67 protein-coding genes and 1 pseudogene (1 of these 68 running past the window's edge) are annotated in these 52,016 nt (G+C 60.1%); 32 read left to right on the top strand and 36 right to left on the bottom strand.

Going from position 1 to position 52,016, the window contains the following annotated elements; genetic code table 11:
- Positions 1-551, bottom strand: the 5' portion of a protein-coding gene (locus L6D80_RS21210) for an OmpA family protein (protein ID WP_054893911.1). It extends 61 nt beyond the left edge of the window; 551 of the gene's 612 nt are visible here — the first part of the coding sequence; its start codon is at positions 549-551; the stop codon falls past the left edge of the window.
- A gap of 222 nt (positions 552-773) precedes the next feature.
- Between L6D80_RS21210 and L6D80_RS21205 the strand changes: the two genes are divergently transcribed.
- From L6D80_RS21205 to L6D80_RS21190, 4 genes are all read left to right on the top strand, one after another.
- Complete coding sequence (locus L6D80_RS21205) at positions 774-1,646, top strand: hypothetical protein (RefSeq protein WP_054893912.1); 873 nt, start codon at positions 774-776, stop codon at positions 1,644-1,646.
- Between the two features lie 64 nt (positions 1,647-1,710).
- The gene (locus L6D80_RS21200) at positions 1,711-3,471 is read left to right on the top strand and encodes a type IV secretory system conjugative DNA transfer family protein (protein ID WP_054893913.1); all 1,761 of its coding nucleotides are present in this window, start codon (positions 1,711-1,713) and stop codon (positions 3,469-3,471) included.
- On the top strand, positions 3,464-4,738 hold the full coding sequence (locus tag L6D80_RS21195; protein ID WP_054893914.1) for a hypothetical protein: 1,275 nt from the start codon (positions 3,464-3,466) through the stop codon (positions 4,736-4,738). The genes L6D80_RS21200 and L6D80_RS21195 overlap by 8 nt, the downstream gene beginning before the upstream one ends.
- Positions 4,739-4,749: 11 nt before the next feature.
- Complete coding sequence (locus L6D80_RS21190) at positions 4,750-5,655, top strand: hypothetical protein (RefSeq protein ID WP_023383780.1); 906 nt, start codon at positions 4,750-4,752, stop codon at positions 5,653-5,655.
- A 46-nt stretch (positions 5,656-5,701) separates the two neighbouring features.
- Here the strand turns inward: L6D80_RS21190 and L6D80_RS21185 are convergent, their stop codons facing one another.
- The 3 genes from L6D80_RS21185 to ligA all read right to left on the bottom strand — a co-directional run bounded on the left by L6D80_RS21185 (position 5,702) and on the right by ligA (position 9,518).
- Complete coding sequence (locus L6D80_RS21185; RefSeq protein WP_023383779.1) at positions 5,702-6,241, bottom strand: YcbK family protein; 540 nt, start codon at positions 6,239-6,241, stop codon at positions 5,702-5,704.
- Between the two features lie 142 nt (positions 6,242-6,383).
- Positions 6,384-7,451, bottom strand: a complete 1,068-nt coding sequence (locus tag L6D80_RS21180; RefSeq protein ID WP_023383778.1) for a toprim domain-containing protein — start codon at positions 7,449-7,451, stop codon at positions 6,384-6,386.
- 60 nt (positions 7,452-7,511) lie between these two features.
- Complete coding sequence (gene ligA, locus L6D80_RS21175; RefSeq protein ID WP_023383777.1) at positions 7,512-9,518, bottom strand: NAD-dependent DNA ligase LigA; 2,007 nt, start codon at positions 9,516-9,518, stop codon at positions 7,512-7,514.
- Between the two features lie 122 nt (positions 9,519-9,640).
- Here ligA and L6D80_RS21170 point away from each other — a divergent pair, with 122 nt between their 5' ends.
- Together L6D80_RS21170 and L6D80_RS21165 are read left to right on the top strand one after the other, a co-directional pair.
- Complete coding sequence (locus L6D80_RS21170; protein ID WP_023383776.1) at positions 9,641-10,537, top strand: recombination-associated protein RdgC; 897 nt, start codon at positions 9,641-9,643, stop codon at positions 10,535-10,537.
- A gap of 80 nt (positions 10,538-10,617) precedes the next feature.
- Positions 10,618-10,998: a hypothetical protein gene (locus tag L6D80_RS21165; protein ID WP_023383775.1), complete on the top strand. Its 381-nt coding sequence runs from the start codon at positions 10,618-10,620 to the stop codon at positions 10,996-10,998.
- A gap of 41 nt (positions 10,999-11,039) precedes the next feature.
- On the opposite strand, the gene L6D80_RS21160 is transcribed toward L6D80_RS21165, so the two are convergent.
- Genes L6D80_RS21160 through L6D80_RS21140 form a run of 5 tightly spaced genes read right to left on the bottom strand, consistent with a single transcriptional unit; the run spans position 11,040 to position 14,723 of the window.
- Entirely contained in the window at positions 11,040-11,435 is a 396-nt protein-coding gene (locus L6D80_RS21160; protein WP_023383774.1) for a hypothetical protein, read from the bottom strand.
- A gap of 42 nt (positions 11,436-11,477) precedes the next feature.
- Positions 11,478-12,209 carry a type-F conjugative transfer system pilin assembly protein TrbC gene (gene trbC, locus L6D80_RS21155; RefSeq protein WP_224459419.1) on the bottom strand — a complete coding sequence of 244 codons (732 nt, stop codon included), beginning with the start codon at positions 12,207-12,209 and terminating at the stop codon, positions 11,478-11,480.
- Positions 12,157-13,194, bottom strand: a complete 1,038-nt coding sequence (locus tag L6D80_RS21150; protein ID WP_023383772.1) for a TraU family protein — start codon at positions 13,192-13,194, stop codon at positions 12,157-12,159. Before L6D80_RS21150 ends, trbC begins: the two co-directional genes overlap by 53 nt.
- Positions 13,191-13,889 (bottom strand): type-F conjugative transfer system protein TraW, encoded by a 699-nt coding sequence (gene traW, locus L6D80_RS21145; RefSeq protein WP_023383771.1) that lies wholly within the window; start codon positions 13,887-13,889, stop codon positions 13,191-13,193. The genes L6D80_RS21150 and traW overlap by 4 nt, the downstream gene beginning before the upstream one ends.
- 36 nt (positions 13,890-13,925) lie before the next feature.
- Positions 13,926-14,723 carry a DsbC family protein gene (locus tag L6D80_RS21140; RefSeq protein WP_023383770.1) on the bottom strand — a complete coding sequence of 266 codons (798 nt, stop codon included), beginning with the start codon at positions 14,721-14,723 and terminating at the stop codon, positions 13,926-13,928.
- A gap of 110 nt (positions 14,724-14,833) precedes the next feature.
- On the opposite strand from L6D80_RS21140, the gene L6D80_RS21135 reads away from it, so the two are divergent.
- Entirely contained in the window at positions 14,834-15,562 is a 729-nt protein-coding gene (locus L6D80_RS21135) for a hypothetical protein (protein WP_041925798.1), read from the top strand.
- 79 nt (positions 15,563-15,641) lie between these two features.
- Here L6D80_RS21135 and L6D80_RS21130 read toward each other — a convergent pair whose 3' ends face one another.
- The 4 genes from L6D80_RS21130 to L6D80_RS21115 form a co-directional block, all read right to left on the bottom strand.
- The gene (locus L6D80_RS21130; protein ID WP_060500574.1) at positions 15,642-15,905 is read right to left on the bottom strand and encodes a hypothetical protein; all 264 of its coding nucleotides are present in this window, start codon (positions 15,903-15,905) and stop codon (positions 15,642-15,644) included.
- A gap of 34 nt (positions 15,906-15,939) precedes the next feature.
- Positions 15,940-16,164, bottom strand: a complete 225-nt coding sequence (locus L6D80_RS21125; RefSeq protein WP_023383767.1) for a hypothetical protein — start codon at positions 16,162-16,164, stop codon at positions 15,940-15,942.
- Positions 16,165-16,303: 139 nt separating this feature from the next.
- Positions 16,304-16,552, bottom strand: coding sequence for a hypothetical protein (locus L6D80_RS21120; protein WP_023383766.1), 249 nt, complete (start codon positions 16,550-16,552; stop codon positions 16,304-16,306).
- An 11-nt stretch (positions 16,553-16,563) separates the two neighbouring features.
- Positions 16,564-16,827: a hypothetical protein gene (locus L6D80_RS21115; protein ID WP_041925797.1), complete on the bottom strand. Its 264-nt coding sequence runs from the start codon at positions 16,825-16,827 to the stop codon at positions 16,564-16,566.
- Positions 16,828-17,030: 203 nt separating this feature from the next.
- Here L6D80_RS21115 and L6D80_RS21110 point away from each other — a divergent pair, with 203 nt between their 5' ends.
- On the top strand, positions 17,031-17,729 hold the full coding sequence (locus tag L6D80_RS21110; protein ID WP_023383764.1) for a hypothetical protein: 699 nt from the start codon (positions 17,031-17,033) through the stop codon (positions 17,727-17,729).
- Positions 17,730-17,767: 38 nt separating this feature from the next.
- On the opposite strand, the gene L6D80_RS21105 is transcribed toward L6D80_RS21110, so the two are convergent.
- The gene (locus tag L6D80_RS21105; RefSeq protein WP_023383763.1) at positions 17,768-18,229 is read right to left on the bottom strand and encodes a hypothetical protein; all 462 of its coding nucleotides are present in this window, start codon (positions 18,227-18,229) and stop codon (positions 17,768-17,770) included.
- Between the two features lie 19 nt (positions 18,230-18,248).
- Positions 18,249-19,112 carry a hypothetical protein gene (locus L6D80_RS21100; RefSeq protein WP_023383762.1) on the bottom strand — a complete coding sequence of 288 codons (864 nt, stop codon included), beginning with the start codon at positions 19,110-19,112 and terminating at the stop codon, positions 18,249-18,251.
- Between the two features lie 539 nt (positions 19,113-19,651).
- Here L6D80_RS21100 and L6D80_RS21095 point away from each other — a divergent pair.
- Positions 19,652-20,143 (top strand): hypothetical protein, encoded by a 492-nt coding sequence (locus tag L6D80_RS21095; protein WP_175442733.1) that lies wholly within the window; start codon positions 19,652-19,654, stop codon positions 20,141-20,143.
- Positions 20,144-20,192: 49 nt separating this feature from the next.
- Here the strand turns inward: L6D80_RS21095 and L6D80_RS21090 are convergent, their stop codons facing one another.
- On the bottom strand, positions 20,193-21,251 hold the full coding sequence (locus L6D80_RS21090; RefSeq protein ID WP_023383760.1) for a tyrosine-type recombinase/integrase: 1,059 nt from the start codon (positions 21,249-21,251) through the stop codon (positions 20,193-20,195).
- A 253-nt stretch (positions 21,252-21,504) separates the two neighbouring features.
- On the opposite strand from L6D80_RS21090, the gene L6D80_RS21085 reads away from it, so the two are divergent.
- Positions 21,505-22,362 carry a hypothetical protein gene (locus tag L6D80_RS21085; protein WP_004574800.1) on the top strand — a complete coding sequence of 286 codons (858 nt, stop codon included), beginning with the start codon at positions 21,505-21,507 and terminating at the stop codon, positions 22,360-22,362.
- Positions 22,363-22,457: 95 nt separating this feature from the next.
- Here L6D80_RS21085 and L6D80_RS21080 read toward each other — a convergent pair whose 3' ends face one another.
- From L6D80_RS21080 to L6D80_RS21060, 5 genes are all read right to left on the bottom strand, one after another.
- Positions 22,458-23,117 carry a hypothetical protein gene (locus tag L6D80_RS21080; RefSeq protein WP_023383758.1) on the bottom strand — a complete coding sequence of 220 codons (660 nt, stop codon included), beginning with the start codon at positions 23,115-23,117 and terminating at the stop codon, positions 22,458-22,460.
- A gap of 159 nt (positions 23,118-23,276) precedes the next feature.
- Positions 23,277-23,567, bottom strand: a complete 291-nt coding sequence (locus L6D80_RS21075) for a hypothetical protein (RefSeq protein WP_023383757.1) — start codon at positions 23,565-23,567, stop codon at positions 23,277-23,279.
- A gap of 58 nt (positions 23,568-23,625) precedes the next feature.
- Positions 23,626-24,141 carry a hypothetical protein gene (locus L6D80_RS21070; protein WP_023383756.1) on the bottom strand — a complete coding sequence of 172 codons (516 nt, stop codon included), beginning with the start codon at positions 24,139-24,141 and terminating at the stop codon, positions 23,626-23,628.
- Complete coding sequence (locus tag L6D80_RS21065) at positions 24,138-24,545, bottom strand: hypothetical protein (protein WP_023383755.1); 408 nt, start codon at positions 24,543-24,545, stop codon at positions 24,138-24,140. The genes L6D80_RS21070 and L6D80_RS21065 overlap by 4 nt, the downstream gene beginning before the upstream one ends.
- 201 nt (positions 24,546-24,746) lie before the next feature.
- Positions 24,747-25,208, bottom strand: coding sequence for a hypothetical protein (locus L6D80_RS21060; protein WP_023383754.1), 462 nt, complete (start codon positions 25,206-25,208; stop codon positions 24,747-24,749).
- A gap of 127 nt (positions 25,209-25,335) precedes the next feature.
- On the opposite strand from L6D80_RS21060, the gene L6D80_RS21055 reads away from it, so the two are divergent.
- Positions 25,336-25,911, top strand: coding sequence for a hypothetical protein (locus L6D80_RS21055; protein WP_023383753.1), 576 nt, complete (start codon positions 25,336-25,338; stop codon positions 25,909-25,911).
- Positions 25,912-26,007: 96 nt separating this feature from the next.
- On the opposite strand, the gene L6D80_RS21050 is transcribed toward L6D80_RS21055, so the two are convergent.
- Both L6D80_RS21050 and L6D80_RS21045 read right to left on the bottom strand, forming a co-directional pair.
- Positions 26,008-26,802 (bottom strand): hypothetical protein, encoded by a 795-nt coding sequence (locus tag L6D80_RS21050; RefSeq protein ID WP_023383752.1) that lies wholly within the window; start codon positions 26,800-26,802, stop codon positions 26,008-26,010.
- An 84-nt stretch (positions 26,803-26,886) separates the two neighbouring features.
- The gene (locus L6D80_RS21045) at positions 26,887-27,249 is read right to left on the bottom strand and encodes a hypothetical protein (RefSeq protein WP_175442734.1); all 363 of its coding nucleotides are present in this window, start codon (positions 27,247-27,249) and stop codon (positions 26,887-26,889) included.
- A gap of 78 nt (positions 27,250-27,327) precedes the next feature.
- Between L6D80_RS21045 and L6D80_RS21040 the strand changes: the two genes are divergently transcribed.
- Positions 27,328-27,546, top strand: coding sequence for a co-regulatory protein PtrA N-terminal domain-containing protein (locus L6D80_RS21040; RefSeq protein ID WP_004574529.1), 219 nt, complete (start codon positions 27,328-27,330; stop codon positions 27,544-27,546).
- 152 nt (positions 27,547-27,698) lie between these two features.
- On the opposite strand, the gene merR is transcribed toward L6D80_RS21040, so the two are convergent.
- Complete coding sequence (gene merR / locus L6D80_RS21035; protein ID WP_004574528.1) at positions 27,699-28,118, bottom strand: Hg(II)-responsive transcriptional regulator; 420 nt, start codon at positions 28,116-28,118, stop codon at positions 27,699-27,701.
- 71 nt (positions 28,119-28,189) lie between these two features.
- Between merR and merT the strand changes: the two genes are divergently transcribed.
- The 8 genes from merT (at position 28,190) to L6D80_RS20995 (ending at position 32,335) form a co-directional block, all read left to right on the top strand.
- On the top strand, positions 28,190-28,540 hold the full coding sequence (merT, locus tag L6D80_RS21030) for a mercuric ion transporter MerT (protein ID WP_004574527.1): 351 nt from the start codon (positions 28,190-28,192) through the stop codon (positions 28,538-28,540).
- A 13-nt stretch (positions 28,541-28,553) separates the two neighbouring features.
- Entirely contained in the window at positions 28,554-28,832 is a 279-nt protein-coding gene (gene merP / locus L6D80_RS21025) for a mercury resistance system periplasmic binding protein MerP (RefSeq protein ID WP_004574526.1), read from the top strand.
- A 12-nt stretch (positions 28,833-28,844) separates the two neighbouring features.
- The gene (gene merC / locus L6D80_RS21020) at positions 28,845-29,276 is read left to right on the top strand and encodes an organomercurial transporter MerC (protein ID WP_004574525.1); all 432 of its coding nucleotides are present in this window, start codon (positions 28,845-28,847) and stop codon (positions 29,274-29,276) included.
- 12 nt (positions 29,277-29,288) lie between these two features.
- Positions 29,289-30,971, top strand: a complete 1,683-nt coding sequence (merA, locus tag L6D80_RS21015) for a mercury(II) reductase (RefSeq protein WP_004574524.1) — start codon at positions 29,289-29,291, stop codon at positions 30,969-30,971.
- 20 nt (positions 30,972-30,991) lie between these two features.
- Positions 30,992-31,408 (top strand): hypothetical protein, encoded by a 417-nt coding sequence (locus L6D80_RS21010; protein ID WP_004574523.1) that lies wholly within the window; start codon positions 30,992-30,994, stop codon positions 31,406-31,408.
- The gene (gene merD / locus L6D80_RS21005; protein WP_004574522.1) at positions 31,408-31,770 is read left to right on the top strand and encodes a mercuric resistance transcriptional repressor MerD; all 363 of its coding nucleotides are present in this window, start codon (positions 31,408-31,410) and stop codon (positions 31,768-31,770) included. The genes L6D80_RS21010 and merD overlap by 1 nt, the downstream gene beginning before the upstream one ends.
- A complete protein-coding gene (gene merE, locus L6D80_RS21000) occupies positions 31,763-31,999 on the top strand; it encodes a broad-spectrum mercury transporter MerE (RefSeq protein ID WP_004574521.1) in 237 nt (78 codons plus the stop codon). The genes merD and merE overlap by 8 nt, the downstream gene beginning before the upstream one ends.
- 123 nt (positions 32,000-32,122) lie before the next feature.
- Positions 32,123-32,335, top strand: a complete 213-nt coding sequence (locus L6D80_RS20995) for a DUF3330 domain-containing protein (protein ID WP_004574520.1) — start codon at positions 32,123-32,125, stop codon at positions 32,333-32,335.
- Between the two features lie 137 nt (positions 32,336-32,472).
- On the opposite strand, the gene L6D80_RS20990 is transcribed toward L6D80_RS20995, so the two are convergent.
- The 3 genes from L6D80_RS20990 to L6D80_RS20980 are packed head-to-tail and all read right to left on the bottom strand — an operon-like array spanning position 32,473 to position 36,122.
- On the bottom strand, positions 32,473-35,469 hold the full coding sequence (locus L6D80_RS20990; protein WP_004574519.1) for a Tn3 family transposase: 2,997 nt from the start codon (positions 35,467-35,469) through the stop codon (positions 32,473-32,475).
- 3 nt (positions 35,470-35,472) lie between these two features.
- Positions 35,473-35,883, bottom strand: a complete 411-nt coding sequence (locus L6D80_RS20985) for a putative toxin-antitoxin system toxin component, PIN family (protein ID WP_004574518.1) — start codon at positions 35,881-35,883, stop codon at positions 35,473-35,475.
- A complete protein-coding gene (locus L6D80_RS20980) occupies positions 35,883-36,122 on the bottom strand; it encodes a ribbon-helix-helix domain-containing protein (protein ID WP_004574517.1) in 240 nt (79 codons plus the stop codon). The genes L6D80_RS20985 and L6D80_RS20980 overlap by 1 nt, the downstream gene beginning before the upstream one ends.
- 201 nt (positions 36,123-36,323) lie before the next feature.
- Here L6D80_RS20980 and L6D80_RS20975 point away from each other — a divergent pair, with 201 nt between their 5' ends.
- Positions 36,324-37,250: a recombinase family protein gene (locus L6D80_RS20975; RefSeq protein WP_004574516.1), complete on the top strand. Its 927-nt coding sequence runs from the start codon at positions 36,324-36,326 to the stop codon at positions 37,248-37,250.
- On the opposite strand, the gene L6D80_RS20970 is transcribed toward L6D80_RS20975, so the two are convergent.
- From L6D80_RS20970 to L6D80_RS20960, 4 genes are all read right to left on the bottom strand, one after another.
- A complete protein-coding gene (locus tag L6D80_RS20970) occupies positions 37,204-37,461 on the bottom strand; it encodes a replication initiation protein (protein ID WP_079392336.1) in 258 nt (85 codons plus the stop codon). The genes L6D80_RS20975 and L6D80_RS20970 overlap by 47 nt on opposite strands.
- The gene (locus tag L6D80_RS30385) at positions 37,454-37,741 is read right to left on the bottom strand and encodes a helix-turn-helix transcriptional regulator (protein ID WP_073656513.1); all 288 of its coding nucleotides are present in this window, start codon (positions 37,739-37,741) and stop codon (positions 37,454-37,456) included. Before L6D80_RS30385 ends, L6D80_RS20970 begins: the two co-directional genes overlap by 8 nt.
- 770 nt (positions 37,742-38,511) lie before the next feature.
- Complete coding sequence (locus tag L6D80_RS20965) at positions 38,512-39,153, bottom strand: DUF1109 domain-containing protein (RefSeq protein ID WP_021703084.1); 642 nt, start codon at positions 39,151-39,153, stop codon at positions 38,512-38,514.
- Positions 39,140-39,721 carry a sigma-70 family RNA polymerase sigma factor gene (locus L6D80_RS20960; RefSeq protein ID WP_034011917.1) on the bottom strand — a complete coding sequence of 194 codons (582 nt, stop codon included), beginning with the start codon at positions 39,719-39,721 and terminating at the stop codon, positions 39,140-39,142. The genes L6D80_RS20965 and L6D80_RS20960 overlap by 14 nt, the downstream gene beginning before the upstream one ends.
- A gap of 215 nt (positions 39,722-39,936) precedes the next feature.
- Here L6D80_RS20960 and L6D80_RS20955 point away from each other — a divergent pair, with 215 nt between their 5' ends.
- From L6D80_RS20955 to L6D80_RS20945, 4 genes and pseudogenes are all read left to right on the top strand, one after another.
- Complete coding sequence (locus L6D80_RS20955; protein WP_021703082.1) at positions 39,937-40,209, top strand: BufA1 family periplasmic bufferin-type metallophore; 273 nt, start codon at positions 39,937-39,939, stop codon at positions 40,207-40,209.
- A gap of 206 nt (positions 40,210-40,415) precedes the next feature.
- Positions 40,416-41,492: pseudogene (locus tag L6D80_RS30380) on the top strand (methyl-accepting chemotaxis protein); the annotation flags it as partial.
- Positions 41,466-42,347, top strand: a complete 882-nt coding sequence (locus L6D80_RS30375) for a methyl-accepting chemotaxis protein (RefSeq protein WP_370649567.1) — start codon at positions 41,466-41,468, stop codon at positions 42,345-42,347. The pseudogene L6D80_RS30380 and the gene L6D80_RS30375, both read left to right, overlap by 27 nt.
- A gap of 40 nt (positions 42,348-42,387) precedes the next feature.
- Positions 42,388-43,278, top strand: coding sequence for an HD-GYP domain-containing protein (locus tag L6D80_RS20945; RefSeq protein ID WP_021703080.1), 891 nt, complete (start codon positions 42,388-42,390; stop codon positions 43,276-43,278).
- Between the two features lie 11 nt (positions 43,279-43,289).
- Here the strand turns inward: L6D80_RS20945 and L6D80_RS20940 are convergent, their stop codons facing one another.
- Positions 43,290-43,931 (bottom strand): DUF1109 domain-containing protein, encoded by a 642-nt coding sequence (locus L6D80_RS20940; protein ID WP_021703079.1) that lies wholly within the window; start codon positions 43,929-43,931, stop codon positions 43,290-43,292.
- A gap of 342 nt (positions 43,932-44,273) precedes the next feature.
- On the opposite strand from L6D80_RS20940, the gene L6D80_RS20935 reads away from it, so the two are divergent.
- From L6D80_RS20935 to L6D80_RS20920, 4 genes are read left to right on the top strand one after another with little or no spacing between them, the layout of a single operon-like run.
- Positions 44,274-44,546 (top strand): BufA1 family periplasmic bufferin-type metallophore, encoded by a 273-nt coding sequence (locus L6D80_RS20935; protein WP_021703078.1) that lies wholly within the window; start codon positions 44,274-44,276, stop codon positions 44,544-44,546.
- A gap of 18 nt (positions 44,547-44,564) precedes the next feature.
- On the top strand, positions 44,565-45,398 hold the full coding sequence (bufB, locus tag L6D80_RS20930) for an MNIO family bufferin maturase (protein WP_021703077.1): 834 nt from the start codon (positions 44,565-44,567) through the stop codon (positions 45,396-45,398).
- Positions 45,395-46,150 (top strand): HvfC/BufC N-terminal domain-containing protein, encoded by a 756-nt coding sequence (locus tag L6D80_RS20925; RefSeq protein ID WP_021703076.1) that lies wholly within the window; start codon positions 45,395-45,397, stop codon positions 46,148-46,150. The genes bufB and L6D80_RS20925 overlap by 4 nt, the downstream gene beginning before the upstream one ends.
- Positions 46,151-46,161: 11 nt before the next feature.
- Positions 46,162-46,626, top strand: a complete 465-nt coding sequence (locus L6D80_RS20920; RefSeq protein ID WP_034011916.1) for a DoxX family protein — start codon at positions 46,162-46,164, stop codon at positions 46,624-46,626.
- Positions 46,627-46,768: 142 nt separating this feature from the next.
- Here the strand turns inward: L6D80_RS20920 and L6D80_RS20915 are convergent, their stop codons facing one another.
- Positions 46,769-47,476, bottom strand: coding sequence for a glutathione binding-like protein (locus tag L6D80_RS20915; RefSeq protein ID WP_021703074.1), 708 nt, complete (start codon positions 47,474-47,476; stop codon positions 46,769-46,771).
- Positions 47,473-48,087 (bottom strand): TetR/AcrR family transcriptional regulator, encoded by a 615-nt coding sequence (locus L6D80_RS20910; protein WP_034011914.1) that lies wholly within the window; start codon positions 48,085-48,087, stop codon positions 47,473-47,475. The genes L6D80_RS20915 and L6D80_RS20910 overlap by 4 nt, the downstream gene beginning before the upstream one ends.
- Positions 48,088-48,188: 101 nt before the next feature.
- Between L6D80_RS20910 and L6D80_RS20905 the strand changes: the two genes are divergently transcribed.
- Together L6D80_RS20905 and L6D80_RS20900 are read left to right on the top strand one after the other, a co-directional pair.
- The gene (locus tag L6D80_RS20905) at positions 48,189-48,887 is read left to right on the top strand and encodes a glutathione S-transferase family protein (RefSeq protein WP_021703072.1); all 699 of its coding nucleotides are present in this window, start codon (positions 48,189-48,191) and stop codon (positions 48,885-48,887) included.
- A gap of 65 nt (positions 48,888-48,952) precedes the next feature.
- A complete protein-coding gene (locus L6D80_RS20900; protein WP_021703071.1) occupies positions 48,953-49,627 on the top strand; it encodes a haloacid dehalogenase type II in 675 nt (224 codons plus the stop codon).
- 213 nt (positions 49,628-49,840) lie between these two features.
- On the opposite strand, the gene L6D80_RS20895 is transcribed toward L6D80_RS20900, so the two are convergent.
- Positions 49,841-50,077, bottom strand: coding sequence for a DUF2798 domain-containing protein (locus L6D80_RS20895; RefSeq protein WP_021703070.1), 237 nt, complete (start codon positions 50,075-50,077; stop codon positions 49,841-49,843).
- 360 nt (positions 50,078-50,437) lie between these two features.
- On the opposite strand from L6D80_RS20895, the gene L6D80_RS20890 reads away from it, so the two are divergent.
- Positions 50,438-51,184 carry an SDR family NAD(P)-dependent oxidoreductase gene (locus L6D80_RS20890; RefSeq protein WP_021703069.1) on the top strand — a complete coding sequence of 249 codons (747 nt, stop codon included), beginning with the start codon at positions 50,438-50,440 and terminating at the stop codon, positions 51,182-51,184.
- Between the two features lie 413 nt (positions 51,185-51,597).
- Here L6D80_RS20890 and L6D80_RS20885 read toward each other — a convergent pair whose 3' ends face one another.
- On the bottom strand, positions 51,598-51,798 hold the full coding sequence (locus L6D80_RS20885) for a methyl-accepting chemotaxis domain-containing protein (RefSeq protein WP_232481322.1): 201 nt from the start codon (positions 51,796-51,798) through the stop codon (positions 51,598-51,600).
- Positions 51,799-52,016 lie beyond the last annotated feature (218 nt).

Below are 52,016 nucleotides of genomic sequence, written 5' to 3'. Positions count from 1 at the left end.
TCGGAGCTAGATACAGGGTCACGCTTGCCCCGGCCGTAAACCTTGATGTTTTTCTTCTTAACACCGTGCCGAACCAGGTAACGCGCAGCTTCGATGGCGCGGTTCTCGGACAGGCGCTGGTTGTAAATCGCCTCGCCCACTTCGTCCGCATAACCGATCAGGGTGATGGTGCTGCCGACGCGAAGTGCGTCAGCGATGACGTTGGTCAGCGGCCACCAGCCCGTAGGCATGCTCTTGTCGAAGTCAAAGTAGAGCGTGGTCCGCGTGTGACGGGCCTCCTCGGCGATCTTTGCATCTTCTGCATCGAGCAGAGCCTCTTCTGCCGGCATCAGGGCCCGAGGCCTGGCTGGCTCAGTCACCGTCCAGACCGGAGATTCGGCTTTCTTCTGGGTGTCGCGAATGGATTCAACAAGCGCGTGCCCTGCATGCGCGGGCTCAATCGCAACGCCGTAGCTGTCTGGAACCACTACCTGTCGCACATCAACGGCACCCGCGGTGCTTGCTGAGAGCGCAAGCGACGCAAGCAGAATGGCTCTGTTCAAGGTGATCATAGGATACTCGTTGGTTTGGAATGCTAAATAACACGTAGCGATAATACAGATAGTTGGCTTTTTGTTGCAACCGTCCTCTTGTGGCGCCTAAAATATAGCGACGTGTTACGTATTGCAAACGCTTTTGGCGATTTCGCGGTCTAGCCCCACCACCTTATCAGCAGCTGTGCTTCATACCCCTGCATTAGGTATTCCCTCTTTGCAGAGTCGTAGGAGTCAAAAATGCAAACCAGAACAGACGCAGCAACCCACCAAAGCTCGGCCAACGGCGAATCGCTGTGGGCCAGCCAGGGCCAGGCCGCGGCTTCTATTGGCCTGCAGGTGTGGAACAAGGTTGAGAAGACCAATCCTGATGAGACCAAGTCCTTCAACAAGGGTGGTTTCCAGGGGACCGCGATCGCGCCCATCTATCAGATCAAGCGTGCTACTGAGGTTTTCGGACCTTTTGGCCTTGGCTGGGGTGTCGAGCTGATCAGTGAAGCGTACGTGGACGGGAAACCGTTCGTTGTGGATGGCCAGGTCGTTGGTAAAGAAGTCATTCACAAGGTGTACGTTGAGCTGTGGTACCTGCAACAGGGATTCCGCGGTTCAGTGAAGCAGTTCGGCGCTACCACCTACATCACGCGAGATTCCTACGGAATCATCAGTAGTGATGAGGATCACGCCAAGAAAAGTCTCACAGACGCAACTTCAAAATGCCTTTCGTTGCTTGGCTTCAGTGCCGATGTCTTCACTGGCAAATTCGATGACACCAAATATGTCGAGGGTCTCCGCGAGGAAGCCCAGCATGGTCAGGTAAACGAATCAGTTGGAGGCACAACAGGTGCAGCTGAGACTGTTCAATCAGATACCCAACAGCAGACATCGACGCAACCGCCAGAGAAATCTCGGTACCAGAAGTACAAGGATCAGCTGGATCAAATTGCTCAAACCGGGCAGACCGTAAAGGACGTGCCAGGCGTTCGGACCACCATCGAGCAGGACAAGCTCCTGTCGCAGATGGAAATCCAAACGCTTTTGCAATCGCCGCTGCTGCGCTTACCCGCAGCAGAGAAAGACAATGCGCAGGCTTCCGAGTCGAGCGTTTTCCTCTAACCCCCACAACCCGGGCGCCTCATGGTGCTCGGGTTTTTTTGTGCGTAGCTTAAGGCTCACCTCCATGAGTATGGATCAGATACTTCGCTCGAAAATCGGTGGCTTCAAAGACACCCTGGCACTGAGTTCGATCGGTGCTGGTGGACTTCTGACATCGCCTTTTTTCAGCTCTGTGCCGGCCACCCTCCCCCTCGCCATGGGGGCTGCGGGTGCGGCGTACGTGGGCAACCGTGTCTTTGATTTCTGGAAGAACCAGCTCCTCCTTGAGTCGAAGATCAATATCCGCTCGGCTACCGATCTGGCGCACGGAGATGGCTTGCTGCTTGGCTTCACTACCGACACGGGACAGCCTGTACGTGTCCCTGATGAAGACTTCATGCGGCATGGATTTATCCTGGGCCAGTCCGGTGTAGGTAAAACCGTATTGGGCAAACTGATGATGTTCCAGCAGATCCAGCGTGGCGGCGGCCTGACGTTCATCGACGGTAAGATGAATGCGGACGACATTCAAACGATCTACCAGTACTGCGTCTGGGCGGGCCGCGAGCAGGATCTGTTGATTCTGAACCCGGGTAACCCATCACTCAGCAATACATACAACCCCATCCTCAGGGGTGACCCTGATGAGATCGCCGCCCGCATCCTGTCCATCATTCCCTCTACCGAGAATAACCCTGGCGCTGACCACTACAAACAGTCGGCGAACCAAGGCATCACCACCCTCGTAGCGGCAATGCAAGCTGCTGGCCTCGCTTACAACTTCATCGACTTCACGATCCTGTTGATGAACCACAAAGCGATCGAGGAACTGGAAACCCTGCTCAAGAAGACCCAGCCTCACAACCCGGCGACCAAGAACTTCTCCCTGTTCCTTGAGCAATACAAGATCGGCGGAAAGCCGGGCATGGAGAACGTGGTTGACATCAAGCGGATGAAGGAAACGTTCGGCGGTCTTGCCGGCCGGATGTACTTGTTCGGTACGGGGAAATTCGGTGACGTGATGAACACCTACGCCCCCGAGATCGACCTGTTCGAAGCAATCCGGGCGAAGAAGATCATCTACGTCGCTCTCCCGACGATGGGTAAAAACGAAGCCGCCTCCAACTTCGGCAAGATGTTCCTGGGCGACCTGCGTACGGCTATCTCGTGGATCCAGGCGCTGCCTGAAGAGGACCGGCCTAACCCCCCGCATTTCAATTTCATGGATGAGCTGGGCAGTTACGCCGTTCAGTCGCTAGCACGCCCCTTTGAACAGGGGCGCAGCGCGCAGATGGCACTGTTCCCCGCAGCCCAGACCTTGGCCAACCTGGATGTGGTTTCTCCTGACTTCAAAGAGATGGTCATCGGTAACACCTGGACCAAGATCTTTTTCAAGATCGGTACCCAGGCCACGGCCGTTGAGTGTGCAGACCTCATCGGCATGAAAATCGGTATCACGAAGTCATTGAGCGGTACGCAGAACGAAAGCAGTAGCACCCCCCTTCTCAATGTGGCGCCAGAGGGTGGCACCGGTGCTGCCGCCGGCATATCGGTCGGTGAGCGAGAGCAGGAGGAGTACAAGGTCTCGCCGGATGACCTCAAAGCGCTCGGTAAGGGGGAATGCATCATCCAGTACGGCGGAGACCAGATCTTCAACGTCCGGGTGCCGATGATCAGCATCGACAGAAAGCTGCAGAAAGAAATCGGCCCTATTCGAATCAACCACTTCCGCAGGCCGTCCGTTAAGGGTGCGGACTTCTTCAAGAATAGTGACAAGTACCTGGGTGGCAGCGGGCTGCCCACTGGTGGGCGGAAGAAACAACAGGAGCAGCTGAGAGATGAGTAACGTAGAACCTAAGGGCGCTCATGTTGTGCCCGGGCATACCCTTGTGCTCGATGAGAGCACTGAGGGCCAGGGGCAACTGATCAGGGAGGTGATTCAGCGACGCATTGCAGCCGGCGCTGCGGTCTTCGTGGTCGGCTCATCGGTCGATGAATCACTTTTGGGAGCGATGATCGGCGCCAGCACTGCAGTTGGCCGGGGAGCTGATCTGCTCATCGTGAATCCTGGTAGTCCCGCCTTGAGCCATACCTACAACCCGGTGCTGCACACAGCTCCTACCAAGGTCGCGAGCCATGTCTTGAATTTCCTCGCGGATCAGGATGCGACGGCAGGTCACGATTCAACCCCAACCGCAGCTCTTGTTCGGGCGATTGTGTCCTCGCTGCAGCTCGCTGGCCTGCCCTACTCGTACCTTGATCTGGGTATGTTCGTGATGAAGCCTGACGCTATTTCAGCGCTGATCGAACACATGGCCACTGCATACCCTCGTTCAGTGCAGCTGGGAGCCCTGCAGCAGGCCTGCAAGGCCTTTCAGGATGATGTTGGCGACATCTGTGCGGTAAAGCTGAAAGGACGCTTCTCGGGCCTCGCTGGGAGCATGTGCATGCTCGGCGCCGGTAGAGCGGGTGAAGTGTTCAACAGCTACCAGCCTGACGTCGTGCTGCACGAGGCGCTGGTAACACGAAAGATCGTGTATCTCGCAATTCCCTACATCGGCCGAGGCCAGGCGGCGTCCAATCTCCGCCGCATCGTGATCTCGAATCTGGCGGATGCTGTTCTGCGGTCGATCGGTGAGCCTGGTGCACCCACTGCGCTGGCTGTGTTCACCGATCCAGGTGGTTGCAATGACCCGAGCATCGAGCAGCTGCTCTCGCCACAGACTGAGCAGGTGATGAGCGTATGGGTTGCAGCTGGTTCGCTCGACGATCTTGGGCGTGAGTCTCTGGATCTGCGCGAGGCCTGCCTGAGTCGAGCTCGCAACCTGGTTCTGTTCAAACCTCAATCCGAGTCGGCAGCGCAGGTCTATTCGCAGCTGTTGCCTACGGAGCCTGAGCAAGCCCAGGGCACAGGGGATGTGATGCAAAAACTCTTGTCGATGGGCACCACCGACTACGCGATTGTTTCCGGCGAGCACCAGGTGACCTGGGCGAGTGTGGCCACCCCGGGTGAAGTGAGGTTCGCCACAGCGGCCGACATCAGATGGCCGGCCAGGCGCCAGCATGCCCGAATGGCTGGCGCAGATCAATTCACGCAAACAGTTCCGGTTTAAGGGTGGTGCCAATGAACGAATTCACTGATATGCCCCTGGGCAACGAGGAAGAAAATGATGTCTTCGGATCTGAGCTTCTATCTGACGATTCTGGCGGTCTTTCTGATCCTGGCGATGTTCGTAACTGGCTTGAGAGCTTTGATAGCGCCAATCTTTTCGAAGGTCTTGACGCCTTCGATCTTGATAACGCTGCAGACGATGCTCAAGTGGATTTTCTGGGGACTGACGAAACTGTGGTCGAGTCATATCCTTTTGCTGAAGAACTTGGGCTCGCCGCACTCAATAATCTATCGAACCTTGGAGCGCAAAGACGAAAACTGAAGAAGGATGAGCTGCGCCGGCTTGATGAAGAGGATTTCGAGGACGGCGTAACGCGTCTCGCGTTTCGCATCATTAAGGCCAACGTCGAGGCTTTGTTCGCGAAGAAACTGCCGACCGATGTGTATGTGACAGCTGCCCAATGGGTGTTCGGGCCTACCCTTGGCGACTGGGCATTTGATAAGTGCTGTGAGGTGCTTGGAGCTCGCAAGGACGTCATTCGTCTGCGGATCCACTACGAGTTCTGGCGTCGCTGGTACGTGTTCCCGGTCGAGTTTCCTTTCATGATCGACCCCGTGCCAGAAGCTGTTGCGGATGAGATCTTCATCCTGGCCGGTGATGAAGGGTACGATCTTGCTCGGGTAGCGTGGGGGCAGCCTGGCATTCGATCGGCTGACCTGCTGGCACTCGCATCCGGCGGCAATGTCACAGAGGCCTATCGTTCGGCTTTGGAGCGGCTGTGTGATCGATACATGCTGAGTCAGCAAAATGATTGCTGGTACCTCACCGGCCGTAACCCAGCACTGAGGGCCGTGGACCTGGCCTTGCTCCCTCACAAGCCCCTCGTCAACCAGATCTCCTGGTCCAGCATGTTCTAAGCATGATCGGGGGCAGCCAGGCTCTTCATCGAGCGAGAGCCTGGTACTATCCCCGCCAGACCCTCAAATTTCCATCGTCTACGTGAATGAAGTTCCGGCCTGGGTAAACGCCCACGCCGCCGCCCTCAAGATATAGGGCTAGTCGTCGAAGGTAGTCTACCGGTACGCCTGGCACTGTGAGGTCGCAAGCGCCACCTCTTAGGTGCGCAGAGTGCTTTTTGCCACCCACCTTCTTGTTGGTCGACTCTTCGCGATACCCTGAAAGCACGATGATGGGCTTCGTTATCCCGTGAATTTTGAACCAACCTTGAATTCCTGCGACGATGTCCAGGAGCACAGGGCTCATCTGCACAGCCTTGCCCGTGTGAACATCGCGCATCAGTCGGCACACGGGGTCATAGCCGGACCAATCGAGTCGACCGTTCTGGTAATAGACCTTGTCGACCTCCTCCCACTGCCCGGGTTTGATCTCACGCTTCAGCCAGAGACGTCTGGGTTGATCCCAGAAGGTGCTGGCGCTTGAGAGCAGCGGAGTTGAGGAAGCGGCCAAGCCGAGGGCATATTGCAGGAATGTTCGACGGTCCAAAAGGGGGGCTCCACTTCTCTGAGCGGTGATTTTATCACCCGTATTGATGTATGTGTACGCGTTATGAATCTACCGACACACTCCCCGGGGTCGCATTGTAACAAGCCAAAAAAACCCGGCTGCGAGAGCCGGGTTTGGTGGGTTAGTTTAGGAGGCCACGCATGTGCTTGAGCTGCTCGTTTAAGTCGCCGACCCGGTTGGGTGGATTGAAGGTGCCAAGGTTGGCTTCAAGAGCCACTAGCACTGGCTTGAGGTTCTCTGCAGCCTTGAAGCCCGGCTTATCAGGATCGAGCGCCTGAAGCACGTTCTTCTTGGCCATCATGTTGAACCATTCAGGCTCCCAATTCTCGCAACCAGGAAGCGCGAAGATCGTCCTTTTCGACCCCATTTCGACGGCTGATAACATGTCGATCGGACCTTCGACGATCATGAACTCACTTTCAGAGCCTTCCCAGATCCAAGGAGATTTTCCGCCGTACCGCATGGCCTTCTTCTCCCCTTCTTTGGGTTCACGCATGAGCCTAAACTCAGCAGCACAGTGCGATTGCGACCGAAACCACAGTGGCCGAAATGCACAGGCTGGCGCCTTTTTTTCGGGGTTCCACAGGCCCGCTTTCACCATCAGTTCCTGCCCTGCGACTTCAGTCAAGAACCCCTTGGCTTCCATCGGGTTGTTCGGGATTGTGATGAGGATGCCTCGGTTGCAAGCTTCCCGGGCTACATCCTCAGATATACCCCGGCCAGCAAAGTACTTCAGGGCATCTTTCGAGGGATAACTGCAAGCTTCGGCGACGCGTTGCAATACCAGCGCAAGAGCACTGTCATCGCGTTGGATCGCGTCCATGGGCTTGGGCGGAACATAGTGCTTCAGCAGCTCAACATCGGCGCCCATCAGGTCAAGACCTGCCTCCCGATGAGATTTCCCCCAGTAAAATGCCGCCGCAGCGACCACGTCACCTTGCTCACCGCACGAGTAGCAGAGCCACCCGCCGTTTTTCACGCTGATCTTCACCGAGTGAACGGAAGAAGCTCCGCATTCAGGGTTTGGACAGATGTTGTACCGAATTGCACCTGCTGATGGTCTCGCTTTCGCACCGAGCATGTGCTCGAAGAACCAGTCGAGCGGGACGTTATCTCGCACATACTCAAAGTCGACTTCATAGGCGACTCCATTAGCATCGCGCTTGTATGGTCCATTAGTTACTGACATTTTCTGGTTCTCCAGATGAAATCTTAATGCTCTGTGATGCTTCACGCCGGCCTGTAATACTCAGCCCGCGGCGGCGGCCAATAGCCGGGCTTCATCCCACACATCGATGTCCAGGTCCTTGGCGGCTTCGAGTTTCGAGCCTGCTGCCTCGCCGGCAACGACGAAGCTGGTTTTGCTTGAAACCTTGCTTGAGACCTTCCCCCCGGCTCCTTCGACCAGAGCTTTGGCAGCCTCTCTGCTGAGGGTTGGAAAAGTGCCGGTGAGGACGACAACCTTCCCTTTCAGCGAGGCCCCGCCGATGGCAGCGAAGTCGTTGGGTGTGGTGATCGTGGCCAGCCGATCTGCCTCAGCACCGAGAGTAGAATCCTCGAAGAATCGGGTGATGTTGGTGGCGGTACCATCCCCAACATCCGCGATGGCCAGCAGTTGCGCGTAAGTCGCTGCGCGGAATGCTGACCAGGACCCGAACTGCGCCGCCAGAGCTTTGCTGGTGGCCTCGCCGACACCCTCGATCCCCAGCGAGAAAATGAATCGCGGAAGGTCCGGAGCTTTCGAGCCCTCAATGCCCGCGACCAGGTTCTTCGCTGAGACCGGCCCAAACCCGGGGAGCGGTGCGATGACCTTGTCGTTCAGACTGTACAAGTCGGAAGGCATGCTGATCAGGCCGGCGGCGATCAGAGTTGAGACCGACTTGTCGCCCAGGTTGTCGATGTTCATTCCCAGCCGAGACGCGAAGTGAGCGATCTTGCCCTGCTTCTGTGCCGGGCATTTAATGCCACCTGGGCAATGCAGCTCGACGGCGCCCTGCAGGCGAACGAGGGGGCTACCACATGACGGGCACTCTGTCGGCATCACATAGTGGGAGAGGGTCTTATCGCCGATCGAGGGCACTGTCCGAACGATCTCCGGTACCACATCGCCCGCTCGGCGAACGATGACGGTGCTACCGACCTTGATACCCTTGGCCTCGATCTGATCGGCGTTGTGGAGGTTGGCGCTGGATACCACTACGCCACCGACGCGCACAGGCTTGAGCTTTGCCACAGGGGTCGCAGGCCCCGTTCGGCCGATCTGCACCACAATGTCTTCGACGACGGAGACGGCCTCCTCTGCTGGGTACTTGGACGCAATGGCGAATCGGGGGGTGCGATTGTTCCAGCCAAGGCGTTCTTGGTCGGCGAGGGAGTTGACCTTGAATACGACGCCGTCGATGGCTACTGGGAGGTTGTGGCGATTCGCACCCACCGCATCGTAGAACCCTTTGATGCCATCCCAGCCGTGGACCACGGTCGTTTCCGGGGCAATGCTGAATCCGAGCTCCAGCAAGCCCTCAATGATCTTCCACTGTTTGGTTGCCTTGAACGCAGGGGTGCCGTCGAGCTCTTGGGCGCCATACGCGTAGAAAGACAGTCTCCTGGACGCAGTTACTTTGGGGTCCAGCTGGCGCATGCTGCCGGCGGCGGCGTTGCGGGGGTTGGCGAGGGTCTTCAAGCCCTGGCTCTTGAGGCGCTCATTCACGATCTTAAAATCGCTATTGAGTATGACAACCTCGCCACGAACCTCCAGATCAGTGGCCGCTGGTAGGGTCAGGGGCAAGTTCAGGATGGTTTTGGCCTGTGCCGTTACATCCTCACCGGTCGTTCCATCCCCGCGGGTGACTGCGCGAACCAGGACGCCAGCCAAGTATCGAGCCGAAAGCGCTAAGCCGTCGTACTTCAGTTCAGCGGTGAACTCGATGTCCGCCGGCTGTGACAGCTCATCCACCACAGAGCTTGCAAATGCCCGGGCCTCTTCCTCGTTCATGGCGTCTTTGAGCGACAGCATTGGGACATCGTGTTGTGCTTGGAGGAACTCTTCCAGAACCCGGCCACCGACCCGCTGCGTTGGTGAGTCAGCGGTAGCCAGATCTGGATACGCAGCTTCCAGTTGCTCCAGTTCACGAAACAGGAGGTTGAATTCTCCGTCCGGGATCGTCGGGGCATCGAGTCGGTGGTACGCATCCATGTGTCCAGCGACCTCTGCACGGAGTTGAAGAAGGCGTTGCTCAACCTGGGCGAATTCAGACATGGTTTTTCCACTGGCAGGATAGGTGTGTGCATGATTATAAATCTGCCAGTATTATGCGTACATGTTTCTTTTTCGTGCGCCAAATTGTGCTGGCGGTAAGCCGGCCAGGAGTGAGTTGCATCATGTTTTCGAACCTTCACCTCTACCGGATTACTGAGCCCTGGAGCTTGTCTACGGCCGAGCTTGCGAAACGTCTGGAAAAAAGGGCATTCACTCCCTGTACGGGTAGCGTCATCAAAACCCAGGGTTGGGTGGAGCCCCGGGTTGGCGGTGGCCTCGTGTTCGAGGTGCAGAAGCAGATCCTGCTAAATCTGTGCTTTGAAGAAAAGAAGGTACCCGAGCCTGTATTGCAGCGACACGTGGCGAAGAAGGCGGCCAAGATGCTCTCCGAGAAGGGCTACAAGCCGAGCCGGGACCAGCTCAAGGCGATGAAGGAAGAGGCGTTTATCGAGCTCTTGCCCAGGGCATTCGAGTCACAGAGCACTGAGAAGGTGTGGATCGATACTTCGGCGGGCCTGATCGGCATCGACTGTGGCTCACCGGCGAAAGCCGATGATGTCGTCACTCAAATACATGACGCCATCGATATCCCTGCATCACTGATTCGAACCTCGATGGACCCCTCCTCTGCGATGGCCACCTGGTTGATGAACAACGAATCCCCCGACGAATTCACGGTCGACCGTGAGGTCAACCTGCAGGGGCTGGACCTTGAAAAATCTAAGGTGGGCTACGCCTCGATCAGCCTGGAGCGCGAGGAGATCCGACAGCACCTCCTCGAAGGTCGGCGCCCCGTACGGTTGGCCATGACGTTCAATGAAGAGGTGTCCTTCGTGCTGACTGACAAGTCGACACTCAAGCGCATTGTTTTCCTCGAAAACGTGAACAAAGAGATTCCCGATGAGGAGGAAGAGGAGGCTGCATTCGGCGCGATGTTTCTGACTTACGCCGGCGTGCTGGCAAAGCTCGTACCCGCTCTCATGGAAGCGCTCGGCGGTGAGGAGGCCGCACAGGGATAATCCGATTTGTAGTCGCGTGATGTGCATTACCGGGTACTAGGCAAACGCAAGGCTTAGCCACTCAACCCGGGAGAATGACCATGAAACTGACTATCGACACCGATGTTTGCAAACGTAAGGCTCAAGCTCTGTCGCTTGAACTCGTACTGTTCATCACCGCGTGCTGCATGCGCTTGAAACTGCTCTGCGAGATTGCTGTGATGCTGGCAAAGGCCGGTTATTACAGGATGTTCTTCTCGCAGATCTACACCGCCAGCAACATCGATGTTGACGGTTTTCGTAACGTGTATGAGCTCGAAGGGTATCCAAGTGTCACGCCTGGCTTTGTGCGCTTGCAGTATCGCCAGACAGTAAACGGTCACGAGAAGGCCCGCTCCAGCATGCTGGTTACTGTGCAGGAATGGAATGCAGTGGCCCGTCGTGTGGCATTCGGTTCTGGGCGCTTGGCTCAAGCTGATTAACGTTTTACAGCACCCGGCCTCTCCTGAGGCCGGGTTTTTTATTACTCGCCGTACAGCGCGGCCCATGCCTCTTGGACTGCTTCGTCCGAGGCGTCGCTGAGCTCATCCAGGCTGACGTCCGCATACCCACTAGCATGCAACAGGGCGTCGGCATCTGATGGTGCAAGCCCTCGGCAGATTTTGTGAATTTCTTGGCAGCGGCCATAGTTCCATGCCTCATAAACCTGCGCGTTCCAGGTGATGCCCTTTTCGACGTGTGCGACCAGGTCGCGAGTCATGACATAGGCGCCTAGGTAGAAGATGCAGGAATTCAAAGCGCATGCTGATAGTTCGCCTGGGCTTTCTCCACGACGCTTCGCAATCTCCAAATCAGCCCAGGAGCTCAGGTTCAGTTGGAAGCCAGGCTCCCAAGCAATGGTGGTCAGTTCAGTTTGCATAGTTTCACCAGAAGCCCGGCGCGATGCCGGGCTCGATCGTGATCAGTGGACGGTGCCAGGGGCTTGTTGTTTGTAGATCTTCTGCAACCTGGCCTCGGCAAGCTTTGCGATCTCAGGCTGCGCACGGAGGCGGATGGTATCCAGGGCCAACATTGCGCTGATGTCGCCGGTGATCGACGTGAAGGTGGCATCTGGTGAGCAGCCATCGTCCAGAACGGACTCTGCTTCTGCAGACGCCACGACGAACGTTGGTACCGATTCCACTTTGAAGGCCTTGAACAGATTGGGATTGATCTCCCACGGCACACCGGCCTTGTTCACCTCCAGCGCAGCCTGTTTGGTCTGCATCTGGGAGCCATTCTTGAACCCTCTCACGACCATGACAGCACCGGTTTCGCGAGCTTGTTGCGCCAGCCGCTCAAGCCTGTCTTTGGGCATCGAGAACGACACGAAGATGATGAAGTCGTTCGCGCCGTGGCCACCCTTTGCACCTTGTTTTGCGGCGTTGAATCGCGCAATGACGTCGTCAAGCGACTCGGTCTTGGTGGGCGCTGGGGCGTCGATGACCGGTACCGTGGCCTTGAACGTGCCCGGCTTCACCGGATCAATCTTCCCGTTCAGAGCGGCACTTCGAGATGCCGCCTGCTCCTGCATGATCTTCTGGATAGCTTCGTTGGAAGGCATTTCCAGCTGCTGGGACACGGCAGGCACGGCGAAGAAACTAGTTGCTAAGAGTAGCGCCGCCGCAGCAGTCGCGTTTACGGAAAATGCCATAGCCAAAGTCCTTGTATCCTGGGAGAGGGAACTCAGTGTTCGATTCGGTCAGAATTGTCGACCGCCCGATTGGAGAGCAGCACTTGCCTGCGATTTTTGCGGTCTCAGGCTTGGGGTAGAGGCGAGTCAGCTTGTACTGCCGCTTGTCCATGATGATCTGCGGGTAGTAGCCGCACATTGCGTCACCTCCCATTGCCGCCCACTGGGTACCCGCGGCATGGAGTTTCGCGAGGATTCGCGTGGTTTGCAGCCGGGCGGTTTGCTCCATGCTCAGGTGCGCCTCGTTCCGACCGGTCAGCGGGTACATGTGACCGTAGGAGCCGGCGGCCCAGAAGATCGTGGACAGTGGGAAGCCTGTAGCAGCGGCAACGGCATCGGCGGACATGGCCCCGATCGCCAGCATGCTCCCGAAGGGGAACGCGTAGGGGGTCAGGATGCCGGCGAGTTCGTCATCGTTGTGGGTTGGGTCCGCGAAAGACATCCAGGGCACGTCGATACCGCGGTTGTCCATGCACGTGTCGTCCAGGATGGCGCCCATCACATACATGGCCGGGTTGATATAGAAGTTGACCTGCATGAACGAGTCGCGGGTGCTGCCGATGCCGCTGCTCTGATCGTCAGAGATGTAGCCGAATGCATCTGCGTTGACGCCTACGTTGACTTTCACCCCACCGAGCAAGGGGAAGCATCCAGGCACCGTGGTAACGTCGGTCATCATGTCGAACTCCCAGAACGAGGTGGGAATGCCGACCTTGGGCGGGTTATCGCACGTGCAGAATGCGCTTTTGTTCCCGCTGTCGAAGTCTTCCTGGCCATCGGAAATGAGCTCCGTTGAACCGAAAAGCTTGATCGGGAACATGCAGGACCAGCAGACGTCCGAAATCAGGTTCGGGAATTTACCGGTGCACACGCCTTCATCGGCAGAGCTGACCGTACTGAGCAGGGCCGTTGCCACAAAGCCCAGGGCCATAAGCAGTTTCTTCATAGCTTCAACTCCTCGATCTGGAGTTCCCTGCCCTTTTGGGTCAGGACCGCGGGAACGCGCTCGATCCCGAACTTCTTCGTGAGGATGCCCATCTGGTCGAAGTAGACCGGGCGACCCCACTCCCGGTTGAGCTTCAGGAACGAACCCGCGACCAATATCACTTTGTCCCGGGGATGCTCATCGGTGCGCTTCTTGGCGTACTGCAGCTGCTTCGGGTCGCGAGCGTCGATGAAGATGATCGCTTTGCTGAGGGTGATGTGGTCCAGCGGGTTGATGCGAGTGCCCGCCGGCACCAGGATGTTACCCAGATGATCTTTGACGGTCTCAGGGTACGTGTAGGTCGGGTCGTACATCCTGATCTGCGGCTCAACGACGGGCCCAATGCCGGGTACCGGCTTGGGGTTTTCTGCTCCGGCCAACTGCTTGTCGCGGTAGTCGTTCCAGAACTTGTCGAGTTCGCCTTTCTTGTCCATCGCTTTCAACCGACCTTGGATCATGTCGATTGCATCCTGCTCCTGGATCTCCCAGGTGTTTCCGTACTTGCCGAGCTCTTCGGCATGAACAGTGGATGACGCGAGGTAGAGGGCGGTAAGGAAAGCGGATGCGCATAAGCGGCGTAGCTTCATCACAACTCCAATGAGAATGCCCAGCCCGGGGCTCATGACGATCAGGTGATCAGAAACCAACGTGGCCATCGAGATGGCCACGTGGAGAAGACTGTTGGCGGGAGATCAGGAACCGCCGTTGAGCCAGGCGTCGAGCCGCTCGGCCGATACCAGCCCCGGCATCTTCCGACCGTCTTCGCTCACCATGGCGGGAGTACCCTGGAAGCCAATGCTTTCGGCCAGCGCGATGTTGCGCTCGATTGGGTTATCGCATTTCTTCGCCGGCGGCTGGGTGCCTTGCGCCAAGGATTCCCATGCAGCAGCACGGCCAGCCTCAGGCAGACACCAGACCGATTCAGATTTGGCGCGAGCCTGCGGGTGCAGCGACTCCAGCGGATACATGAAGGTGTAAATGGTGACATTGTCCAACTTGCTGAGGACCTCCGTTTCCAGCTTCTTGCAGTACGGGCAGTCAGGATCAGAGAACAGATAGAGCTTGCGGGAGCCGTTGCCCTTTACGCGAGTGAACGCGTCTGCCAGCGGAAACTTCGAAACGTCGATTTTCTCAGCTGCAGCTCGCTTGGGTGCCGTCAGGTCCTTGCGAGTCTGCATGTCGTAAACGCTGCCGAACAACAGGTAGCGACCTGAGGCATCGGTGTAGGCAATGTTCTTGCCCATGGTAATTTCGTAGAGGCCATCGATCGGCGCCCGCTCTACGTTGGTGAAGTTGGTGGAGGGGTATTTGCCCTTGAGCGTGTTGAGCACGGTCATGATCTCGATGTCAGCAGCTGGCGCCGCTGCCGCAGCTGCTGGAGCGGTGGCTGCGGCAGGGGCCTGAGCAACCTCGGGTGCAGGCGACTCGGCCTGGGCGAATGCAGCCAGCGAGCAACTGGCGAGAGCGATAGCGACAACGAGCTTTTTCATCGGTTACCTCAGATTTATAAATGGTGCCGGTAGAATTATGTGTACGTGTGACCATATACTAGCAATACCGACAACTCGTGACTATACGCAGCGAGTATTAAAAGAGAGTTATGGATACCGCAAAGCCGCCATCTCACCCGTTGCAGCAACTGCACCACGCCTATCAGGCAATCAATGAGCGCTTCTTTTCCGGGTCATTACCTGGCTGTGAAATCAGATTCTCGACACGCCAAGGGTCTGAAGGCCATTACCGGCCTGGCGCTCTTCCGAGCGGGGAGCTCTGCCCGGCCTTGGACCAAATCGCCGTTGGGGCGCACCTTTCGAGCAGCAAGATGATCGAATCGCTGGCGCATCAAGCCTGTCATCAGTACCGGCAGCACTCCGGACAGCCCCCGCGGCGGGCCTACCACGACCAGGTCTGGGCCGATAAAATGGTCGAGATCGGTCTGCAGCCGTCCAGTACCGGCCTGCCTGGTGGCCAAGTGATCGGGCAGAAGGTGTCGCACTACCTTCTCGAAGGCGGGGGCCTGAGCCTCCTCATCCGCGAGCTTCACGATCAGGGGCTGAACATCAATCTGGCGGGTGCGGCCGGGCCTGCTGGTGCTGGCCGCCGAAGCGCGCAAAAAAAAGTCTGGGCCAGAACGAAATACACATGTGCTGGCTGCAACAAATCTGTGCTCGGCGGCGACCAGTTCAACCTGGTGTGCGGTGATTGCCAGCTGCCGCTAACGCCTGAGGTATCTACTGCGGGAGCGATCGAGCGCGAAGGCGCCGAGATGCTGGCGGAGGAAGGGGCACTTCATACGGCGCCCAGCTCCTGGGAACAGTCGGTGGCATAAGAAAACCCCCGAACCAATAGATTCGAGGGCGGGTGAAGCAGTTATGCAGAGTTGGAGAACTCGCAAGAGTCCAGCCGACTCACGTCCGGCGTGGATCCTCAATTACGTTGGTTTCTGGAACCGGAATCCCGTAGTGGTCCGCATCGTGGTACACGGCAGAGTTCGGATTGAGGAAAGACAGGTCGTCAACGACCCAGCGTCCTCCGTTGGTTCCGCCGGCGAGGTAGCAGCAGCGGGTACCGGCAGGGACTTCTACTTTGTAAAAACTGCGGGCGACTTTAAATTCGACTTCGGCAGCATTGATGTTCTTGCCCATTTTCGCGATAGGGGTGCGGGTGTTCATGTGTTTCTCCTGAAAGGCGTTTTTTGCTGGCAAATCAAAAAGTGAACAGGTCACCCGCGGATCCATGGCCGTTGTTGAACTTCGTCTCGCGAGGTACCTCGAACCAACTGAATCCGTCCCAGACCTCCAGCTTTTCGCCTGACACACGTGCTTTGAAGTAGCGACATCCCAGCTTCGGGTGGTAGGCGTAGATGCCCGCCCCTTTCAACAGGTGATCATCGATTTTCTTCTTCGCTTGAACTGCGGTGAGAGTGGCCATTGCCTGCTCCTTTCATGTGAGGTGTGCCAGGGCACTTGTCTTGCCGTAAGGCGTTGAACTTGCCTCGGGAGATGAGTCTCAGCTCTCTATAAACCCACATGAAAAAACCCGGCGCATGGCCGGGTTGGATGGAGCGTTTCTAAGCTTGTAGCTGGTAGCTACCAGTTACCTTGGTGCCACGCATGGCGCTGTAGTAATTGACGCGATCGATAAAGGGGATGGCCTTCAACGCGGTTGAACTGAAGCCATGGGTTGAACGTATGGTCTCAATGGTGTCACCAGTTGAGAGCTCCCAGAGGAAGATAGTCCCCCCATTGGCATGTACCGCTGCTTTCCGCGTGATCTGCGCGCCCTTCATAAGCCGCGAGGCTTCAATGATCGGATGCATACCGCCACCCTTCACTTAGCTTTTGCGTTGGCGACGAACGATTCGAGCTCCTTGAGGGTCGACCCGAAATTTACTTTCTCGCACAGCACTTCGATCTCTTGGGTCGACAGGGGCGTGAGCTGACCGGAATTGCTTGCGATATCAAGCAGGCCCGGAGCAGCTGACGCCCCACTTCGGAGGAACTCCTGGTAGTGGCGAAGTGCGGCGAGGATCGTACCTTGCTCACGGTCAGCGACCAGAACTGCAGTTTGATTTGCTTGGATTTGCTTGGACATACTGATCTCCTGGAAAAGCAGGTCTATGCGGGTGACCTGGTCTCCGGAGATGGTGTGCATCGAGCTATAAAGCTGCCCCGGTTTGAGACGGTGGTTGTGATTCAGTGGTGTATACGCGTTCGGCCAGGCCGGCGATCGCCCGGCAAGGCAAAGCTCGGCGGCGGTGCTTAAGTTAAGGAAGTGCCCAAATTTTCAGCAGCATCATGGCCCAGGAAAAGCTGATCACCCGAATAACCGAGATCGCTGAGTCGCTCAACGAGCGCCAGCGTGCCTACCTCGTGGTGGCGTATGACGAAGATCAGCGGGCCGAGCAGGCGAATTCTGGGCCAGGCTCTGCGCCAGCGAGCCAATGGCGGTGGCTGGAATATGGTCCTGACGGTCGGGTCCGAAGAATGACGTACGATGGCCCGTTACGGTACGCGCTCGCGGAGATGAAACTGGTCGGTCATGGCGCCGGCTCAACGTGGCATTCCCTGGAAAGCCGCGGCTTGCTGAACACGGATCACCGGCTGATCGGTTTGGGCGATCTCATGTCTCTTTATGTCAGGCTTACAACTGATGGCAGGAGGGTCGCCAGAGTGCTGAAAGGCTTGCCTATGCAAAAACCAAAAATTGACCCTGCCAGCAAGCCGATGTCGCTCACTGCCCTGCGCATTCTTTACCAGGGGCAACAGCAGCCAAACGAATTCTTGGACCCATTTGAGCCATGGATCGGGCGAAGTTATTACCCTCCTCTCCTGGTCGTGCTTGGCATTGCCCGAGGACTAGCAAACAGGGGGCTTCTGGTGGCCGATAAGCGAAAACTGAGCTTTAAAATTTCCGCTGCGGGCCAGGCCGTCGACATCGAGGGAGCCGAGAATTGGCAGCCGTTCCTTAGGCCGGCCTATGGTGAACCTGATTAGAACGACAAGTGCCTTGAGCTAAGAGCGCTCATAGCCTGCTATTCCTGGCTGCGATCATTGGCCACTGGCTTGACTGGCTTGCTGATGAACTTGTGGGCTGCGCAATCTGGGACTTTCGGTGTGATAGCGGAGAGAGCAGTCATTTCCTGCTCTATCCAACTGAACACCGCAGGAAGATCGAGGCCGCCCCGCTCACGTGTCGCATGGTGAAAAGTGGCGTACGCTTCATGGTCGATTGGCTCATAGTCGGTTAGCCGGTTATCAAGAGCCTCGGCCCACGACTTAGAAAATGGGGCTCGAAAGTAAACCAGCAGGGCAACCACAAGGCTGGTGCCTACTACCAAAAGTGGGTCCTGTTTCATGATGACTCCGACAATGATGGCAGTGGAAATAGAGGCGAGAAGGCTTGCCATCATGGACGGTGGAAGGGTCCCGTTCTGCATGTCCAGCGCACACCTCCTTATGTCCATTAGCTTTTTCTTTCGGGTTTCAAAGTTCATGCTTTCTCTCATCAGTCATTCAGTTTGCTGCTGGGGCTATCAGCTGTAATTTCGCCGCCTCGGCTTCGTACTCGGCAAGCGCTTTGGCGTACATATCAGGGTGCTGCTTGTCGAAGCCGGGCATGTGTTCAGTTTCCACCCACTGACCGCGGATTTGGCTTTTAGCGAGCCAGGGTCTCTTGCTGCCGGCCGGCTGGGTCCATGCGGTGACGCCTATTCCGAACGATGCGATTTGCTTGGCCGTGATGAATCCCTGCTTACGCATCAGGACCACCACTTTCAGTGCCGATTCTTTCCATGGCGTGAGTCGAACCGGGGCTGGAACTCCAGCCGGCAAGGAGGTTACGATGGCCGGTACACGGCAGCGCACTGAGGGCCACCAATCGAACATACGTTCATCAGAGCCTGCGCTGCCCTCTGCATAAAAGAGCCGATGATCAAGTCCGAACGTGTGCACGTAGCCTTGTGCTGTCCATGACTCATATGGGCAGAGTACTTTGACTCCAAGCCGACGGAGCATCTTGGCAATGCCAGCACTGGCATCGGTGATTTTGCTGACGATGACCAGGCGGTGATCTGGGCCCGGACTTTCCCAAAAGTCGTCGCCTTGATTGGGAAGGATCTGTTCAGCGACCTTGGCATTCAGCGAGAGCTTTGCCTGGACACCGATCTGGCGGCCGTCGTCGTTGACCACCAGCACATCGAACCCTGCAGCCTCTGGATAACACGTCCATCCTTTGATCTGGTTGAACTCTTTGATGAATACTTCGCAGAGCGTCGACTCTTTGCTGATGGTTGGAGGCTTGGCTCGGCTTATAGGCTGCATGATGAGCTCGGTGTGTTCCCGGCGTTGCTGCTGGTCGTGTGAGAGTATGGTGGCCATCGTTGTCCCTATTGGGTTGAGGCGGAAGTCGCGCTCGCGCGGTCAATAACTCGTACCTATACGCCACATGATTCTGAATGCATGCATTCAGTTTGTCCATTCCGATACTGTGAGTATCTCGCGGGTCGAGTGGAGGGTAGTTAGGCACTCCCTCTGGCCTCGATACCCAACGGAAACGGCGTATTTACGGGCTTTCTGGCGCTCTGACCGCTCGTTCGCATATTTTTATAGTTCCATGTTGCATTGCCAGCGAAACCAGTGTTTAATAGGCCCCATGTAGGCGAACAAGCCTCAACCGACCCAATCTCCTGAAAGGCTGGGAAAATCAACCGAAAGGTTGAACTTGCGACCACAAGGCCCGCTACTTCGTAGTGGGCCTTGTGGTTTCTGGCGTTCGTGAATCAGGCGCGTCTCACCCGCTGGGCCTGGGCCTAGATGCTATAACACGAACACATACACCGACTGTATCTAAATGCTATCCTGCTCAGGTTGGCCATGCGGCCGACCAATAATCCCCACTAGGAGCACAGGATATGAGCATGAGCGAGAAGCAAGTCACGGTGGAGGTCAACGGTGTAGGGGTGGGTTCTCTCTCGATGGAGAAGTACCAGGAGATGCGAAGCCGCGTGCGGCGAGATCCTCGGACGTACGTCAAAGCCCTGATCGTTGTGATGGGCGCCTTGACTCGAACCCTGCGCGGAGCCCTTGCAGCCTTGCCAACGGCCGTTTTCGCTTTAGTGCTGCTTGCGACATTGTTGGAGCCCGAAGCAGTCACCAGAGCACTTTTTGCGTTGCAGTCTGCTAGTCCTGCTGAGATCACTGCGGGGTTGACCAAAATCATTGAGGTGGCGCGATACCTGCTAGTTCCTATGATTGGCCTCTTCACATTGTTCTCGGCCTTCCGTGAAGTGCGGGACGCCTACTATGAGGATGTTTGCCGCGAAGTCCGCATCGCTCTGAATGCCTCTGCCGTTGGCCACGTGCACATCAGCGTGTGCGACGTGGAGGCCGAGGCTCCTCAGTCCGCGTAAGCGTCTGCTGCCCTTTGGGCGGAGGTGGTCACGCCTCTGCCTAGCCCACTTACTCCCCTTGTTCTGTGCCTTTGATGGTCTGCCGCCACAGCTTCCAGGACTCATAAAGCCTCTCGGCCGACACGGGCTGTGCAAAGCCCATCCACTCCGCCACCAGGGCCGGCGTTTCCCCTCTTTCGAACAGCTCAGCCGCAAACGTATTACGCAGGGTCTGCGGGCTAGCTCGATGCTCAGGATCGCGAATGGCCTTCACCCCAGACTCGACGATCACGGCCTCGGTGATCCGGTTCACCGTCGACGGGTTGATCGAGGTGATTTTGCGACCGTTCTTGATCACCGGCGTGATGTCGCTGGGGAATACCAGGTCGCCCTCGGTACCGGCCTGCTGGCGGATGTGCAACCAGGTGGCCAGCGCCCGGGCGGCGTAGTCAAACGGCTTGGTCCGGTGCTCGAACTTCGAATCCGCATAGGAAAGGGTGATCCATGGGGCGGCTTGCGGGGTGATGCAATTAACAGTCAGGCCGACGATGTCCTGCACCTTGAGCCCGGCCCCCACGCACAGACCCACCATCGCCCGATCCCGCGCCTCGCGCCACCGCCCCCGCTCGTTCTGTGCCGTCAGCGGCGCCACCAGGTGATTGGCCAGCAGCTCGGCTTCCTGGGGCCGCAGAAAGCTGGTAGGCAGGTTGCCGTCGACATCCTTCCATTTGACCCCTTCAGCCCTCAACGCCTGCGCCGCCGGGTTGAGGAAACCTGGCTCTTCCTTTTCCTTGAACAGGTCGGCCAACACTCGTTGTATTAGCTTGCGGTACCGGTCGCGCTGCGGCCTATTGTTAACTCGCTTTTCGTTCTTCTCGATCTCAGGGGTTAGGCTATCAAGGAAGTCTGAAATATCGCTTGCATCCACTTCGTCTAATTTAATGCTCTTTTGCTCAATCCAGTCGACAAACCGGCCCCACTGCGAGCGATAGACCTCCGCGGACGATATTCGAATGCGGGCTGAGGTTCCTCTGCCCGCTTGCTGGCTGATCCAGTGGTCGAATGTCTCCTTAGGCCGTTCATTCCAAGAAGGACTGTCAGGTTTGAAGAGGTCTTCAGTAGCGCTCATGGGCGACTCCGGAGGTACAGGATGGACGGGAGCTAGGTCGGCCTGCTCTGACTGTTAATTGCATGTCGGTGAAGTGTAGTGGAGAACATTTGTACTCGCCTGGTTTTTTCACTGACAGAATGGGGGCGTGCCTGGCGCCGGCTTTGCGGGCCGAGAGGGACCGGCGGCTTCAAGAGCACAGAACAAGGGAGGGGGGTATTCGTGCGTGTGTGGCATCCCTGAGGGCAAGTTCAACTACTTTCAGGAGTTCGCCATGAACAACGTATCGCTCATCAGCTTCATCAACCTGCTGCACAGCGCCTCCCACGTGCAGCTGACGCTGCCCGGGCTTACCACGCGCTGCACTGCGGAGGTCGAGCAATCAGGTTCGACAGTCATCCTGCTTCGCCTGTTGTGGTCGAGCAACTGCGAGACGCTGATCACTGCTGAGGCACTGTCGGCTGGCCGCTGGGTCGACGACACGTTCCACTGCCTGGATGCTCACGGCCGCGAGGTCACGCTGCAATTACTGCAGACGACAACAATCAAACCCGACTGCAGCACGCCGAACGAGCTCGATGCCTTGCTCCGTGAGCTGTTGCTGGAAGCTAATCGCCGTGGGTCCTCTCCAACCAACATGCAAAATGCCCTGCAGGTAGCTGTTTGGGAAGGTTCGAAGTCAGTCCGACGGTTGCTCTTCCCGCAGATGCTTGCAACGCTGAACACCGTCCAGGAAACACTCACCAAAGCCGCGCAACTCGGCGTATGGGACTGGGCCTCGATGCCGCAACTGCGTGACCAGGTCACGGCTGCGCTCGCGGCTGATTACGGTACCGAGGTCACCTGGAGTCCGGATTGCGTCTACGACCACCTGGACAGCAGTGAGATCCTCGATTTCTTCGCGGATCTTCGCAAACGCACCGACACTCTCGATGAAGAATCCGAGCTGGTATGGCGAGTCTTGGTCATGGCGGTCAACCTTCTGGAGAAAAAGCAGCTCCACGAGTTGCTCCAGGGCCTGCGTCAACGACTGGAAGACATGAACGACGACATGCGCCAGCTCTGCTCTCTGCCTGTCGCTGATTTGCTGCGGCTGATCGCAGACCCTGAGGCTGATGCCGAGGAGGTATAACGCTCTACCCGCCCCGACCATGTGTCGGGGCTTTTCTTTGGGCAAAAGAAAACCGCCAGTCCGAAGACCAGCGGCGGATGGAGCGTTCGTAGGTGCTATGCCGACTTCAGCACATAGCGTTTCTGCGGAATGAGCACTGTTTCTTCGACGACGTTCAGGCTCAGCATGTCGATGAAGGTTGAGCGGATACTGTCACAAGCATTGTCAAATGCCTCGACGACCTCTACTCGGTTCGCGAGCTGGTCCAGAGACCATTCGTTGAAGTCTTCATCCTGGTCCAACGCCTGGCCAGAGACACGAAGCGTTTTGGGTGGATGCTGGAAGTTTAAACGACCTGCATCACCCTCGGCGCCACAGCGACCGCAGCGATTGTTACCTTCGGTACAGGCTTGGTAATTGCGCTGAGAGCAGCTTTTGCAGTAGGACTGATAGCCGGTGGATTCCCATTGGCTTTTCATGAGCACCAGATACCCGCTCGATCGGCCATTACTGCTGATGGTGAACTCGCCATTCATTTCCACGACGAAGTCCTCGATCACCAGAGACAAGTCATCCCAGTAGTCGACATTGAGCAGCTCAAAGGCCTTCTCTGTCTGCTCCCGATCCAGGCCAAGGGCATGGATCTTCACGCAGTGAGCGTAGCTCGTGGCGCGGTTCCAAGAGTTCATGGTGTCATAGCGATAATGGCCAGCCAGGAAGCTGATCATCGCTTGACGATCGGTGCGGTCCACTGCTGCTTTTTGAAAATGTTGCATTGGGAAATCTCCTGTTGGCTGTATAACCGGAGATGTGCAACACAGAGCGGTAAATCCGGGCAATGGCGCGATCGGGGATCATGGACCTGGGAAGATCGAGTGCTGCAACGGCGAGTTGGCCCGCTGGGTTAGCCCACCCGCCTGGCAACGGTCTGGGCATCACCAAAACTGCGTGATAGGCCGGGTCTCAAAATTGTCGATGGCTTCCTTGTGCTGCTGGTAATGCTGCTCGTACATCTTGATGTTGAGGCGGCAGAACTCTTCCAGCTCAGGCTCGGGTAACCGCGGCGAAAATAGAATCACTGGCCGCTGGTCCTGATCAGCGAACTGTAGGGTGCCGTCAGGGAACATCACCTGAGGTATCCCGCCCAATAGCATCTCCACTTTGGTAATGAACGGGGTGATCTTGGACTGGTCGGGCGCGAAAATGTGCATCACTTGATCGGTCATAGCGGTTATCTCCTAGGTCAATGGAACTGGGGTGCGATTAGGTCCTCTGGTCCCTACATCACACCAGCTTCAGATGGGGTCTTTTAGGGTCGCCTATACGGACCTGCAGCGCCGGCTGCATGTGCATTACGTCAAAACCCATGGACTTGAACCACATAGGGTTCATCAACGTGCGTTTCTCGGTGGGGAGTTCGAAAAAACCGTTGTCCTCGGACCAGAATCGGCCGCTCACTGGATGAACCAGGTCAAGCTCACAAGTGCCGTCGGGATAGGTGCACACCACAAGCTCCCAGGACGGATCGGGGGGGACTGGCCATTGGTAGTCCTCCGGCGCAAGGCGCTTTCGAATTCCCCCGTCACAGCGGCCGGACAACCCATAGACGAATGCACGGACATGCCACATCAAGATCGGGCGGTCTCGCTCAGTCCACCCTGCACATGCGTACTTGAATGCCTGGCGAACCAACGGCCTTGGTAGGCCCCACTGAAAGCACGCGAGGCCCTTCTGATACATATCTTCAAAGTCGAGGTTGGGATAGCCTGCGTCGTCTGCTGCACGTTCCAAGTAGTTCATGCTTCGCGCACCTCCGGGCGATATGCAGACCCTCCGAGACGGTACTCGTCCACCTTGGCCAGCGCGTCTGCCGCTGGGCGCTCGACCAGGGTTTGTATTTCCCCATCGGTGTACAGGCAGCCGGTGATATCCATCACGAGTGCAGCGCCGGCAAGGTCGATTGCAAGGATGTGGGTGTAGTTTTGGTGGCCTGCCAGGCTATTTTCCCCTTGCGTGAAATCTCGACTGATCGGCCCTTTAACAACCCCGCGGTACGGCTCTGGAACTGTCTCGGGCCATCCGTCGCAGAAGAATGACTCGACGAATTTCTGCAGGCCGATTCCGAGCTCGGCAGCAAAGCGTTTGATGCCGTCGATCGATGATCCATCCCACGACCATTCTTCAATCAGATTCCGATTGCACATGCTGGGTCCCTCCCTAAGGCTCCGGCGCCATTGTGTGTTTGCAGCAATTGAGTCATGCATCTTAGAGCATATCGATACTTAACGCGTAAACATAAGGCTAGTTTTCTTTGTACACCATGTTCATCTGGGGCCAGCAGTGAAGCACGCTCATCCTGCGGGCGAAAAAAAACCCGGCAAATGCCGGGCTGTGGGGTTACCTGCTCACGCTTGCGGCGCCAGCAGTAGCTCAAGGTGTTGTCGATCACTTGCGACCATCGACTCGACACCCCGCAAAATAGCTGCAGAGAGCGCTTTTCCAGCGATTTGCTGCGAGTTTGCGTTACCGTTGAGCTGCTCTTGGGTGCAGCACTCATAGGCCTGGAGAATTGACCGGAGATTGCCTAGGGAGAGCCGGCCGACGATGGCATCCAGCACGATGGCAACAGGAGAACCACACACCTGAGTCGCTTTAGCTACAGCGCTCGCTGTGTCAGGTGCAGGATCAGCAGTGATGCCCTGGGCAGCGCCCAAAATCGCATTCAACTGATCAGTGACCAAGTGCAAGAGCTCGTTGTAGCTATCCCCATCAGGAGGTAATACTTTGTCGTTGAGGTCTCGGGCGTGCGCGTTGACGGCACTGAGAAGGCTTTCCACCGCTTGTAGGGAGCTTTTTGGATCGTTCATGAGGGGCACCAGGTAGTTGGTTGTTTAACTGACTTCAGGGGATGCTCCACACAGCCCTACAATCCACCTTCTACATGCCTGTGGGACATCTCCTTGCATCATGAAAAGCCTTTCTAGGAGAGACCCTATGCAATTCCAACCAGCGTTTGAGCAAATGCGTGCCATCGTTGAGGCTGATGACTGCCTTCTGCGTGGATTCAAACAAGACTTTTACCAGTTTGACCTGCTCCACCTCACCAAAACTGGGACGGTCGGCGGTCGATACGTTTGGGTCATCCGCGAAAACGGCACACACCTGGCTTCACTCGGCCTGCATCCCAAGCTCACTGAGTTTGTGGAATGCGCGCTCGACATGAAGGAGGCACTGCAGGTTTTCGAAATCACCCTGCTGAAGGATGGTGCTGCGACGATTAAACCTATCTCCGTGGAGATGGGGCGTGACCTGTTACGGCACCAGCAATACAAGTTCGAGGGACGGCACATCAAACGAGGCGGCCGCCTCGTTGCGCTGGTTGACATCGAGGTGCTGTACAACCGAGGCCAATACGGCGGTACCGTCACCTTCTCCTTCGAATCAACACCGAGCAGGGATGAAGAAACTGACTTCAAGCAAATCGCCCTGTGCCTATTCCAGCAGAAAGCGCAAAGCTTGTTTGCCTGTATGGACCACGTGACTTTCCAGACGCGCAATCTTGCTGCATGAGGTACCAACGCAATACCCCACCGCTGGCCACCTAGGTCAGCGGTTTTTTGTGCCCGAAAAAAAACCGGCCTCAAGGGCCGGTCGGTAGCGTTGCCTTCAGCGTGCAGCGAGCATTGCCATACGGCTCCGCTCCTTGCGTTCAAGCAATTGCTGGCTGTTGTACGGCCCAACCTCCTGGACGCCGCCCAGGTCATCGAGGTGCACCAGGTAATTTAAGTAATCATCACCAGGATTCGACCATAGGTGCCTCAGCCGCTCGTGGTTGAGCACATGTGCCTTGAACTCCTCTCGACTCAATTCACCACGGCCGAGGGCGACCTGCAGTTTCGAATACGCCAGGTAGTCTGGGCGCCAGCTTAAAGGGATAGCGCACAACGCGTGATGTACGCGATCCGAATCGGGCCATACCGGGGGAATGGTCGTCAGTTGTGCCATGGTTAGGCCCACCTCTTCTGCCGGTGCAGCGATGGGCGAGAGTTCGAACCTTGTCACATCGAACCAAGCATGGCCGGTCGCCGAATAAGCACCCGCGCTGATCGGTGACGCTGGTGCGCAACTATAGACCAGCCAGCTCTGGCAGCCAGCCCACTGTCGGATGAATCTCACCATTAGGGTGCCGTCGGCAACAGGCTTCCGCCAGATGCAAGCACGCAGGTGGTAATCGATATTGTAGGGCGCCAGGTCCGCAGGTAGATCAGCGTCGACAACAGTATCGAACACCTCAAACCCACTGGCGCCGATTCGCGCCAGGTAGCTGGCCCCCTCGGCGATTTCAAAGGCAGGGTCGAAGTGGAGCACGCCGGCAAGTGCCGTCTCCCCTCCTCCGGTTAGGCGAAACACAATGCGGCCGCGAGGCTTGTAGCTGTGGTTGAACTGTACGGTAGTGGTCATTTGTATACCCTCATCTTGGTCTGAGGGAATGCTTTGCAGCGCCCAATAAAAAACCCACCGCGAACGGTGGGTCAGGTGGAACGTTCAAGAACTGAGCAGGTAGTCCCCTGCGATGACAGCATTCGTAGCCAGGCCCTGCGAAGGGATTTCGACACGCTTGGTGCCGTCATCGATCAGCTCAACGAGTGTGGCGGCAAGTTTACGCACGATGACATTGTCGACCGTTTTGACTGGTACCGAGTGGCCCTTGTCCTGGAGCAGGATTTTGTAGCCGGTATCGTCGGAGTTGTGGGTAATCACCAGAAATCCATGCAGCTTGCTCGTGTTTACATTTACCTGCAGCGCAGGGCGGCGGGCGAGCCGAGATTGGGGTTTGGGGAGCAACGGAACAGAAAGTGCACTTAAGCCCTGCCATTTCCTCTCAGCGCCATAATCCAGGACCTTCATCTCCATCTCTCCTTGATTCCGTACTTAACTACGGAGATAGAGTCGGCTCGTGGGTAGAAAACCCGAGAGGAGGCTGTTATGAAATACCTAAGACTACTGCTGATAGTTGGTGCGACTCTGCTGTCATCCACCGTATGGGCCGAGAGCGGGAGCGACCGTTCAATCGAGCGAATCGCCGCTATGCGCGACAAGGCTGAGGCGGCCTTGGTGGCGGAAACCGCCAAGAAGATTGAGCAACTGGGGGCCACGGCGGCTGGCCGGGTCGAGGCGCAGCCCGGCTGTCCGCCTGCAAAGTAGAACATGAGCTGCTGATGCAGTACTAACCTGTGGCCTATGCAAGTGCTCCTTTGGCCATTCAGCGGCGCTCAATGAGCGCCGCTGTTTTGCCAAGCGCAAGCCGACCCCGGAGGTGCCTCACGCATCGGGAAATCCTCGGTTAACGCGCGGAGTCAGCGCAGTTCCTTTTCCCCCTGCAGCGAAACGATCAGCGGACAGGAAACCGTCCCGTGGCTCGCACAACAATCGTGAACCAGCCGCGCCAACACCGACTCGATCCGCCGCAGATCCGCGAGTTTCCCCCGCACATCCTCGAGCTTCTGCTCGGCGAGCACGCGCGCTTCGTCGCAGTGAGCGCCGTCATCCAATCGCAACAGCCCGGCCACCTCATCGAGGCTGAAGCCCAGTCGTTGCGCGGATTTGACGAATTTCACCCGGGCCACGTCCGCCTCGCCGTAGCGGCGAATGCTGCCGTAGGGCTTGTCCGGTTCGGGCAACAGCCCCTTGCGTTGATAGAACCGGATGGTTTCCACGTTGACCCCGGCCGCCTTGGCGAAGGCGCCGATGGTCAGGCTTTCCACAGTGTTTTCCATACTGCTTGACTCCGTACTTGACTACGGAAGTAACCTTAAACCATCGCTCACATGCTCGAAAGGAGAAATGCATGTCTGAACCATCAAACGGGCGCGCCCCTCTTGTCGCCGGGGGGCTTGCGGCGATTCTCGCCTCGACTTGCTGTCTTGGGCCGCTGGTTCTGATCGCACTGGGATTCAGCGGGGCCTGGATCGGCAACCTGACCGTGCTGGAACCTTACCGCCCGCTCTTCATCGGTGCGGCGTTAGTCGCGCTGTTCTTCGCCTGGCGACGCATTTTCCGCCCGGCTCAAGTCTGCAAACCGGGTGAGGTCTGCGCCGTGCCCCAGGTACGCACCACCTACAAGCTGCTGTTCGGGCTGGTAACGGCCTTGGTGCTGGTCGCGCTCGGCTTCCCCTACATCCTTCCCTTGTTCTACTGATCAGGAGTCCGCCATGAAAAAACTGCTTGCATCCTTCGCCCTCGCCACCCTAGTCGCCGCACCTGCCTGGGCGGCCACGCAGACCGTCACTCTGGCGGTGCCGGGCATGACCTGCGCCGCTTGCCCGATCACGGTGAAGAAGGCGCTGACCAAGGTCGAGGGCGTGACCAAGGCCGAGGTGAGCTATGAGAACCGCGAGGCCATCGTCACCTTCGATGATGCCAAGACCAATGTCCAGGCGCTGACTAAGGCGACCGAGGACGCCGGCTACCCGTCCAGCGTCAAGCAGTAGGCGGGCATTCCGATGGCAAACCCTTTCAATTTGTTCACGCGGATCGGTGACAAAGCCGGGTCCGTTGGCGTGCTGATTTCTGCCATAGGCTGTGCCTCGTGTTTCCCCGCCCTTGCCGGTCTGGGGGCCGCGATCGGTCTGGGCTTTCTGAGCCAGTGGGAAGGCCTGTTCATCACCACGCTGCTGCCGTTATTTGCCGGGCTGGCCCTGCTCGTCAATGCCCTCGGCGGGTTCAGTCACCGGCAGTGGCGACGCGCTGCGCCTGGCCTGATCGGCCCGGCCCTGGTGCTGATAGCGGTGTATTTGATGCTGGCTCACGGCTGGCGGAGCGGCTGGCTGCTCTATATCGGCCTGGCCCTCATGTTTGGGGTGTCCATCTGGGATCTCGTGTCGCCCGCCCACCGCCGTTGCTCCCCGACGTCCTGTCCGACTCCGCCAAAATGAAGGAATAACACTATGACCAAACTACAAATCGTCGGCATGACCTGCGCCTCCTGTGTCGAGCATGTGAAAGAGGCCTTGGAGAAGATCCCCGGCGTGCATCGGGCGGATGTTTCCTACGCCAGCGGGAAGGCCGAACTGAAGGTCGACGAGGGCGTAAGCCGTGAACAGATGCAGGCCGCCGTCGAGGCCCTGGGGTATCGAGCGGCGTTCGAAGACGCCACGGCACCTACCCGCTCAGGCCTGCTCGACAAGGCGCGGGGCTGGTTGAGCGGCAGCATTGGCGCCGGGAAAGATGGCGACAGGCTCCACGTGGCGGTCATCGGCAGCGGTGGCGCCGCCATGGCGGCCGCGCTCAAGGCGGTGGAAGGCGGTGCGCGCGTCACCCTGATCGAGCGCGGCATCATCGGCGGCACCTGCGTCAACGTTGGCTGCGTGCCCTCCAAGATCATGATTCGCGCCGCGCATGTGGCCCATCTGCGGCGCGAGAGCCCGTTCGACGCCGGACTGTCCACCACGAGCCTGACCGTCCTGCGCGAGCGGTTGCTCGCCCAGCAACAGGGTCGTGTCGACGAACTGCGCCACGCCAAGTACGAAGGCATTCTGGAGAGCACGCCGGCGATCACCCTGGTACGCGGCACCGCCCGTTTCCAGGACGGCCGCACGCTCAGCGTGGAACTGGCCGAGGGCGGCGAGCGCATCGTCGCCTTCGACCGCTGCCTGATCGCCACCGGCGCGAGCCCGGCCGTTCTACCGATTCCCGGACTCAAGGACACCCCGTACTGGACCTCGGACGAGGCGCTGGCGAGCGACACCATTCCTAAGCGGCTCGCCGTGATCGGCTCCTCGGTGGTGGCGGTGGAACTGGCGCAGGCCTTTGCCCGGCTGGGCAGCAAGGTCACGGTCCTGGCACGCAGCACGTTGTTCTTCCGCGAAGATCCGGCCATCGGTGAAGCGCTGACGGCAGCCTTCCGTATGGAGGGCATCGAAGTGCTGGAACACACGCAAGCCAGCCAGGTGTCCCACGTCGACGGCGAGTTCATCCTGAGCACCAATCATGGCGAGCTGCATGCCGACCGACTACTCGTCGCCACCGGCCGCACGCCCAACACCCAAGGCATGAATCTGCAAGGCGCCGGCGTGAAGCTGGACGAACGCGGTGCCATCCAGATCGACTCGGGCATGCGCACCAGTGCCCCGGATATCTATGCGGCCGGCGACTGTACCGACCAGCCGCAGTTCGTCTACGTGGCGGCGGCCGCAGGCACCCGTGCGGCGCTCAACATGACCGGCGGCGAGGCGAAGCTCAATCTCGACGCCATGCCGGCCGTGGTGTTCACCGATCCGCAGGTGGCCACCGTGGGCTACAGCGAAGCGGAGGCGCACCACGCCGGCATCGAGACCGACAGCCGCACCTTGACCCTGGATAACGTGCCACGCGCACTGGCCAACTTCGACACGCGGGGTTTCATCAAGCTGGTCATCGAGGAAGGTAGCGGACGGCTCATCGGCGTGCAGGCGGTGGCCCCGGAGGCGGGCGAACTGATCCAGACCGCCGCCATCGCCATCCGGGCGCGGATGACGGTGCAGGAACTGGCCGACCAGTTGTTCCCCTACCTGACGATGGTCGAGGGGCTGAAGCTCGCGGCGCAAACCTTCGCCAAGGACGTCAAGCAGCTGTCCTGCTGCGCCGGGTAATGAGCGCGCGAGGTTGAAGCATGAACGACACGGCAAGCGATCTCGGCAGTCGCGACAGCCTGCGCAAGACCTGGCAGGTAATCAGCTTATGGGGGCTGCCTGCCGTCGTGGCGACCATAGCGCTTGTTCTGGCGGATCGACGCCCTGCGTTGTTCCTGGCAGCGAGCGCCGCGCTACTCGTGATGGGCGGCGCCTGCCTGGTCAACGCCGCGCGCTGTCGCCGCCTTCACTGCTACATCACCGGGCCGTATTTCCTGATGCTCGCGCTGGGTGCGCTGCTGGCTTATGGGTTTGCCCCAAACGGCGAGTATCACTCCCGGCTGTGGTTGCTCCTGGCACTAGGGGTTACGCCATTGCTCATCTGGCTACCTGAACGCCTAGCCGGAAGGAAATATCTGAGCGCCCTAGTTTGCGGGGAAGACCGGGAGTGTCGGTGATGAATGCCTACACCATATCCAGACTGGCCGAGGACGCGGGCGTCAGCGTGCATGTGGTGCGCGACTATGTGCTGCGTGGCTTGCTGCACCCCGCGCGGCGCACGGAGAGCGGTTACGGCATTTTCGATGAGCGGTCCCTGGCGCGTCTGCGCTTCGTGCGCGCCGCCTTCGAGTCTGGTATCGGGCTCGACGAATTGGCACGGCTCTGCCGGGCGCTCGATGCGGACGATGGCGCCGACTTGATCGGCTGCGTCGAGTGCCTGCTCCGGCTAGTCACGGCACGGCAGGCGGCCTTAGCCGCAGTGGCAACCCAGCTGGCCGGGCTGACTCATTGCGCCGGCGAAGGTTCTGCCTATGCGTAACGCCGATCACGTTGAGTCAAGCAAGGTCTTCCGCTGGCGTGCTTACACCTGGGGCGTGCTCGCCGCGCTCACCTGCCCTTGCCATCTGCCGGTGCTGGCATTGCTGCTTTCGGGGACAGCGGCCGGCGCGTTCGTCAGCGAGCAGTGGAGCCTCGCGACGCTCGTGCTGGCGGTTTTCTTCATCCTCTTCCTGCGAGCGGCATTGCAGGCCTTTCGGAAGCGACCGTGACCCGCTCGGAGCACGGCGCGACCACCACTGCCGAGTTGGGCAGGGAGGCTGCAGGTCGATCGGCGCTCAGTCACGGGGGGAAAGCGTTGCTAGGTTTTCTTGGACGATGGAGGAACCCCCATCATGAACACAAACAACACCTCCACCATCAGCTGCTGCGAATGCTGCAAGGACATTCCCCTTGACGCCGCACTGACGCCGGAAGGTTCCGAGTATGTCGTGCACTTCTGTGGCCTGGAGTGCTATCAGCGTTTCATGTCGCGAGCAGATAAGAGGGCGGCATCCGAGCCTGATCACCCCTGCACACAAAAGGTCAGTACCCGTCAGGACGGCTAATTCGCGCTGCACCGGAAAAGTGGCTCTTGCTGGTCGCAGAAAGCGTGAGCCCGAGGACTCCGTCAGTCGCAATCCGTCTGAGCTGGAAGTGGCATCGAGTGCGGTGCCCGGCCGATTTCGAACCCAGGCCGTTACACCTACTGGTCGTCGTCCGGATTGCGCAGCGGCCGCAGTTCGCCGCGGGTAACCTCTTCCGGCACCGCGAAGGAGTAACGGCCCAGCATGTTGATGTGCTCGTGGATCAGTGGCGAGAGCCGCGCGACATCCTCCTCCAGCACCGGGTAGCCGTGCTGCCTGAGCCGTTCTACGGCCGCCGTCATGTAGAGGGTGTTCCACAGCACGATGATGTTCACCACCAGGCCGAGGGCGCCGAGCTGGTCCTCCTGGCCTTCGCGGTAGCGCTGGCGCAGCTCGCCGCGTTTGCCGTGGAACACGGCGCGGGCCAGGCTGTGGCGGCCTTCGCCCCGGTTCAGCTGGGTCAGGGTGGCGCGGCGCTTGGACTCGTCGTCGATGTAGGTCAGGGTGTGCAAGGTCTTCTCGATGCGACCGAACTCAGCCAGCGCCTGGGCCAGGCGGGTGGGACGATCCCCTGTTTGCAGGGTGCGCATGATGCCGGTGGCCGGCACTCGGCCGAGCTTGAGCGAGCCGGCCAGGCGTAGCAGGTCGTCCCAGTGCTCGGCGATCAGATCGAGCTTGACCGACTGCCGGGCCAGGCCGTTGAGTTTGCCGTAATCCGCCTCCGGGCGCGTGCGCCAGAAACGGGTACCGCCGACGTCGGCCAGGCGCGGGCTGAAGTGGTAGCCGAGCAGGCGGAACAGCCCAAACACCACATCGCTGTAGGCCCCGGTGTCGGTCATGATCTGCGTCGGCTGCAACTCGGTCTGCTGTTCCAGCACCACGGCCAGCAGCACCAGGCTGTCGCGCAGGGTGCCGGGCACGGTGATGGCGTTGAGGCCGGAGAACTGATCGGAAATCAAGTTGTACCAGGTGACGCCCCGGCCGGTGCCGAAATACTTCGGGTTGGGGCCAGCATGCACGGTGCGCACCGGTACCACGAAGCGCATGCCATCGGCGGAGGCGACCTCGCCGCCGCCCCAGACCTGGGCCAGCTCCAGTTGGCTCTGCGCCCCCACCAGAATGGCGTTTGCCACTGACAGCGTGTCGTCACGGATATAGTTCTGGCTGACCCAGGACAGCCGGTCGCGGCGTAGCGCCTGATTGTCGGTGCGGATCAGCGGCTCCAGGCCGGTGTTGCAGGCCCCACCCAGCAGCACCGCGCAGAGGCTGGTGACCAGGTTGTCGGCCCGCGCATTGCGCTCGGACACATGGGTGAAGGCCTCGGCGAAGCCGGTGCGAGCGGCGATTTCCAAGAGGATTTCCGGCAGATCGACACGCGGCATCAGATCAGCCACGGCTGCTCGCAGTTGCAGCAGCGAGTTCGGCTCCTCCAGCTTGTCCAGTGTGCCGAGCGAGAGCTCGGTCTTGCCCTCGGCGTTCTCGCTCAGCTGGATCGCGGGGTTGTCGGGTAGGCGGGCCGCGACCGCCTGCCAGGTCGCATCCAACTCGGCGCTCAGCGCATCCAAGGTGGTGCCGGCGTCAATGGTCAGGCCCAGCGAGCGGCAGATGATCGGCCGCGCCGCCAGCCATTCGGCACCGTCGAGCAGGCCGAGACGCGGGTCGGCATAGCGCCAACTGGGCGAGACGAACACGTCGCGCCGGCGCAGGGCCGTGCGCAGCGCATCGAGCGTGCAGAACACATAGGCGCCCATGTCGAGGGAGCCATCCTCGCGGGTAATGTGCTTCTGCCAAGCCTTGGCCACGATCTCCTGCGGCGCGTCATCCTCCGGTTTCCGGCGGGGCAGGTTCAGCTGCAACCAATCCAGGCCGGCGACCACGCCTTTGCCGGCCGGGCTGAAGCCGAAGCGGATGTGCTTGAGCAGGTCGGGCAGGAAACGGCGCACACTGCGGTAGCGCGCCTCCAGGGCGAGAAAATACACATCGTCAACCGGGCGGATCAGCGCATTGACATCTTCCAGGGCTTTCTCCAGCGAGGCCCTCGGCAGGTCGTTGAACAGCCGGGCGCGCACGTTGTCATCGCTGATTGAGCTGTCCAGCACGACCTTGCACGCGGCGGCGAGCGTCGCCGCCGAGCGATCCAGGTCTTTCAGGCTGCGCATGCGGGCTTTCTTGTCGGCCTTCTCCGCGTTGCTGAACAGGTCGCGTAACAGCGCTTCCAGGACCTCCAGGGCGTCGTCGTGCGCGGTGGCCTCCAGGCACAGGGCGAACGCCACCAGTGTCGCCATCCGCCGCGACGCCGGCAGCCGGTTGATCGCCGTGACCTTGGCGGTGTTGGCGAAGCGAGCCAGGGCCGCGATACGGCTGGGCGGGATGTGCGCCGCCGCTGGCAAGGCGATGCCGATGCCGCGCACGTCATCAAGCCGGCGCAGCGCCCGAATCAGTGCGGGGCCACTGACCATCACCGGGCCGGAGCGCAGTTGATCCAGCCGGGAACTGCGGTTGCCTTCGGCGACCAGCAGCAAGTCCTGTAGCTGCTGCCGTTGCGCCTCGCTCACACTGCGGCCAAGGGTTAGCCAGAGGCGTTCTTCGACCCGGCTGCGCAGTTGGGCGATGAACCGTTCCAGAACGGTGACGCCGGGCAGTAAAACCTTGTGCGTCAGCAACCAGGTCGTCGCCCGATTGAACAACTCGCCAGGACGATCTGTCCCTGTCCAACAGAGCGCATACAGCCAGCGGGCAAGTCGAAAGCCGACGCTGGAATCAGCAAACACCCGATAGCCGTAACGCTCCTGAATCTCGGCGGCATGACGTTGACGTTGGCGGGTTTCGGCATAGGCCAGGATACAAGTTGGATCGGTAATGCCTAACTGGCGACTGAGCGCTTGCAGCACCTCTTGGGGGACGGCTGAAAAGTCGTCGGGAAAAGTGCCCAGGTAGCGGATGCTGGTCAGTTGGGTGGCGTAGCCAAGGCGGTTGTGCTCGCCGCGCAGCGGTAGGAGGATTTTGTGGTCGTCGTCGCTCAGGTGGAAGTAGCGTTCCAGCTCCTCACGACTGGGGGCATCGACATAGCGGCCAAAACCGTCGCGTTGCTCCTGGGTCAGAAAACCGACCGGCATCGATCACAGCACCTCGGCGCAGAACACGGCGGGCGTGACAATCCGCGTGCGTTCGATGTGCCCGCGTTGCAGCAGGCCGGCGCGGCGATCACCGGTCACCAGGTAGTCCGCATCGCCTGCCAGGGCCATGGCCAGCAGAAACGAGTCATCCGGATCATCGGCTTCGACCTCGATGGTCAGACGCTCCAGTACCACAGCCCGTTGCAGGTTATTGATCATGGCTCCCACTTTGGCGGGCTGAAGGATGGCCTGGAGCTTGGGGTAGCGGCTGGCTCGGCGGATTTCATCGAGCTGCATCCGCGAGGTCACTACCTCGAAACGCGCCGCCCGCCAGGCACGGTAGATCGCATCGGGCGCGCCATGCGGCGAGATCAGTGCGCTGAACAGGATGTTGGTATCCAACACGACCCGCATCAGCGCTTACGTGCCCAGTCGAGCGCTTCGTCAACCGCTTCGGTCAGCTCTGCCTCGCTCAGATGGGCATTAGCGGCCTTGGCCTGTTCGGCCGTCAGTTCCAGGATGTGGGCCCGCACCGCCTCTTCAATGAAGCGCGACAGGTCGCCTTTCCGGCCACCGCCCTGGCTGGCCAGAAACATCCGAAGCGACTGGTCGGTGTCGGCCGAGACGGCGACATTCCAGCGAATCGTATTCATGGCGTTCCCCGCTAGTAGGTGTTTGTGTGTTTATACGCCAATCACAAAGGGCTATGCAATGGTTCAAAAAAACCTTCGTTTTGCCGAACTTTAAGTGGACAGGAATCGGCTGGTTAACCTACCTGCGCTACGGTTCAAATAACTGGTACGCTTAATCAAAGTTCAACTATTACTAACGTAGTCGAGTAAACGGTACTTTTGATGAAGATCGGTTATGCGCGGGTGAGCACTCGGGATCAGAACGCCGACCTCCAGGTCGATGCCCTGAAACAGGCCGGGTGCGAACGCATCTATCAAGACATCGCCAGCGGCGCGAAAAGCGCCCGGCCGGAGTTGGACAAGTTGCTAGCCCATGTTCGAGCGGGCGACACCGTGGTGATCTGGAAGCTGGATCGCCTCGGGCGCTCCCTCAAACACCTGGTCGAGCTGGTCGGCGAGCTGGCAGAGCGCAAGGTCGGCTTGCAGAGCCTGAATGACCCAATCGACACCACCCACGCCCAAGGTCGCTTGGTGTTCAACCTGTTTGCCTCGCTGGCCGAGTTCGAGCGCGAGCTGATCCGCGAGCGGACTCAGGCGGGTTTGTCGGCCGCGCGGGCGCGGGGCCGGATCGGTGGCCGTCCCAAGGGCCTCCCAGCCAAGGCCGAGGCCACCTCCATGGCGGCCGAGACGCTGTACCGCGAGGGCCGCCTGAGCGTCAGCGCCATCGGCGAGAAGTTACACATCTCCAAGAGCACGCTGTACAGCTACCTGCGCCATCGTGGTGTTGAGATCGGCGCACACCAGAAGAGCGCCCAGCCGCGAGGTCAGCAACGCAATGTCGCGTCGCCGGCAGAGCCCGCCGCCGAGCAGGTGGCCACCGTCACGCTGCGCCTGGCGGTGGTGAACAACAGCAAGTTCGTTCGCGGCCGGAAACGGGCCAAGGAAAATATCGAGCGCTACTGCTTGGAGCCCTACAGTATGAAACGGCTGGAGTCGGGCAACTACGAACTGGCCATTCCGTATCGGAGCGACGATGAGCTGGACAAGACCGTGCATGACTTGCTGACCGAGATCAGCCAGGAAGCCGACATGCGCAACTGCTTTATCGAAGCCGATGCCTGGGAAGAAGGCTCTGAACGGCGCTGGTAGGGCTTAAGTGCACTTTCTGTTCCATTGCTCCCCAAACCCCATCATACAACTCTGCAAAATCATGAGCGCAAACCCGAATAGGACGAGGTAACGGTTTTCTGGGATCAATCTGACTAATAGCAGCCAAGACTAGGCGATGTTCATTGAGAGTTAATCTATAGCTTGCTGCGATCAGGCTATTGGACTTTGTGACCTTATGGCACTTATGCATAAGTGCCTCCTCGCTGAGTCATTCGCTCGGACTTCCGAGGTCGACCAGGCTTTCGTTTTGCGACAGGCCCAGCAGAGTCAATTAAGTCGAGTTGAACAACATGCAGCTGCAGCCAACTCTCAACATCCGCACGACGCCACAATAGTCTGCCTGCACCAGGAATGCGGCAAACAGGAGGCAAGCGCGAGGGATTCTTTGAATGCTGGTTTTTGATGGTGCCGGTAGACCGGCCTAGGATCTCAGCGAGATCAGTAACGGTGAGAAGCTTTTCGAGCGACATGATTCATCCTCGCCCGACCAGAAGGTCAGGTTTGGATGGGTCCACGGCAGCGCTGGTGATTGAGCAAGTGGAACTGCTGCTTCAGTTCCAGGATGCGATCATCCAGACGCGGGGTTGTACCCACAGTCGCCCACGCTTTCCTCCGCACCGCGCCGATTATTTTCCGGCCCCATCAATGCCGGTAGCTTGGTGTCAATCAGGCGATTACCCCCGAGAGAGGGCATCCTTTCTTCCGTGACAGTCTCGTCCGCTTACTACTGCCACGGTGCCGGGCCGAGGGACCCTGCTAACCTTCATCGGCTGCCACACCATTAACAGATAGTGGGGGGCCTCAGGCCAGGGCATTTCTCGTACCTCGCCGGCGCGTTCGTATTCAGACTAATCATTGGCAGTCATCCGCGCAACCACCATGGCACACTTTTGTCACACTGAAGCTGTGAATAATGATGATTCAGCGTGATCGACGATTATCGAGAGCGCCGACGCAGCCCAGGGAAATAAAGGGATTTAACGCTTACAGGCTGTACTTTAAGGCCCCGGCATGACGCCAGGCTTTGCAGTTGCACTGCAAAGGCCCGACGGGGAAGGTTTCGCGGATCAGCTGGGGAGGCGTGGGTTGCATCGGGGTTCCTGCGGGTGGGTGGTGGTTTCTGGCAGGTGCAAAGGGTGAGCCCAAGGGGCGGCGTCATTCAAGCCCTGCCGCCGTGTTCATCGCGCCTGCGCAGCCCCGGCGCCCTGGCCCGGCAGCAGGTGTGCGCCGGGCGGGTTCGTTACCAGCGCAGCAGGTAGGGGCCGACGATAGCGCCGAACAGGGCGGGCAGCAGCATGCCGGACAGGTACCAGACGCCCCAGAACGGTACCTCCATTTCCGGGCAGTGCAGGCAGTAGGCCAGGGTTGCGGTGGAGCCGGCAAGCAGGCCGCCGCCTGCGCCTGCCAGGCGCAGACGGGTCGGGGCCAGGCCACGCAAGGCCCAGAACACCGAGATAAAACCCGGCACGGAAAGCATCGCGATGTTGAATGGGCATTCTTTCCAGCTTATGCCCAGCAGCATGGGCATGCGTGCCTCGGTCGGTGCTTGCCACAGGGCCGCTATCGCGGCCAGCCACACAACGATGATGGGCAGACACAGCGACGCCCAGGCCGCACCGCCTTCGACACCCGGCCGAGCCAGGCGCGTGGAAAGCCACAACGAGCCCAGGGCGAGACTCCCGGGCAAGGCGAGCTTGGCCCAGAACACCGGTGTGCGCGCCACTTCGGCCAGGTCTGGCCGCACCCCGAAATACAACGCCATCAGCACAACTGCCGCGACACCGCCGACGAGCAGTGCCAGGGCGAAACGCTTGGCCATGGCCAGCCTGTCCATTGCAGGCTCACCCGCAGCAAGCATGGAAATCAGGTCATCCGTTTTCATGGCTCTGTTTACCTCTGATCACCATCGCCAGCGCTTTCAGGCCGCGATGGATACCTACCTTGACCGCAGAACTGGAAAGACCGGTCAGTTGAGCCGTTTCCTCTACCGAACGGCCTTCCAGTTTCACATGAATGATGGGCAGACGCTGACGCTCGGGCAGGTGCTGTAACAGCTTGCCCAGATCACGCCGGGCCTCCGCCGGGCGGCTATCCTCCACCTCGAACATGTCTTCGTCCAGCGAATCGGACAGCGCATCGCGGCGGGCGAACGCACGGAAGTGATCGGCCAGCTTGTAGCGGGCGATCGCCTGCACCCACACGGTCAGCGGCTGTTCGGCGCGATAGGTGTGCCTTGCGTTGTGCACGGCCAGCAGTACCTCTTGCAACAGGTCCTCGACCTCTCCCGGGCGCTGCGCCAGGCGTCGGCGAAGGAAACCGCGCAGGTGCGAACTGAGCGCGGTGAGGAATTCGCGGTATGCGGCCTCGTCGCCAGCCAACCCACCCAGAAGCAATGACTGCAGGCGCTCTTCGCGCGTGGCCATGACCTCATAGCTTGTAGTTCGCTCCATTGGCCGCCTTAGTTACACCGCAGGTGGATATTTTTCATTGAGCCCAGACTGCATCATATCGGCCGCAACGCCAAAGGTTTCAATCGGCGCAGGTGCACCGAAAGAAATCTCAACATTTTTCTGCCGCGCTGTAACCGTATCGACTGCTACGACGAATTACCTGTCGGACCGTCACACCGAGCTGACGGCCATCCAGTCCATTACGGAGATATGCCATGAAAAGCATCGCCCTCGCTACCGCCGCACTCGCCCTCGCCTCCATTGCATCCACCGCCATGGCCGACAACCAGGCCACGCCAAGCGTGGAAAAATGCTACGGCGTGTCCCTGGCCGGCAAGAACGACTGCGCCGCCGGTGCCGGCACCAGTTGCGCCGGCACCTCCAAGGTCGACTACCAGGGCAATGCCTGGAAGAACGTCCCGGCAGGCACCTGCACCTCGATCAAGACCCCCAAGGGCATGGGTTCGCTCACGCCGATCAAGTCCTGACCCACGGGGTTGCCGACCACGCCCGCACGGCACCGATGCGTGGCGTGGCCGGCGCACCGCTTTAGCACCGCCTGCCCGTCACCACGCTGCGCCCATGCAGGCCGCAGCCCGGCGGGATGCAAGCACCAACGTTGTGTATTCCCTGACGCCTTGCCGATACGACAGGCAACGCGCCAGGCCGTTTCAACGATCAGGGAGCGTTCAGCATGTTCGCCGTAGTGGGTCGGTTCTTCGGTAAGTCAGTCCATGGCAAATTGACCCTGGGCTTTGGCGCGGTGCTACTGCTATCGATCACGCTGTCCGGGATCGCCCTGCGCAGCATCAATCAATTGACCGACCGCAGCGAAGCGCTGGTCGAGAGTGCCTCTCTCGCCACCCTGATCGCGGCGGTTCGCCTCAAGGAAAACGAATTCGACCGCAATGGCCAGAGCAGTGCTGCCCAGGCCTACACCCGCGAGGTCGAGAAGCTGGGTGCGCGGGTGAATGAAATCCGCGCCAGCCTGGGCCCCGAGGCCAGCGAAACCCTGGATCACATCAGCGCCGTGGCGGGAGACTACGAACAAGCATTCGACAAGCTGGTAACGGCACGCCACCAGGCGACAAGCGCAGAAAAGGCCATGCTCCCCGCCATCGAGGCCATCGAGCAGCACTTCGGCAATGTCCGCCAGGCACTGTTTGACCTGCTGCCGGGCGGCGACCCGCAGAGCATCGAGCGGGCGCGCATGATCGTTGAGCTCGAAACCATCATTTCCCGGCTGCGCGAGCAGGTCCAGAGCTACATCGCCCGCCCCACAGCCGAAGGCGAACAGCGGGTGGCCCAGACCGCCGACAGCATACGCAATCGCGGCAATGAACTGTGGGAGCGGCTACCCAACGACACCCTGCAGGCGCAACTGGTGGAAGGGTTGCGGGCCGTGCTGGCCTACCAGGACCGGGTAAAGGAGTTGCAAAGCAGCGTGAGCCAGAGCGAATCGGTGAAGCAGACCCTGCTCGCACACTCCGAGGAGCTGCAACGACTCGCCACGATCGCCTACCAGCAACAGGTGCAGGGGCGCGATACCGATGTGCGCTCCGCCCATGGCGAACTGCTGGTGGCCCAGGCACTGGCATTGCTGCTGGGCCTCGGCGCCGCCTGGCTGATCACCCGGCAGATCGTGCCGCAACTGCATCGGGCCCTGGCCCTGGCACGGCACATCGCCGCCGGGGACCTCACCGGCAACCTGGACCATCGCCTGCACGATGAACTGGGTCAGTTGATGGATGCCATGCGGGAAATGGCGCGTCATCTCAGGCAGATCATAGGCCATATCGGTGCGAGCACCGAACGCCTGACGGTATCGGCGACCGACCTGTCGGGCGTGGCGACCCGCAGCAGTGCCGGGCTCAGCGACCAGCGCCACCAGACCGAACAGGTGGCGACGGCCATGGGCGAAATGGTCGCCAGCGCCCGGCATGTGGCCGAGGACGCGCGCCAGGCCTCACAGTTGGCGATCACCACCGAAGCCCGCAGCGTCGAGGGCGACCGGGTCATCAGAGAAGCGGTCGAGCAATTCGAAGCCCTGGCCAGCAATGTGCAGGTGTGCAACCAGGCCATGGCCCGCCTGCGCCATGATGGCGAGCGCATCAGTGGTGTACTCAACGTGATTCGTGACGTCGCCGACAAGACCAACCTGCTGGCGCTCAATGCCGCAATCGAAGCCGCCCGCGCCGGTGAATCGGGGCGCGGGTTCGCCGTGGTCGCCGATGAAGTGCGGGCGCTGGCGCAGCGCACCCAGAGTTCCACGCGGGAAATCGAAGCGCTGGTCCATGCCCTGCACACCGGCACCCAGGAAGCCACCACGCTGATGGAGCGCAGCGAAAGCATGAGCCACACCAGCGTGCAGCTTGCGCACAGCGCCGGGCATGTACTCGAGGAAATCCGTGAGTCGGTGGCGTCGATCCAGGCGGCCAACCAACAGATCGTCGTCGCCGCAGACCGGCAGACACAGCTTTCCGAGCATATCAACGAAAACATCACCACCGTGCGCAGCATCACCGAAAACTCGACCAAGGCGGGTGCTCGCATCGCCTCGGCCAGCCAGGAGCTCTCCAGCCTGGGCGCAGAACTGAACGAGCTGATACGGCACTTCACGTTCTAGGCATTCGACTGAAACCATACGGCCCGACCAAGGAACGCCTATGAACATTCTCCACTTGCTGGGCAAGCGCCCCGCGCGCCCTGTCATCGACGAAGCCTTGCTGTCCAGCCTGCTGACGCTGGCCTGGGTCGTGGAAGCCCGCGATCCCTACACCGGCGGCCATCTCTGGCGCGTTGCCCAATACTGTGCGCTGCTGGCCGAAAAAAGCGGCTTCGCACCAGCGGAGGTGGCGCGCCTTGCCCTGGGTGGTTTCGTTCACGACCTGGGCAAGGTCGGCATCCCGGATGCCATATTGAGAAAGCCCGGCCCGCTGAACGATGACGAATACGCGGTGATCCGCACGCACCCGGAAATCGGCCGGCGCATGCTCGAAACCCATCCGATAGCCGCGCTGGTGATGGATGCCGTGGCCTCGCACCACGAAACCCCAGACGGCAGCGGTTATCCCCACGGGCTCGGCGCAGCGGATATTTCCACGATGGCCGCCATTACCGGTATCTGTGACGCCTTCGACGCCATGACCAGCTCCCGCGCCTACCGCCCGGGCATGCCGCTGGACAGGGCGCTGGGCATCATCGGTCAGAACCTCGGCACGCAGTTCAATACGCACTATGGCCGCCTGTTCATCGAACTGGGGCACGAGGGCCTGCTCGACGCCGTAATGGGGCATACCGACGCGGGCATTCCCCTGCGTCGCTGCGCGATGTGCGGCCCTACCGTGGTCCTACAGCAGGCTCACGTCGAGGGCGATCATGTCTTCTGCCCTTCGTGCGCCAGCGGCTACGAGTTGGTTCGCCCCACCCCGGACGCTGCCCTGGCACTGCGTGCAACCGGGCAAACCGGCAGCGCGGACGACCTTGCGCCCCAACCCGATACCGACCTGCTCGCCCGCCTGGCCCGGCAATTCAGCCCGGCCCGTGGCCCGGCCTGAGCCGACAGCCCCTACCAGCGCAACACACAACGCCCCAGCAACGCCCCCAATGCGGTGGGCAGGGCCATGCCCAGCACATACCAGACGCCCCAGAACGGCACGGTCATTTCCGGGCAGTGCAGGCAATAGACCAGGGTGGCCAGCGTACCGGCCAATGCACCGGCACCCGCCCCGGCCAGGGGCAGCCGGGTGGGCGCCAGGCCGCGCAGCGCCCAGGAAAAGGCAACGATACCGGGGAGCGAGAGCAGCAGGATCTTGAACGGGCAACCCTTCCAGGTTCTACCCAGGGTCAATGGCAAGCGGGCGGCCAGCGGTGCCTCCAGCAGGGTATAGGCACTGGCCAACCACAGCACCAGCAACGGTATGCACAGCATGACCCAGGCGCCGCCGACCCGCCCGCCCGGACACGCGGTGCGCCGCGTCAGGTACAGCGCCCCCGGCAGCAACGCGACCGGCAACGCCAGCTTGGCGTAGAAAAGCGGCAAGCGAGCCACCTGCGCCAGATCGGGACGTACCCCGAACAGCAGGGTCATCAGCAACGCGGCCCCCAGGACACTGACCACCAGCGCCAGGGCAAAGCGCTTGCCGAACAGGTGCTTGTCGACCGCCGGCACACCGGTCGCCAGCAGGGTAATCAGCTCGTCAGTCCTCATCGTCCAACTACCTCTGCTACCCGATGCCAAGCGGGCCTTGGCACCAGCGGGCGCCCGGCCATCGAAGCCATGTGCGGCCGAGCGCGGTGCCGTTGGCACCGGCCAGGCCCTGTGGAGGTAGTTCGCTGCCAAGGGGGTAACGGTTACAGCCTGGGTGAATTTTCCCGCGCTGTAGCACCAGGTGGTTGCGCCCCCGGGGCATGGGCAGGCGTCAAGGCGGCGAGCGTGAGCACGTCGAAGGAAATATTCGATGTGCTGTAACCAAGTGCGCCGCCAGAGCGAATTACTGGTCGGACCGTCACGTTGCGCTGGCGGCCATTGAGCCTCTCACGGAGATACACCATGAAAAGCTTCGCCCTCGCTACCGCCGCACTCGCCCTCGCCTCCATTGCATCCACCGCCATGGCCGACAACCAGGCCACGCCAAGCGTGGAAAAATGCTACGGCGTCTCCCTGGCCGGCAAGAACGACTGCGCCGCCGGTGCCGGCACCAGCTGCGCCGGCACCTCCAAGGTCGACTACCAGGGCAATGCCTGGAAGAACGTCCCGGCAGGCACCTGCACCTCGATCAAGACCCCCAAGGGCATGGGCTCGCTCACGCCGATCAAGTCCTGAGCGCAGGCGCCGCCGATCATGCACGCTCCTATGCCACTGGGTGCCGGCCTTGGTTTGAAGGCCGAGCACTACGACGCCGCCCGGGACTGCAGCGCAGCCGGGCTGTGGTTTGAGGTCCACCCAGAGAACTACATGGTTGGCGGTGCTCGCCTGGCCCACCTGGAAGCGGTGGGCGAACGGCATCCGCTGTCGCTGCACGGGGTCTCCCTGTCCCTGGCGGCGGACGCCGCCCCCGACCCGACGCACCTCCAGCGCCTGCGCAGGCTGGCAGACCACGTGCGACCGGCGCTGGTATCCGAACACCTCGCCTGGTCCACCTGGCGCAATCACTATTACCCGGACCTGTTGCCATTCCCGCGCAGCCACGAGGCCCTGGTACGCATCGCAGACAACATACAGCGTACCCAGGATGCCCTGGGGCGCAGCATTGCCATCGAAAATCCCAGCCATTACCTGCACCTGGACGGCCACGACTGGGATGAAATCGACTTTCTCACCGAGCTGACGCAGCGCACTGGTTGCGCCCTGCTGCTCGACATCAACAACGTGCACGTCAGCGCGCACAACATCGATTTTGATCCGGCCGCCTACATCGATCGCTTCCCGGGCCAGGCCGTCGCGGAGATTCATCTGGCGGGGCACAGCCATGACGCCGGCGGTGCGTTGCTCATCGACTCCCACGACGCCCCGGTCGCTGACCCGGTCTGGGCCCTGTATCAGCGCTTGATCCAGCGCATCGGCCCGCGCCCGACGCTGATCGAGCGCGATGACAACGTACCCGCGTTCACGGCATTGCTCGGCGAACGCGCGCACGCCCAGGCCATGCTCGACCGACTGGGAGCGACGCAATGATCAGACGTCTCGAACACTTCCAGGACGCCTTCATCGAGGCCTTGCAGGTACGTGCCGCCCCGGAACTGTCCGCCCTCACCGCGCAACCCGGCTTTCAGGTGTACCGCAATACCGTACTCAAGGGCTGCGTCGAGGCGCTGTGTGACAACTTCCCCAGCGTCGAACGCCTGGTCGGCCGTGACTGGCTGCGCGCGGCGGCGGTCGTTCATGCCAACGCCTGCGCACCAAGCGATGCCCGCCTGATCTTCTACGGGGCGGACTTTCCCGCGTTTCTCGCGGCCTTCGAGCCGGCCCGGGAGCTGCCCTACCTGGGCCCGGTGGCCCAACTCGACTACCTGTGGATAGAGGCCTTCTGTGCCGTGCAGGAGCCCGCGCTGGAACTTGCCAGCCTGGCCGGCGTGTCGCCCGAGGCACTGGCAACCTGTCACCTGCGCCCGCGCGCCAGCGCACGCTGGCGGTGGTTCGACGAGCAACCGATCTACAGCCTCTGGCGCTGCAACCGCGAAGGGGTGGACCTGCCTGACAACCTGCCCTGGCAGGGCGAAGGCGCTTTGCTGGTGGGCCATTGCGATGGCGTCACCTGGCACGCGCTCGAACCCGCTGGCTGCGTGTTTCTGGACGCCTGCGCTGCCGGACACGATCTGGAGCGGGCCTCGGCCCTGGCCTTGCAGCGGCAAGGCGACCTGGACTTTACCGACCTGCTCAGCCGCTTGCTGGGTGCCCGCGTGTTCTCTCCCCTTGTTCTTGCATGAAGGAAATAGCCATGGATATCACCCAGCCGTCGTCCAACAACAGCCGCGCCACAGTGCGTCAACGCTGGGACCAGGTTGCGACCTGCTTGATCAGCGACTCGACGCTCAGCCTGGTGGCGCGCATCAGCGTTGCGGCGATCTTCTTTCTCTCGGGGCGCACCAAGGTCGAGGGGCTGTTGACCATCACCCCCGGTACCTATGAGCTGTTTCGTAGCGAATACGCCCTGCCGCTGCTGTCACCGCACCTGGCCGCCCACCTGGCGACCTATGCCGAGCATGTGTTTCCGCTGCTGCTGATCGTCGGCCTGTTCTCGCGCCTGTCTGCCCTGGCGCTGCTGGGCATGACTGCGGTCATCCAGGTATTCGTCTACCCCGATGCCTGGCCAACGCACCTGTCCTGGGCCGGATTGCTGCTGGTCATCATCGGCCGGGGCGCCGGGGCGTGGTCGCTGGACAGGCTGCTGCGCATTCGCTGAATGCGACTGGCGCAGGCAATGCTGTGCGCTTCAGGTCGTGGGCGCTCCGTGCCCCTCTACCGTTTATGAGAGAGGGGCAGGAACCGAGGCCCACGGCTGAATGCATCAAGGCTATTACGGCAGGTACGGCAGGCTCAGGGGCTCATTGCCCGGCCGGTACATTGCCCGCCGTCTGCCCGAAGAGGATCTTCTTGCCCGCCTCGGTCACCGTCGGGCGGCTGGAGAACGGCTCACCCCTGGCGTAGGCCCTGACCGTGGCCGGGCGCTGGGCGATGGCCTCGAACCAGCGGCGCACATGGGGGAAGTCGTCGAGGTTCTGCTGCTGGTTCTTCCACGGCACGATCCAGGGGTAGCACGCCATGTCGGCAATGCTGTACTGCTCGCCGGCAACGAAGGTGCTGTCCGCCAGGCGACGATCCAGCACGCCATAGAGGCGGTTGGTTTCGTTGACGTAGCGGTTGATCGCGTAGGGGATCTTTTCCGGTGCATAGATCCCGAAATGATGGTTCTGCCCGGCCATCGGCCCAAGCCCGCCCATTTGCCAGAACAGCCATTCCGTCACCGTCTTGCGGCCACGCAGGTCGGTGGGCAGGAACAACCCGGTTTTTTCCGCCAGGTACAGCAGGATGGCGCCGGATTCGAACACCGTCACTGCTTCCCCGCCATCGGCCGGCGCAGTGTCGATGATGGCGGGCATGCGGTTGTTCGGCGAGAACGCGAGGAAATCGGGCTTGAACTGGTCGCCCGCGCTGATATCCACCGGGTGGATGCGGTAGTCCAGGCCGGCCTCTTCCAGAAACAGGGTGATCTTGTGGCCGTTGGGTGTTGGCCAGTAGTAGAGCTCGATCATCGTTGGTGGTCCCCGTGAAGGTTCAAGTGACTGTCAAGCAGGGTCAGCGCTGGCCGTACCATGCCTTCGAGCAGTTCACGCTCCGGCCGCGTTCGGGCCAGGACGCGAACGCCCAGGAGAATGCCCAGCAGCAGGCGCGCCAGATCGTCCGCCGGCTGCGCGCAGGTAATGGCGCCGCTGTGCTGGCCGGCCAGCACGCAGCGCCGGAAAAAGGCCTCGATCTGTATCAGGACAGCAGCCACGGCGCGCTGGAAGTCGGGGTCGTCCGGTGAGGCCTCAAGGGCGGAATTCACCAGCATGCAACCCTTGTGCTGGGGGTCGTTGAGCGAGCGTTCGAGTATCTCGTCGAAGAACGCCCCGATGGCCTGGCGCGGCGGCAGGACGCCTTCGAATCGCCGCACCCGGTCGGCAAAACCCTCTTCGACGTAATGGTCCAGCGCACGGCGATACAGCGAGCGCTTGTCGCCAAAAGCGTTGTACAGGCTGGCACTGGTCAGCCCCATGCCCTGGGCCAGGTCACGCACCGAAGTGGCCTCATAGCCACGGGCCCAGAAACATTGAACGGCTGCATCGAGCACCGCCCTCTCATCGAACTCTCTTGGCCGAGCCATCCGTACTCCCATTGCCAGGCCAACACAGGTGTTGCCCTTTTTCTGTAGACGGCCCTATTCTAGATCGAACGATCTAAAACACAAGACAGGACCCCACCCGCATGATTCATTTCTACTACCACCCCACGCCCAACCCGGCCAAGGTCGCCCTGTTTCTGGAAGAAACCGGGCTGCCCTACCAGCTGGTTCCTCTCGATACCGGCAAGGGCGAACAGCACACCGCGCAGTTCCGGGCCATCAACCCCAATGGCAAGGTCCCGGCCATCGTCGACAGCGAAGGCCCCGGTGGCCGCGAGGCACGGGTGTTCGATTCGACCGCCATCCTGCTCTACCTCGGCGAAAAGACCGGGCAGCTCATGGGCGCGCCGACCGACAAACCCGAACTGCTGTCGTGGCTGATGTTCATCGCCACGGGTATCGGGCCGTTCTCCGGCCAGGCCGTGCACTTCCAGTATGCCGCGCCGGAGAGCATCCCCTATGCAATCAACCGTTACCGGCGCGAAGCCGAACGGCACTACCAGGTGCTGGATGAGCACCTCGCCGGGCGCGACTACATCGTGGGCGACAGCTACACCCTGGCGGACATCTCAGCCTGGGGCTGGATCGACCGTGCCTCGCGCGTGCTCAAGGGCGAAAGCGACCCGCTGGCCGCCTACCCCAACATCCAGCGCTGGTTCCAGGCCATCGATGCGCGCCCGGCGGCGGCCCGTGCCCGTGAAGTGGGCAAGGACCACGCCTTCAAGAAAGACCTCGACGAGCAGATGCGCCGCGCGCTGTTCCCCTCCAACTACCCGGCGTAAGCCTCACCGGGTCAGCGTGCCCAGCGCACGCTGACCCCCGGACACGATCCCCAGAGAGGTGTGGCATGCAACCCATTGAAGGCATCGTTTTTGATCTCTACGGCACGTTGTACGACGTGCACTCCGTCGTCCAGGCCTGCGAAAGCGCCTACCCGGGCCAGGGTGAGGCCATCTCCCGCCTGTGGCGACAGAAGCAGCTCGAATACACCTGGCTGAGCAGCCTCATGGGCCGCTATGCCAGCTTCGAGCAACGAACCGAAGAAGCCCTGCGCTACACCTGCAAGCACCTGGGGCTCGCCACGGATGAAACCACTCTGCGGCAGCTCGGCCAGGCCTACCTGCACCTGGCTCCCCACCCGGACACGACCGCGGCCTTGCGGCGGCTGAAAGCAAGCGGCCTGCCCATGGCCATCGCCTCCAACGGCTCGCACCACTCCATCGAGCAGGTCGTCAGCCACTCGGACATGGGCTGGGCATTCGACCACCTGATCAGTGTCGAAACGGTCAAGGTGTTCAAGCCGGACAACCGCGTCTACAGCCTGGCCGAACAAACCATGGCCATCCCCAGGGACAGGCTGCTGTTCGTCTCGTCCAACAGTTGGGATGCGACCGGCGCCCGGCACTTCGGCTTTCCGGTGTGCTGGGTCAATCGTCAGGGGGCCGTGTTCGATGAATTGGGCGCCACCCCGACCCGTGAAGTACGTGACCTGGGCGAGATGAGCGACTGGCTGCTCGATTGAAGCTGTCCGCGCGAACGGCGCCCATGGATGATGGCCGGGGCGCCGTTCGGGCCAGGGCTGCTAGTGAACAAGGCGAATGCCGTCGATGCGTACCTGTTCCCCAGGCGAGAAGGCTTGCCCCGGCGTACGGAAACGCTCGCGAGTGCCGTCATCGTTTTTCACCCTGTAGGCGTTTTCACTCAGGCCCGCCGATGCCATCGCTGCGCGGTGGGCTCAGAGGTTGTCGCTGTCGGTCAGGTAATTGACCAGGCGCCGAAGCCAGGGCGCGATCAACAGCACCACCGGAATCATCATCAGCCAGGACAACACCCAGGCCTTCGACCAGTGCCCCATGAACCGTTCCACGGGAAACAGCGGACGGCTGGCAATTGCCGAGGCAATCGCACAGGTAATGGCCGACTGCAACAACGCAAAAAGATGGTGCCCGTGGCGTTTCGATAGCTTGATCACTGTACATGCCCCCTGGTTACGGGAAGCGCGCCATGCGCCTCCGCCTCGATGCCCTCAACGCGTGAACGCCACAAAGGCGCCTGGCATGGCTGTTATCCTGCCGCGAATGCGCACAGTGGTTTTATCCGTCCGTGCAGAACATTTTACCGATTGTCCCCACTGCGCATTCTATGCGGAACGAGCCTGGAGGCAATGCGCTCGCCTGGCCGGGTCATCGCGACCACCGATGAGTCACCGCGACCACAAAAACTCCAGGTCATAACGACAACAAAAATCACAACCTACTGTTTTTAAACAACTTATATACTGGCATGGTTTGTGTTCAGCACAGTGCTCACCCACTGAATGCAAGGACAAACCATGCAGCACAACGAATTCGACAATCGCCTGGCTGTGGTCACCGGTGCCAGCTCGGGCATCGGTTACGCGTTGACGACCGGCCTGCTCCAGGCCGGGGCCAGGGTGTTGGCCATGAGCCGTCACCAGGGTGAGCTGGGGGCTTTGCAGGAACACTACGGAGAACGACTGACCTGGCTTGAAGGCGACATCAGCCGCGCCGACGACCTCGCCAGGCTGGCCCGGTATGCGCACACCCTGGGCCCGATACACTACCTGGCCCCCAATGCCGGGATCGCCCAGTTGGCCGATGGCCTGGATGCCGCAGCCTTCGAGCGGCAATGGGCCGTCAATGGCGCGGGCGCGCTCAATACCCTGGCCAGCCTGAAAGCCCACCTGGCCCGCCCAGCCTCGGTCGTGTTCACCGGCACCTTTCTCTCGCAGGCAACCTTTCCCGGCCTCGCCGCCTACATTGCCTCCAAGGCGGCCCTGAAAGCCTTTGCGCGCAACCTGGCCGTCGAGCTGGCAGCCGACGACATCCGGGTCAACATGGTATCGCCAGGGCCCACGGCAACACCGATCTGGGGCACCCTGCAACTCAGCGACGACGCGCTGGCGGCGGTGGCCAAGACAGTGGAACAGCGTTTGTTGAATGGGGCATTTCTCGAACCCGCCATGATCGCCGACGCCATGCTGCACCTGCTGTCGCTGGGCGCACGGGGCATCCACGGGCAGGACCTGATCGTCGACAACGGCTACACCCTGCGCTGACCATGGCATGCGCCGGCAGGGCATATGCCCTGCGGTGCATGTTCATCGCAGCAAGGCCGCCATCAGGCGGCCGTCAGGCGCACTCAGGCAAACTGGCTGAACGACATATTGTCGTCCACATTATTGCCGGTACTGGCTGTGGTCGGACCACCCACCAGTTGGCCGCCCCAGGGATTGCTCTTCGGTTCGCCCTCATTGATGGCGACCTGCGAACGCTCCTTGATGGGGGAACCGCAGAATTCGGAAAAAATCGTACGCTAAGCTAACGGTGTTCTCGTGACAGCTCTTTGACTAGGCTTTCTAAGGCCATTCTGATAGCCCTGACTTCCTGAAAAGCCATGGCTAAAATTTGTGCGGCTAAAAGGGATAACCGATGGTAAAGTAAGTTATCCCTGTCGAGATACTGAAAAGCGTTATCCTCGTTTTTCCCAAAACTGTTTTGCCAGTTCGCTCAGAGCGCTAGTTAACTGAGCGACAGATTTCGCACTTTGCAAATTATTCTGCCCGGTCTGTACATTGGTATCAGCAGCATCGCGTATATTGTTAATACTGCGGTTGATGTCTTCACTTACTGCTCCCTGCTGCTCGACCGCAGTCGCTATTTGCGCGTTCATGTCGGTAATTTCGTTAACACGTTGGCCAATTCCATCAAGAGCTGTAGCTGCTTCCTCTGCGTGAGCTACACTCGTGTGCGCTTGCCGACTAGGCGGCCTCAGGTTCCAAGTGCAACAGTCAGTTGATAATGTTGAGCCGATTGGTTGCCAGCAGTTGCAGATGATCCGTCAACACTTCAACAGGGAATTTCCAGCCCAATGTCTGACGAGGTCGGGTG

Origin of the sequence: Pseudomonas ceruminis (assembly GCF_021602025.1) — a bacterium.
Taxonomy (GTDB): Bacteria; Pseudomonadota; Gammaproteobacteria; order Pseudomonadales; family Pseudomonadaceae; genus Aquipseudomonas; species Aquipseudomonas ceruminis.
This window is presented reverse-complemented; position numbering and strand designations above follow the sequence as displayed.

Coding starts and splice junctions, on each gene's coding strand:
- L6D80_RS20925 (WP_021703076.1), top strand. CDS start 45,395: ATGATCAGACGTCTCGAACACTTCCAGGACGCCTTCATCGAGGCCTTG.
- bufB (WP_021703077.1), top strand. CDS start 44,565: ATGCACGCTCCTATGCCACTGGGTGCCGGCCTTGGTTTGAAGGCCGAG.
- merD (WP_004574522.1), top strand. CDS start 31,408: ATGAATGCCTACACCATATCCAGACTGGCCGAGGACGCGGGCGTCAGC.
- L6D80_RS21060 (WP_023383754.1), bottom strand. CDS start 25,208: ATGAACGATCCAAAAAGCTCCCTACAAGCGGTGGAAAGCCTTCTCAGT.
- traW (WP_023383771.1), bottom strand. CDS start 13,889: ATGGCCACGTTGGTTTCTGATCACCTGATCGTCATGAGCCCCGGGCTG.
- L6D80_RS20890 (WP_021703069.1), top strand. CDS start 50,438: ATGCAGCACAACGAATTCGACAATCGCCTGGCTGTGGTCACCGGTGCC.
- L6D80_RS20920 (WP_034011916.1), top strand. CDS start 46,162: ATGGATATCACCCAGCCGTCGTCCAACAACAGCCGCGCCACAGTGCGT.
- L6D80_RS20985 (WP_004574518.1), bottom strand. CDS start 35,883: ATGCGGGTCGTGTTGGATACCAACATCCTGTTCAGCGCACTGATCTCG.
- ligA (WP_023383777.1), bottom strand. CDS start 9,518: ATGTCTGAATTCGCCCAGGTTGAGCAACGCCTTCTTCAACTCCGTGCA.
- L6D80_RS21170 (WP_023383776.1), top strand. CDS start 9,641: ATGTTTTCGAACCTTCACCTCTACCGGATTACTGAGCCCTGGAGCTTG.
- L6D80_RS21105 (WP_023383763.1), bottom strand. CDS start 18,229: ATGAACTTTGAAACCCGAAAGAAAAAGCTAATGGACATAAGGAGGTGT.
- L6D80_RS21130 (WP_060500574.1), bottom strand. CDS start 15,905: ATGAACACCCGCACCCCTATCGCGAAAATGGGCAAGAACATCAATGCT.
- L6D80_RS21110 (WP_023383764.1), top strand. CDS start 17,031: ATGGCCCAGGAAAAGCTGATCACCCGAATAACCGAGATCGCTGAGTCG.
- L6D80_RS21100 (WP_023383762.1), bottom strand. CDS start 19,112: ATGGCCACCATACTCTCACACGACCAGCAGCAACGCCGGGAACACACC.
- L6D80_RS21195 (WP_054893914.1), top strand. CDS start 3,464: ATGAGTAACGTAGAACCTAAGGGCGCTCATGTTGTGCCCGGGCATACC.
- merP (WP_004574526.1), top strand. CDS start 28,554: ATGAAAAAACTGCTTGCATCCTTCGCCCTCGCCACCCTAGTCGCCGCA.
- L6D80_RS21085 (WP_004574800.1), top strand. CDS start 21,505: ATGAACAACGTATCGCTCATCAGCTTCATCAACCTGCTGCACAGCGCC.
- L6D80_RS21200 (WP_054893913.1), top strand. CDS start 1,711: ATGAGTATGGATCAGATACTTCGCTCGAAAATCGGTGGCTTCAAAGAC.
- L6D80_RS20885 (WP_232481322.1), bottom strand. CDS start 51,798: ATGAACGCGCAAATAGCGACTGCGGTCGAGCAGCAGGGAGCAGTAAGT.
- L6D80_RS21045 (WP_175442734.1), bottom strand. CDS start 27,249: ATGAAGGTCCTGGATTATGGCGCTGAGAGGAAATGGCAGGGCTTAAGT.
- L6D80_RS21050 (WP_023383752.1), bottom strand. CDS start 26,802: ATGACCACTACCGTACAGTTCAACCACAGCTACAAGCCTCGCGGCCGC.
- L6D80_RS21080 (WP_023383758.1), bottom strand. CDS start 23,117: ATGCAACATTTTCAAAAAGCAGCAGTGGACCGCACCGATCGTCAAGCG.
- L6D80_RS21135 (WP_041925798.1), top strand. CDS start 14,834: ATGGATACCGCAAAGCCGCCATCTCACCCGTTGCAGCAACTGCACCAC.
- L6D80_RS21205 (WP_054893912.1), top strand. CDS start 774: ATGCAAACCAGAACAGACGCAGCAACCCACCAAAGCTCGGCCAACGGC.
- L6D80_RS20980 (WP_004574517.1), bottom strand. CDS start 36,122: ATGAATACGATTCGCTGGAATGTCGCCGTCTCGGCCGACACCGACCAG.
- L6D80_RS20900 (WP_021703071.1), top strand. CDS start 48,953: ATGCAACCCATTGAAGGCATCGTTTTTGATCTCTACGGCACGTTGTAC.
- L6D80_RS21040 (WP_004574529.1), top strand. CDS start 27,328: ATGAAATACCTAAGACTACTGCTGATAGTTGGTGCGACTCTGCTGTCA.
- merC (WP_004574525.1), top strand. CDS start 28,845: ATGGCAAACCCTTTCAATTTGTTCACGCGGATCGGTGACAAAGCCGGG.
- merT (WP_004574527.1), top strand. CDS start 28,190: ATGTCTGAACCATCAAACGGGCGCGCCCCTCTTGTCGCCGGGGGGCTT.
- L6D80_RS20945 (WP_021703080.1), top strand. CDS start 42,388: ATGAACATTCTCCACTTGCTGGGCAAGCGCCCCGCGCGCCCTGTCATC.
- L6D80_RS20965 (WP_021703084.1), bottom strand. CDS start 39,153: ATGAAAACGGATGACCTGATTTCCATGCTTGCTGCGGGTGAGCCTGCA.
- L6D80_RS21090 (WP_023383760.1), bottom strand. CDS start 21,251: ATGAGCGCTACTGAAGACCTCTTCAAACCTGACAGTCCTTCTTGGAAT.
- L6D80_RS21065 (WP_023383755.1), bottom strand. CDS start 24,545: ATGTGCAATCGGAATCTGATTGAAGAATGGTCGTGGGATGGATCATCG.
- L6D80_RS20905 (WP_021703072.1), top strand. CDS start 48,189: ATGATTCATTTCTACTACCACCCCACGCCCAACCCGGCCAAGGTCGCC.
- L6D80_RS20935 (WP_021703078.1), top strand. CDS start 44,274: ATGAAAAGCTTCGCCCTCGCTACCGCCGCACTCGCCCTCGCCTCCATT.
- L6D80_RS21070 (WP_023383756.1), bottom strand. CDS start 24,141: ATGAACTACTTGGAACGTGCAGCAGACGACGCAGGCTATCCCAACCTC.
- merA (WP_004574524.1), top strand. CDS start 29,289: ATGACCAAACTACAAATCGTCGGCATGACCTGCGCCTCCTGTGTCGAG.
- L6D80_RS21075 (WP_023383757.1), bottom strand. CDS start 23,567: ATGACCGATCAAGTGATGCACATTTTCGCGCCCGACCAGTCCAAGATC.
- L6D80_RS21125 (WP_023383767.1), bottom strand. CDS start 16,164: ATGGCCACTCTCACCGCAGTTCAAGCGAAGAAGAAAATCGATGATCAC.
- L6D80_RS20995 (WP_004574520.1), top strand. CDS start 32,123: ATGAACACAAACAACACCTCCACCATCAGCTGCTGCGAATGCTGCAAG.
- trbC (WP_224459419.1), bottom strand. CDS start 12,209: ATGGCATTTTCCGTAAACGCGACTGCTGCGGCGGCGCTACTCTTAGCA.
- L6D80_RS21055 (WP_023383753.1), top strand. CDS start 25,336: ATGCAATTCCAACCAGCGTTTGAGCAAATGCGTGCCATCGTTGAGGCT.
- L6D80_RS21115 (WP_041925797.1), bottom strand. CDS start 16,827: ATGTCCAAGCAAATCCAAGCAAATCAAACTGCAGTTCTGGTCGCTGAC.
- L6D80_RS21150 (WP_023383772.1), bottom strand. CDS start 13,194: ATGAAGAAACTGCTTATGGCCCTGGGCTTTGTGGCAACGGCCCTGCTC.
- L6D80_RS20990 (WP_004574519.1), bottom strand. CDS start 35,469: ATGCCGGTCGGTTTTCTGACCCAGGAGCAACGCGACGGTTTTGGCCGC.
- L6D80_RS30385 (WP_073656513.1), bottom strand. CDS start 37,741: ATGTCGCTCGAAAAGCTTCTCACCGTTACTGATCTCGCTGAGATCCTA.
- L6D80_RS21095 (WP_175442733.1), top strand. CDS start 19,652: ATGAGCGAGAAGCAAGTCACGGTGGAGGTCAACGGTGTAGGGGTGGGT.
- L6D80_RS20975 (WP_004574516.1), top strand. CDS start 36,324: ATGAAGATCGGTTATGCGCGGGTGAGCACTCGGGATCAGAACGCCGAC.
- L6D80_RS21160 (WP_023383774.1), bottom strand. CDS start 11,435: ATGCAAACTGAACTGACCACCATTGCTTGGGAGCCTGGCTTCCAACTG.
- L6D80_RS20940 (WP_021703079.1), bottom strand. CDS start 43,931: ATGAGGACTGACGAGCTGATTACCCTGCTGGCGACCGGTGTGCCGGCG.
- L6D80_RS20915 (WP_021703074.1), bottom strand. CDS start 47,476: ATGATCGAGCTCTACTACTGGCCAACACCCAACGGCCACAAGATCACC.
- L6D80_RS21140 (WP_023383770.1), bottom strand. CDS start 14,723: ATGAAAAAGCTCGTTGTCGCTATCGCTCTCGCCAGTTGCTCGCTGGCT.
- L6D80_RS20970 (WP_079392336.1), bottom strand. CDS start 37,461: ATGCATAAGTGCCATAAGGTCACAAAGTCCAATAGCCTGATCGCAGCA.
- L6D80_RS21180 (WP_023383778.1), bottom strand. CDS start 7,451: ATGTCAGTAACTAATGGACCATACAAGCGCGATGCTAATGGAGTCGCC.
- L6D80_RS30375 (WP_370649567.1), top strand. CDS start 41,466: ATGGATGCCATGCGGGAAATGGCGCGTCATCTCAGGCAGATCATAGGC.
- L6D80_RS21190 (WP_023383780.1), top strand. CDS start 4,750: ATGAACGAATTCACTGATATGCCCCTGGGCAACGAGGAAGAAAATGAT.
- merE (WP_004574521.1), top strand. CDS start 31,763: ATGCGTAACGCCGATCACGTTGAGTCAAGCAAGGTCTTCCGCTGGCGT.
- L6D80_RS21120 (WP_023383766.1), bottom strand. CDS start 16,552: ATGCATCCGATCATTGAAGCCTCGCGGCTTATGAAGGGCGCGCAGATC.
- L6D80_RS21010 (WP_004574523.1), top strand. CDS start 30,992: ATGAACGACACGGCAAGCGATCTCGGCAGTCGCGACAGCCTGCGCAAG.
- L6D80_RS21165 (WP_023383775.1), top strand. CDS start 10,618: ATGAAACTGACTATCGACACCGATGTTTGCAAACGTAAGGCTCAAGCT.
- L6D80_RS20960 (WP_034011917.1), bottom strand. CDS start 39,721: ATGGAGCGAACTACAAGCTATGAGGTCATGGCCACGCGCGAAGAGCGC.
- merR (WP_004574528.1), bottom strand. CDS start 28,118: ATGGAAAACACTGTGGAAAGCCTGACCATCGGCGCCTTCGCCAAGGCG.
- L6D80_RS20955 (WP_021703082.1), top strand. CDS start 39,937: ATGAAAAGCATCGCCCTCGCTACCGCCGCACTCGCCCTCGCCTCCATT.
- L6D80_RS20910 (WP_034011914.1), bottom strand. CDS start 48,087: ATGGCTCGGCCAAGAGAGTTCGATGAGAGGGCGGTGCTCGATGCAGCC.